Genomic DNA, 56,577 nt, shown 5'->3' on the forward strand with positions numbered 1-56,577 from the left:
GCCGGGCCACCAGCCCGGCGACCAGGCCCGCGGCGATCGCACCGACCCCGGCGGGCAGCTCCGCGAGCCCGGCCTCGAAGGGCGAGCGCAGCTGTACCAGCTGGAGGAACTGGGAGAGGAAGAACACCAGGCCGGCGAGTCCGAAGATGGTCAGCAGGTCGGCCAGCACGGCTCCGGAGAAGCCGCGGCGGCGGAAGAGGCGCATGTCCAGCAACGGCTTGGGGAGCCGCAGCTGGCGGCGGACGAAGGCGGCCAGCGACAGGGCTCCGAGGGTGGCCGCGGCGGCGACGTCCCAGCGCAGGCCGTACGCGGCCGCCTCCTTCACCGCGTAGACCACACCGATGATGCCGATCATGGAGAGGGCGACGCTGGGCAGGTCCCACGGGCCGGGGGCCGGGTCGCGGGACTCGGGCAGCAGCCGGAGACCGACGACCACGAGCACCGCCATGACCGGGAGGTTCAGCAGGAAGACCGAGCCCCACCAGAAGTGCTCCAGCAGGAACCCGCCGACCACCGGGCCGACCGCCGCACCGGCCGAGGCCATGGCGCCCCAGATGCCGATGGCGACGCTGCGCTCGCGGGGGTTGGAGAAGATGTTGCGGATGAGGGCCAGCGTGGAGGGCATCAGGGTCGCTCCGGCGACGCCCATCAGCGCCCGCCAGGCGATCATGGCCTCGGCGCTGTGCGCGTAGGCCGTCAGGGCGGACAGGACGCCGAAGATCACCGAGCCGGTGAGCAGCAGCCGCTTCCGGCCGACCCGGTCGCCCAGGGAGCCCATCGAGACCAGCAGGCCGGCGATGACGAACGAGTACACGTCGCCGATCCACAGCAACTGGGTGCTGGAAGGGTCGAGGTCCTCGCTCAGGAAGGGCGTGGCGAGGGCGAGCACCGTGGCGTCGATGCACACCAGCAGCACGGCGAGGGCGAGCACGGACAGCGCCAGCCAGCGCTGCCGCCGGGTGAGTTCACGAGCTCCCGTACGGTCGTCGCCGACAGTCTTGTCCGTCCGCGCGGTCACCGGGCGTCCCTTCGCAGCAGGCCCCCGAGCAGCAGCTCGGCGGTCATCGGGCCCGCATCGCGTTCGGCGACGCGGCCCTCCTGCACCGCCCAGGCGGATGCGGTGACCAGGGCGTACAGGGCTTCGGTGAGGAAGGAGGCGGTGAGTTCGACGCGGAAGACGCCGGTCTCCTGGCCGCGCCGGAACAGCGCGGCGATCCGCTCGTCGGCTTCGGTCCAGCCCGGGTCGACGGCTCCCGGCTCGAAGAGCTGGCTCTCGGACATCAGGAAGCCGAGGAAGCCGGCGAAGGACTCCGCCTCGGCGATCAGGCGGCGCAGCGCGTCGCCCGGGTCGCCCTCCTCCAGCCGGGCGGCGTCCACCGCGGCGCGCACCCGGCTGATGCCGAGCTGCTCCAGACCGCGCACCAGCGCGTCGCGGCCGGCGAACCAGCGGTGCAGCGTGGCACGGCTGATGCCGGCGGCGCGGGCGATGTCGTCCATCGACGCGGTCGGGTGACGGCCGAGGTGGGCGGCCGCGTCGTGGAGGAGCGCTTCTCGGTCCGGGAGCATGACACGAGTCTATCTCCGGTGAGACACGCGTGTCTCACCGGAGACATCGATGGTGCACGGGGCGGACGTCAGTCGCGGGCGGCGGCCCACTCACGCTGCACGGCCAGGTCGGCCGTGACCTCGGCCAGCTGATGTGCGACCGCCGCCGGGGCGGTACCGCCGCGCCCGTCCCGCGCGGCGAGCGCGCCGGGCACGTCGAGTACGGCCCGGACCGCGGGCGTCAGGTGCGGGGAGATCTTCGCGAACTGCTCGTCGGTCAGTTCGTCCAGCTCGATGCCCTGCTGCTCGCAGACCTTGACGCACTCCCCCGCGACCTCGTGCGCGACGCGGAAGGGCACGCCCTGCTTGACCAGCCACTCGGCGACGTCGGTGGCCAGCGAGAAGCCGGCGGGGGCGAGTTCGGCCATGCGCTCCCGGTTGACGGTGAGGGTGGCCATCATGCCGGTGAAGGCGGGCAGCAGGATCTCCAGCTGGTCGCAGGAGTCGAAGACCGGCTCCTTGTCCTCCTGGAGGTCGCGGTTGTAGGCCAGCGGCAGCGCCTTGAGGGTGGCGAGCAGGCCGGTCAGGTTGCCGATCAGCCGCCCGGACTTGCCGCGGGCCAGTTCGGCGATGTCCGGGTTCTTCTTCTGCGGCATGATCGAGGAACCGGTGGAGAACGCGTCGTGGAGCGTCACGAAGGAGAACTCCTTGGTGTTCCACAGGATCACCTCCTCCGCGATGCGGGAGAGGTCCACGCCGATCATGGCGGTGACGAAGGCGAACTCCGCGACGAAGTCCCGCGACGCGGTCCCGTCGATCGAGTTGCCGGCCGAGCCGCGCTCGAAGCCCAGCTCGGCGGCCACGGCCTCCGGGTCCAGGCCGAGGGAGGACCCGGCCAGGGCACCCGAACCGTAGGGCGAGACCGCGGTGCGCTCGTCCCACTGCCGGAGGCGTTCGGCGTCCCGGGAGAGCGCCTGCGCGTGGGCCAGTACGTGGTGTGCGAAGAGCACCGGCTGGGCGTGCTGGAGATGCGTGCGGCCGGGCATCGCGACGTCCGGGTGGGCCTGGGCCAGCCCGGTCAGTGCCCCGTTCAGGTCGGCGAGCAGGCCGCCGATGATCCTGGCGTGGTCCCGCAGGTACATCCGGAACAGGGTGGCGACCTGGTCGTTGCGGGAGCGGCCGGCGCGCAGTTTGCCGCCGAGGTCGGGACCGAGCCGTTCCAGCAGGCCCCGCTCCAGGGCGGTGTGCACGTCCTCGTCGGCGACGGTGCCGGTGAACGTGCCGTCGGCGACGTCGCGTTCGAGCCTGTCCAGGCCGGCGAGCATCTTCTCCAGCTCGTCGGCCGTGAGCAGGCCGGCCGTGTGCAGCACGCGGGCGTGGGCACGGGAGCCGGCGATGTCGTAGGGGGCGAGGCGCCAGTCGAAGTGGACGGAGGCGGAGAGCTTCTCCAGCGCCTCGGAGGGTCCGTCCGCGAACCGGCCGCCCCAGAGGCGTACGTCGTCGGTGTGGTCGCTGGTGCTCACTGCTCTGCTCCTGAGGATGCCAGGCGCCCTCGGGCACCCGGGCCGGCGGACCGGCCGGGGCGCCCGAGGACCGCGAGAGGTCGGTACGTGGTGGCCCGAGGCTACGCCTGGTGCAGGTCCCGCTTCGCGGCGATCTTGCTCGACATGCCGAAGATCTCGATGAAGCCCTTGGACAGGGACTGGTCGAAGGTGTCACCGCTGTCGTACGTCGCCAGGTTGAAGTCGTAGAGCGAGCTCGCCGACCGCCGGCCGGTGACGACGGCCCGGCCGCCCTGGAGCGTCATCCGGATGTCGCCGCTGACGTGCTCGTTGGCCTGCTCGACGAAGCCGTCCAGGGCCCGCTTCAGCGGGGAGAACCACATGCCGTCGTAGACGAGTTCGGCCCACCGCTGCTCGACCTGCCGCTTGTAGCGGGCGAGTTCCCGCTCGACGGTGACGTTCTCCAGCTCCTGGTGCGCGGTGATGAGCGCGATGCCGCCGGGCGACTCGTACACCTCCCGCGACTTGATGCCCACGAGCCGGTCCTCGACCATGTCGATCCGGCCGACGCCGTGAGCACCCGCCCGTTCGTTGAGCTGCTGGATGGCCTGCAGCACGGTGACCTGCTTGCCGTCGATCGCGACCGGGACGCCCTTGTCGAAGGTGATCGTCACCTCGTCGGCCTCCCGGGGGAGGGCCGGGTTCTCGGTGTACTCGTAGACGTCCTCGATCGGCGCGTTCCAGATGTCCTCCAGGAAACCGGTCTCCACGGCCCGCCCGAAGACGTTCTGGTCGATGGAGTACGGGGACTTCTTGGAGGTGGCGATGGGCAGGCCCTTCTCCTCGCAGAACGCGATCGCCTTGTCCCGGGTCATCGCGTAGTCCCGGACCGGGGCGATGCACGTCAGGTCGGGGGCGAGGGAGGAGATACCGGCCTCGAACCGCACCTGGTCGTTGCCCTTGCCGGTGCAGCCGTGGGCGACGGTGGAGGCGCCGTGCTTCCGGGCGGCGGCGACCAGGTGCTTGACGATGGTCGGCCGGGAGAGCGCCGAGACCAGCGGATAGCGGTCCATGTACAGGGCGTTGGCCTTGATCGCCGGGAGGCAGTACTCCTCGGCGAACTCGTCCTTGGCGTCGGCGACCTCGGCCTCGACGGCACCGCAGGCGAGCGCACGCTTGCGGATGACGTCCAGGTCCTCGCCGCCCTGGCCGACGTCCACGGCGACGGCGACCACCTCTGCACCGGTCTCCTCGGCGATCCAGCCGATGGCGACGGAGGTGTCCAGGCCGCCGGAGTATGCGAGTACGACGCGCTCGGTCACGGGAGTCTCCTTAGGAAGCATGCGCTGATGGGTATAAGTATGCACTCCACTGCATGCTTCGTCAAAGGCGCGGCGCGGCGCGAGTGCGGCGTCCGGGGCCCTGGAAGAGAATCCGCAGGTCAGCGAGGTGCCGACAGCTCCTCGGCGAGGACGGTGGCGTGACTGTGGCCGACGTTCCGGGTGGCGGTCAGCAGCGTGAGGGGTCCGGTGGCGGCGCGCTCACGCAAGCGGTCCAGCGCCTCCGCGCGTCCGGGCTCGGCCAGCTCCGCCCGGTACCGGCGGGCGAAGCCGGCGTAGTGCTCGGGGTCGTGGCGGTACCAGCGGCGCAGCTCGTCGGACGGTGCGACGTCCTTCACCCAGTCGTCGAGCCGCGCCTTCTCCCGGGACACCCCGCGCGGCCAGAGGCGGTCGATCAGGACCCGGGCGCCGTCCGCCTCCTCCGGCTCGTCGTAGATCCGCCGGATCCGCACGTTCCACTGTGGTGCACCCATGGGACCAGCACAGCACGGGGACGGCGTGCCCGGCGCCCGGCAGCCGTCCGCCGGGGCAGACGGGGGTGCGGGTCAGCGTTCCTTCTGGGCCAGGTGCAGCAGGTGGTCGGCCAGTGCCTGGCCCCCGTCGGGGTCCCGGCTGATCAGCAGCAGGGTGTCGTCACCGGCGATGGTGCCGATGATCTGGTGCACCTCGCCCTGGTCGATCGCCGAGGCGAGGAACTGGGCGGCGCCGGGCGGGGTGCGCAGCACCACCAGGTTGGCCGACGCCTCGGCCGAGATCAGCAGTTCGCCCGCCAGCCGGGCCATCCGCGCCTCGCTGGCGGACTCCCCCAGCGGAGCACGCGGCCTCCGGTCGCCGCCCTCGCCCGGCACGGCGTAGATCAGCTCGCCCCCGGTGTTGCGGATCTTCACCGCACCCAGTTCGTCCAGGTCGCGGGAGAGCGTGGCCTGGGTGACGGAGAGGCCGTCGTCGGCGAGGAGCCTGGCGAGCTGGCTCTGCGACCGGACCGGCTGCCGGTTCAGGATGTCCACGATGCGGCGGTGCCGGGCCGTGCGCGTGTGCGGCACGGCCTGGCCGCTGTGCTGCTCTTCGGTCATCGTCCCCGTTTCCTCGTCGGGCGGCGCTGTCAGCCGGCGCCGCGGGCTGTGTCGAGGACCGCCGGGAGCGCCCGGACGAGCGCGTCGGCGTCGTCCTCCCCGATGATCAGCGGCGGAGCGAGCCGGACGACGTCCGGCGCGACCGCGTTCACCAGGAACCCCGCGTCCTGAGCCGCCTGTTGCACGCGAGGCGCGAGGGGCTCGGTGAGCACCATACCGAGCAGCAGTCCCGCACCGCGGACGTGGTCGAGCAACGGGTGGCCGAGTGCGGTGAGGGATTCCCGCAGGCGCGTGCCGACGCGTTTGACGTTCTCCAGCACGCTGTCGGCGGCCAGAGTGTCGAGAACGGCCAGGGCCGCCGCGCAGGACACCGGGTTGCCGCCGAACGTGGAGCCGTGCTGCCCGGGGGTCAGCAGGCCGGCGGCCGGCCCGAAGGCGAGGGTGGCGCCGATCGGCAGCCCGCCGCCGAGTCCCTTGGCGAGAGTGACGACATCGGGTTCGACGCCCTGGGCCCGGCACTCCAGCCAGTGGCCGGTGCGCCCGATGCCGGTCTGGATCTCGTCGACGACCAGCAGCGTGCCGGTCGCGCGGGTGATCTCGCGGGCTGCGGCGAGGTAACCCTCCGGCGGCACCACGACGCCGTTCTCGCCCTGGACGGGTTCGACGACGAACAGCGCGGTGTCGGGGGTGACGGCCTCGCGCAGCGCGTCGGCGTCGCCGAACGGGACGTGCGTGACCCGGCCGGGCAGCGGGAGGAACGGCTCCTGCTTCGCGGGCTGGCCGGTGAGGGCCAGAGCACCCATGGTGCGGCCGTGGAAGCCGCCGTCGGTGGCCACCATGTGGGGCCGCCCGGTGCGGCGGCCGATCTTGAAGGCGGCCTCCACGGCTTCGGCACCGGAGTTGGAGAAGTACACCCGGCCCGGCAGACCGGCGATCTCCAGCAGCCGTTCGGCCAGCGCGAGCGGCGGCTCCGCGGCGAAGAGGTTGGACACGTGGCCGAGGGTGGCGATCTGGTCGGAGACGGCGCGGACCACGGCCGGGTGACCGGTGCCCAGGGCGTTGACCGCGATGCCGCCGGTGAAGTCGAGGTAGCCGCGGCCGTCGGCGTCCCACAGCCGCACTCCCTCACCGTGCGTCAGCGGGAGACGCGGAGTGCCGTAGTTGTCCATCAGGGTCTGCTGCCAGCGGTCCAGCTGTGCGGCGTTGCGACCGGTCACGATGCCGCCTCCTCGGGCGTCGGGGCGGGCGGGTCCGGCACGACCATGGTGCCGATGCCCTCGTCGGTGAAGATCTCCAGCAGGATCGAGTGCTGCACGCGGCCGTCGAGGATCCGGGCGGTGCGCACGCCGTTGCGGACGGCGTGCAGGCAGCCCTCCATCTTGGGCACCATGCCGCTGGCAAGGCCCGGGAGGAGCTTCTCCAGTTCGGCGGCGGTGAGCCGGCTGAGCACGTCGTCGCTGTGCGGCCAGTCCGCGTACAGGCCCTCGACGTCGGTGAGGACCATCAGCGTCTCCGCCCCGAGCGCCGCGGCGAGTGCGGCGGCCGCGGTGTCGGCGTTGATGTTGTAGACGTGTTCGTCGTCGGAGCTGCGGGCGATGGAGGAGACGACCGGGATGCGCCCGTCCTCCAGCAGCGCCTCGACGGCGCCGGCATCGACGCCGACGATGTCGCCGACCCGGCCGAGGTCGACCGGCTCGCCGTCGATCTCGGCCAGCCGCTTGGTCGCGGTCAGGGTGTGCGCGTCCTCGCCGGTCATGCCGACCGCGAAGGGTCCGTGCCGGTTGAGCAGCCCCACCAGCTCCCGCTGCACCTGCCCGGCCAGCACCATCCGCACCACGTCCATCGTCTCCCGCGTGGTGACCCGCAGCCCGGCCCGGAACTCCGACTCCAGTCCGAGACGGTCGAGTTGGGCGCTGATCTGCGGGCCGCCGCCGTGCACGACGACGGGACGCAGTCCGGCGTGCCGCAGGAAGACCACGTCCTGCGCGAAGGCGGCCTTCAGCTCGTCGTCGACCATGGCGTTGCCGCCGAACTTGATCACCACGGTCCTGCCGTGGTGCCGGGTCAGCCAGGGCAGCGCCTCGATGAGGGTCTGCGCCTTGGGCAGCGCCGTGTGCCTGCGCGTCGAGGTCCGCAGGGCGGTCATGAGCTGTACGCGCTGTTCTCGTGGACGTAGTCGGCGGTGAGATCGTTGGTCCAGATCACCGCGGACTCGGTTCCGGCGGCCAGGTCGGCGGTGATGCGGACCTCGCGGTAGCGCATGTCGACCAGGTCGCGGTCCTCGCCGACCGCGCCGCCGCGGCACACCCACACGCCGTTGACGGCCACGTCGAGCCGGTCCGGCTCGAAGGCGGCCGAGGTGTTGCCGATCGCGGAGAGCACCCGGCCCCAGTTCGGGTCCTCACCGTGCACGGCGCACTTGAGGAGGTTGTTGCGGGCGACGGCGCGGCCGACCTCGACGGCGTCGTCCTCGGTGGCGGCGCCCGTCACCTCGATGCGGATGTCCTTGGACGCCCCCTCCGCGTCCCCGACGAGCTGCCGCGCCAGGTCGGCGCACACCTCCCGTACGGCCTCGGCGAACGCCTCGTGCCCGGGCGCGACGCCCGAGGCGCCGGAGGCGAGCAGCAGCACGGTGTCGTTGGTGGACAGGCAGCCGTCGGAGTCGACGCGCTCGAAGGTGGTGCGTGTGGCGGCGCGCAGCGCCTTGTCCAGCTCGGCGCTCTCCAGGTCGGCGTCGGTGGTGAGCACGACCAGCATGGTCGCCAGGCTCGGGGCGAGCATGCCGGCACCCTTCGCCATGCCGCCCACCGTCCAGCCGTCGCGTTCGGCGACGGCCGTCTTGTGCACGGTGTCGGTGGTCTTGATGGCGAGGGCGGCCTTCTCCCCGCCGTGCCGGGACAGTTCGCCGGCGGCGGTGTCGATGCCGGCGAGCAGCTCGTCCATCGGGAGCCGGGCGCCGATGAGGCCGGTGGAGGCGACGGCGATCTCGGCGGCGCTGTGCCCCAGCGTCGCGGCCGCCTTCTCCGCGGTGGCGTGCGTGTCCTGGAAGCCGGCGGGGCCGGTACAGGCGTTGGCGCCGCCGGAGTTGAGCACGACTGCGGAGACCAGGCCGCCGCGCAGGACCTGCTCGGACCACAGGACGGGGGCGGCCTTCACGCGGTTGGCGGTGAAGACGCCCGCCGCCGCCCGGCTGGGGCCCTCGTTGACGACCAGGGCGAGATCGCGGCCGCCGCTGTCCTTGATCCCGGCGGCGACGCCCGCCGCGGTGAATCCTGCGGGTGCGGTGACACTCACGGCGACACTCCGATCGTGGGAAGTCCGGTCTCCTCGGGGAGCCCGAGGGCGAGGTTCATGCTCTGCACCGCGCCGCCGGCGGTGCCCTTGGTCAGGTTGTCGACGGCCGCGATCACGACGATGCGGCGGGCGGCCTCGTCCAGCGCGGTCTGCAGCTGCACCGTGTTGGAGCCGTACACCGCTCCGGTGGCGGGCCACCGCCCTTCGGGCAGCACCTGCACGAACGGTTCGTCGCGGTAGGCCTTCTCGTAGGCGGCGCGCACGTCGTCCGCGCCGGTGCCCGGCCGGGCGGCAGCGGTGCAGGTCGCGAGGATGCCGCGGGGCATGGGCGCGAGCGTCGGCGTGAACGACACGGTCACCTCCTCACCCGCCGCGGCGGAGAGGTTCTGTGCCATCTCCGGCGTGTGCCGGTGCACGCCCCCGACGCCGTACGGGCTCATGGAGCCCATCACCTCGCTGCCCAGCAGGTGCGGCTTGAGCGCCTTGCCGGCGCCGGAGGTGCCGGTCGCGGCGACGACCACGGCCTCCGGCTCGGCGAGCCCGGCGGCGAAGGCGGGCGCGAGGGCGAGGGAGACGGCCGTCGGGTAACAGCCCGGGACCGCGACGCGCCTGGATCCCTTGATCGCGTCGCGGGTCCCGGGCAGCTCGGGCAGACCGTACGGCCAGCTGCCGGCGTGCGGCGTGCCGTAGAAGCGCTGCCACGCCCCGGCGTCGGTGAGCCGGAAGTCGGCGCCGCAGTCGATCACCAGCACGTCGTCGCCGAGCGCCTCGGCCACGGCGGCGGACTGGCCGTGCGGCAGCGCGAGGAAGACCACGTCGTGCCCGCTCAGCACGTCCGCGGTGGTCGGCTCCAGCACCCGCTCGGCCAGCGGGAGCAGCTGCGGCTGCAGCTCCCCGAGCCGGCGCCCGGCGTTCGACCCGCCGGTCAGCACCCCGGTCTCGACCTCCGGATGCGCGCAGAGCAGGCGCAGCAGCTCGCCCCCCGCATACCCGCTCGCCCCCGCCACGGCCACTCGCCACACCATCGGCAACCCTCCTCCTTGATGGCATGACTATACGAGTGGCGGCAGTTTTATGCAACGCTGCTCCTGGGGTACCGCGATAAGCGCTGGGCAGAGAGCGCCGAGAGCTCTAGCCTCACCCGCATGCCCAGCCCGAGTACGGAACCCCTGCCCGACGCGCCGCCCACCCCCCGGACCGCAGCACGCCTCCGGCTGGTGCCCGACCCGGAGGAGATCACCCACCTCGTGTGCTGCCGCCAGACGCCCTGGGTGCAGGCGTTCTGCGGGGCGCGGGACGAGGACCGCATCAATCCGGTTCCCGAAATGATCTGCACGATGTGCGTCGAGGCCGTCGAGGCCATGACCTCCGGTCACGGCCCGGCCCTGGAAGGCAGCTGCCCCGTCGACGCACAGCCGTGCCCGGACGAGCACGAGATCGACCTCCGCATCGCCCGCGAAACCGACCCGGGCGCCTGAGACCCCCAGGTCGGCCGGGGCGCTCAGCCGAGGCTGAGGCACCACTCCCCCGCACGGCCGGTGAAGGTGACGGTGGACAGCGGCTGCGCGTCGACGCGCCAGTACGCGTGGGGCGGCACGCGCAGCACGTAGCACAGGGCGGCCCGCACGACGGAGGGTTCGGCGACGGCCACCACCCGGTCGCCCCCGTCCGCCGGACGGGTGTCGAGCCAGCCGCCGACCCGGGAGATGAAGCTCAGCAGGGACTCGCCGCCGTGCGGCGCGGCGCGCGGGTCGGCGAGCCAGGCGTCGACGGCGTCGGGTTCACGGACGGCGACCTCCCGCAACGTGCTGCCGCGCCAGCGCCCCATGTCGCAGTCCCGCAGGGCGGGCTGGGCGACGACGGGGAGGCCGAGGGCGTCGCAGGTCTGCCGGCAGCGGACGGTGGGCGAGCAGTACCGCAGTTCGGCGGAGGCGAGGGGGGCCAGCTCGGGGGCCGTACGCAGGACCTCGAGCCGCCCGGCGTCGTCGAGCGGGCGGTCGTCGTCGAAGCGCACGTCCAGCACGGAGGAGCTGCGTGCGGCGGCGAGCAGCGTCACGCGTATGTGCATTCGGTGATCGTAGGGTGACGAGCCCCGTTCGTGGAGGCCCGTGCAGGAACCGTCTGCGCGGGTGAGCGCACGGGCCCGGGCCTACACTTGTGACCTGCGGCACAGCCGCTCCCGACCAGCTCCCCCGCAGAAGGAGGGCCGCCGATGCAAGCGGAAACGGGTGACCGGCTTCTGGTCCACGGCCGGACCGTCGGCCAGCACGACAGGGTCGCGGAGATCGTCGAGGTGATGGGCACGAACGGGGAGCCGCCCTACCGGGTGCGTTTCGAGGACGGCCACGAGGCGGTCATGTCGCCGGGGCCGGACTCGGTCGTGCGCCACGAGCCGGGGAGCGGGCCGCAGGTCTGACCGGCGGTCCGCCCGGCGAAGCCGGGGGCGCTCCCCGCGCCGAGGCGCGGGGAGCGCCCCCGACACGTCTCAGCGCGGGGGACGGACCCGGCAGCTGTAGTGGTCCTCCACCACGCGGGTCATGGCGCCGATGGGGTCGGACGCGACCTGCCGCGCGGAGAAGAACACGTGGCCCCGCACGTCGGGGTGGTCCTCGCAGAAGGTGAGGTGCGCGGACAGTTCCCCGGGGTCGTGCCACGGCGGGCCCTGCGCGGGGTCGGCGACCTTGTAGAGGGCCTCTCCGACGAACAGGTCGGTGCCGGTGCCCCGGACCACGTCGGCCCACCAGGGGACCAGCACGGCGTAGTCGGCGACGGTGAAGCCGATGTTCCAGTACACCTGTGGCACGACGTAGTCGAGCCACCCCTCGCGCACCCACTTCCGGGTGTCCGCGTAGAGGTCGTCGTAGGTCTCGACGCCGCCCTGGGTGTCGGAGCCCCGGTCGGGGTCGGTGGAGGCGTTGCGCCAGATCGCAAAGGGGCTGACGCCGAAGCGCACCCCGGGGCGGGTGCGGCGCAGCCGCCGGGAGGTCTCCTCGACGAGCCGGTCGATGTTGTCGCGGCGCCAGGAGGCGCGGTCGGGGAATCCCGCGCCGTGCTGCGCGTAGGCCGCGTCGTCGTCGAAGACCTGGCCGGCGACGGGGTACGGGTAGAAGTAGTCGTCCCAGTGCACGGCGTCGACGGCGTAGTTCTCCACCGCGTGGAACATCGCGTCCTGCACGAAGGCGCGGACCTCGGGGAGTCCGGGGTTGTAGTAGAGCTTGCCGCCGTAGGGCACCACCCATTCGGGGTGCTGCCGCGCGGGGTGCCCGGGGACCAGTCGTGCGGGGTCCTGGTGGTTGGCGATCCGGTAGGGGTTGAACCAGGCGTGCAGTTCGAGGCCGCGGCGATGGGCCTCCTCGACGGCGAAGCCGAGCGGGTCCCAGCCGGGGTCGCGGCCCTGCTGGCCGGTGAGGAAGGCCGACCAGGGTTCGAGGGGCGAGGGCCAGAAGGCGTCGGCGGTGGGCCGCACCTGGAGGATCACGGTGTTCAGCCGTCGCTCGACGGCCAGGTCGAGGAGGCCGAGGAGTTCCCGCTGCTGCTCGGCGGCGGGGAGCCCGGGGCGGCTGGGGAAGTCGATGTTCGCGACGGTGGCGACCCACATGCCGCGGAGTTCCCGCCGGCCGCGCCGTCGGTGCGCGGGGTCCCGGTGCGCGGCGGCAGGACCCGGGACCGCCCAGCCCGGGGTGGCGAGTGCCGCCCCGGACAGGACTCCGGCCGCCGCCGCGCCGAAGAGTCTTCGTGACATACGGCTCATGATGTGCTCCTCCTGATCGCCGTGGACCGGTGCAGCGTCCTGCGCCGACGGATCACCGGCAAGCAGGCGAAACGGCGCATCCGGGACCCCCGGTCGCTCCGGGTCGTCCTCTTGACACCGTGGGGCACCGGAGGGTGAGGCGTAGACCACTCCGGTCCGCCCCGGACCGCCGGACGGGTGACGCGGCGCGGTAACGTCGGCTCTCGCGAGGCGGCGCGGCCCGGGGACCCCACGGCCGTCACGCCCGGGACCCGAAGATCTGCGAAAGGCACGATGTGACCGACATCGAACACGTCGGAGTGGTGGGCTGCGGCCAGATGGGCGCCGGCATCGCCGAGGTGTGCGCGCGCGCCGGACTGGACGTCAAGGTCGCCGAGACCACCGGCGAGGCCCTGGAGCTGGGCCGTACCCGCCTGGTGAACTCGCTGGACAAGGCCGCCGCCCGCGGCAAGATGTCCGCCGAGGAGCGGGACGCGACACTGAACCGGCTGACCTTCACCACCGACCTCGGCGAGTTCGCCGACCGCGACCTGGTCGTCGAGGCGGTCGTGGAGAACGAGCAGGTGAAGACGGAGATCTTCCAGGTGCTCGACCAGGTCGTCACGCGCCCGGACGCCATCCTGGCATCGAACACCTCCTCGATTCCGCTGGTGAAGCTGGCCGTGGCGACCTCCCGCCCCGACCAGGTCATCGGCATCCACTTCTTCAACCCGGCACCGGTGCAGAACCTGGTCGAGCTGATCCCCGCGCTGACCACCGGCGAGGAGACCGTCAAGCGCGCCGAGGCGGCGGTGACGTCGCTGCTGGGCAAGCACGCCATCCGCGCGCAGGACCGCTCCGGTTTCGTGGTGAACGCGCTGCTCATCCCGTACCTGCTGTCGGCGATCCGGATGTTCGAGTCGGGCATCGCCTCGCGCGAGGACATCGACAACGGCATGGAGATGGGCTGCGCCCACCCGATGGGGCCGCTGAAGCTGGCGGACCTGATCGGCCTGGACACGGTCGCCTCGGTCGCGGACTCGATGTACGCGGAGTTCAAGGAGCCGCTGTACGCCGCGCCGCCGCTGCTCCAGCGGATGGTGGACGCCGGACGGCTGGGCCGCAAGGCGGGCGCGGGCTTCTACGCGTACGGCTGACGCCGGCCGGGCCCCACCGGCCCGTGGACCGCGGGCGGCCCCGTCCGCGGTCCACCCGAGTGGTGGCGCCCTCGGGGCGGGCTTACCGTCGTTCCAGGACCTGTCCGGCGGCAACGGCCACGGGACGCACCATGACGAACCCTCAGCCCGCCCCCGCCGTCTCCCCCTCCAAGCGCCGGAAGGGCGGCAGCGGCACAGCACTGCTGGTCATCGCCTCGTGCCAGTTGATGGTGGTGCTCGACATCACCATCGTGAACATCGCGCTGCCCCACATCCAGACGTCGCTGGGCTTCTCCACCGAAGGGCTGTCGTGGGTGATCAACGCCTACACGCTCACCTTCGGCGGGCTGCTGCTGCTCGGCGGCAGGTCCGGGGACATCCTCGGACGCCGGAGGATGTTCGTCACGGGCGTGGTGCTGTTCGTCGTCGCGTCGCTGCTGTGCGGGCTGGCGCAGAACCCGTGGGAGCTGCTCGCGGCCCGTTCGGTGCAGGGCATGGGCGGGGCGATCGCGTCCCCGACGGCGCTGGCGCTGATCGCGACGACCTTCACCGAGGGTCCGGAACGCAACCGGGCGTTCGGCGTGTTCGCGGCGGTGTCGGCGGGCGGCGGCGCGATCGGGCTGCTCGCGGGCGGGGTGCTGGTCGAATGGCTCGACTGGCGCTGGATCTTCTTCGTGAACGTGCCGATCGGCCTGCTCATCGCCTTCGCCACGCCTCGCGTCATCCGTGAGTCCGAGCGCCGGCCGGGCCGTTTCGACGTCACCGGCGCGCTGACCTCCACGCTCGGCATGGTGTCGCTGGTGTACGGCTTCATCCGGGCGTCCGAGGACGGCTGGCGCGACCCGGTCACCCTTGCCGCGTTCGCGGCGGCCGTGGTGCTGCTGTCGGTGTTCCTGCTGGTGGAACGGCGCTCCCGGCAGCCGATCACACCGCTGCGGATGTTCCGGGACCGCAACCGCGCCGGGACGTACGCCATGATGCTCTGTCTCGCCGCGGCGATCTTCGGGATGTTCTTCTTCCTGACGCTGTACGTGCAGAACGTGCTGGGCTTCGGGCCGCTGGCCGCCGGGCTGGCCTTCCTGCCGGTGAGCGCGGTCATCGCGGTCGGCGCGGCCCTGGCGTCGCAGCTGCTGCCCAGAACGGGACCGAAGCCGTTCATGGTGGTCGGCGGACTGTTCGCCGCGGCCGGGCTGTCGTGGCTGACGCTGACCGACATCGACAGCACCTACGCGGGCAGTGTGCTGGGGCCGATGCTGCTGTTCGGCTTCGGGATGGGCATGGAGTTCGTGTCGCTGACGCTGATGGCGGTCTCCGGGGTCGCGGAACGCGAGTCGGGAGCGGCGACCGGGCTGCTCAACGCCAGCCAGCAGGTCGGCGGGTCGCTCGGGCTGTCCATCCTGGTGACGGCCTTCGGCACGGCGGGCCGCAACGAGACGGAGTCCCTGCTGCCGCGGTTCCTCGAGCAGGCCACGCCGCAGGAGAAGGCGCGGTTGCGGCGCACCGGCGAGCTGCCGGGAGTGTGGGGCGACCGGGTGCTGACCTCCGGCGTCAGCGCGGCGTTCGTCGTGGCGGCGGTGATGGCCGGGCTGGCCGCGGTGATCGCGCTGTTCGTGATCCAGGTGCGCGCCTCCGACCTGGAACGGCTCCGGGGCGACCGGGACGCGAGGGGTCCGTGACCGCCCCGGCCCGGCGCGGGGCGACGTGACGGCGGCGGGCCGGCACGGCGGGAGCCGGGCCGCGTACCGGTGGACGGGTCGCGGGCCGGTGGACGGGTCGCGGGCTCACTGGAGCTGACGGCGGACCAGTTCACGGAACAGGCCGCCCGCATCCGCGAGCAGCTCGTCGGGACGGCCCTGCTGGACCACCCGTCCCTGTGACATCACCACGATCCGGTCGGCGTCCATCACGGTCGACAGCCGGTGTGCGATGACGATGCGGGTGGCGTGCAGCTCCCGCGTGCTGTCGGTGACGATGCGCTGCGTCTCGTTGTCGAGGGCGCTGGTGGCCTCGTCGAAGAACAGGATGCGGGCGCGGCGGATCAGCGCCTGGGCGATCATCAGACGCTGCCGCTGGCCGCCGGAGACGCTGCCGCCGCCGTCGGAGAGCATGGTGTGCATGCCCATCGGCATGGCCTTGATGTCCTCGGCGAGCCCGGCCATCCGGGCGGCCTGCCATGCCTCCTCCAGCGTGTAGGTCTCAGTGCCGCAGATGCACTCCAGGATCGAGCCGGTGAACGGCTGGGAGTTCTGCAGCACCACTCCGCACTGCCGCCTCACGGCCGCCTGGTCCAGCGCGGCGAGGTCCTGGCCGTCGTAGCGCACCTCGCCGGAGGTGGGCTTGTCGAAGCCGATGAGCAGCCGCAGCAGGGTGGACTTGCCGCAGCCGCTGGCTCCGACGATGGCGACGAACTCGCCCGGCTCGACGCGGAAGGAGACGTCGTCGAGCACCAGCGGCTCGCCCTCGCCGTACCGGAAGGACAGGCCGCTCGCCTCGATGGCGCCGGTGAGGATGCCCGGCTGGGTGCTGCCGCTGGCCACCTCGGGCCGTTCGTCGAGGATGGGGCGCAGCTGCTCGTACATGGGCAGGGCGGCGACGGCGGTGATCAGCGCGCCGGTCAGCTGGGTGGCGGAGGTCAGCAGCATGGTCACGGCCGCGGTGAAGGTGAGGAAGGCGCTGGGGCTGAGGCTGCCGCGGGCCGGACCGGCGAGCAGCATGAACAGGATGAGCATGCTCAACGGCAGGTGCACCGCGCCGAGTACGGCACTCAGATTGCGGATACGGCCGACGCGGCGCTGGAGTTCGCGGCTGCGGGCGAACTCGCCCGCCCACGCGCCGTACGCGAAGCTCTCCGCCGCGGCGACGCGGAGCTTCGGCAGCCCGCGCAGGGTCTGGAACGCCTGGTTGTTGAGCTTGTTGTTCAGGGCGACCAGCCGCCGCTGCCAGCGCACCTGCAGCAGGCCGGCGACGAGGAAGATCGAGGCGACCACGACCAGCATGCCGAGAGCGACCAGGGCGAGGGGGACGCTGAACCAGAGCAGCAGCGCCAGGTTGACGGCCGCCATGGTGACCGACTGCACGGCGACGGAGCTGATGCCGGAGATGACCTTGCGGATGGCGCTGACGCCCATGGCCGCGCTGGCCAGTTCGCCCGTGGAGCGGTGCTGGAAGAAGCGGGTGGGCAGGCGCAGCAGGCGGTCCCACACGGCGGGTTGGAGCGTGGCCTCCAGGCGCCCTTCCAGGCGGAGGATGGAGGTGTTCTGGAGCAGCAGGAAAGCGGCCGACACGGTGACGACGGCCACCAGGGCGACCGAGGTCTGCACGATGAGGCTGGTCTCCGCGTTGGGCACGAAGACGCCGAGGACCTGCCCGGTGGCGATGGGCACCAGGGCGCCCAGGCCGACCGCGGCGAGCGAGCTGAGGATCAGGTTGCGCACATCCAGCCGGGTGCCGCGCACGGCGAAGAGCAGCAGCCGCTTCTTGGACATCGGCCGGTCCGGGAGCGGGCGGTAGAACATCACGCCGCGCCGCTCGAAGCGCGCCTGGTTGCGCTTGGTGACGGGTGTCCGTTCGCCGGTCTCCGGGTCGACCGCCTCGTACCGGCGGCGGCGCCACAGCAGGGCGACGGGGGCGCCGTTGCCGCGACGGCCGACGAGGGGCCCGGCGTTCTCCCGCCACCAGTCGCCGTCCAGCCGCACCACCCGGGTGCGGACGCGGGCGGCGGTGGCGATGCGTTCCACCGGGCTGAGGCGGTCGTTGCCCGGCCCGTCCGGGACGGTGGCCGGAAGGGTGATACCCGTGGCGCTTGCCACCAGGCGGCAGGCGGCCAGTGTGGCGTCGTCGCCCGCCCGGCCGGTGCGGGAGGGTTCCCCCCGGGGGCGTCCCATCGAGTCCAGCAGGGCCTGGTCGGCCTGTTCCCGTACTGCCTCGCCGGCCTCGATGCCGGCGGCGGTGCGGTCCTCGTGGGCGCGTTCGAGGCGTTCGATCCAGCGGTCCAGGGCGCGCAGCAGCCGGGACTGCTGGTTGACCATGTGCTGCCAGGTCGCGGGGTCGATCAGCAGGTCGTGGGAGCCGTCGCCGTAGGCCGCGGCGTACTGCACGCAGCCGGCGGCGACGGGCATCCACAGGATCTCGTCGTCCACGGGGTCCTGCGGCCCGGGGGCGCTCCCGGCGGGCTGCTGCACGGGCTGCCCGTCGAGCGGGGCCTCGAAGAGGATGCGCAGGCCGCGCCCGACGCCGCGGGCGAAGGCGTCCTCCAGCGGCCCGGTACCGCCGTACTGGTTCCACTGGCCGGTGTTCCACTGCGTCCCGTGCCCGGTGCCGTCGTCGCCGTACCCCGCCGCGGCGGGCCACTGGCCGGTGTCGTTCCACTGGCCGTCGGAGGGGTGCTGGAGTTCGCGCAGCGGGATGCGGCGGAGCGCGCAGTCGGCGAGGGGACGGCCGACGAGGGTGTGCCGTGGGCCGTCGACGGGGCCGAGGAGGAGGGTGCCGGGCTCCAGCCGGCCGAGGAAGTGCCAGTGGCCGTGCTCGCCGACGTCGACGGCGAACACGTCCATGGCCCCCTGGACGACGAGCCACAGGACGTGCGGGCCCTCGAGGGAGAGGCTGCGGACGCCGCTGGCGTCGACCGGCTGCCCGAGGGCTCCGAGGTGGCCGACGACCACGTCGTCACCGGGCCCGTGGGCGCCGGGCCCGTCGGTGCCGCCGGTGGCCGGAGGCTGCTGTGCGTGGCTCACCTCAGTGCTCCTTGACCAGCTCGGCGTAGGTGCCGCCGGCGGCGACCAGCTCGTGGTGGCGGCCGCGTTCGACGACGGAGCCGCGGTCGAGGACGACGATCTCGTCGCTGTCGCGGACCGTGCTGAGCCGGTGGGCGATGACGATGCAGGCGCAGCCGCGGCGGCGCAGGTTGTCGATGATGAGGGCCTCGGTCTCGGCGTCCAGGGCGCTGGTGACCTCGTCGAGGACGAGGATGCTGGGACGGCGGACCAGTGCGCGGGCGATCTCGAGGCGCTGCCGCTGGCCGCCGGAGAAGTTGCGGCCGTCCTGCTCGACCCGGCTGTGGATGCCGCCGGGGCGCCGGGAGACGACGTCGAGGATCGCGGCGTCCTCGAGGGCGGCGTGCACGGCGTCGTCGGGGAGGGAGGGGTCCCACAGGGCGATGTTGTCGCGGACGGTTCCCTCGAAGAGGAAGACGTCCTGGTCCACGAAGGAGACGGAGGCGGCGAGTTCGCTGCGGGAGATGTCCTCCAGCCGGCGGCCGTCGATGCGGATGATGCCGTCCCAGGGGCTGTAGAGGCCGGATATCAGGCGCGAGACGGTGGACTTGCCGCTGCCCGAACCCCCGACGAGCGCGACCTGCCGGCCGGGGCCGACGTTCAGCGAGAAGCCCTTGAGCAGGGGTTCGTCGAGCGGGCTGTAGCCGAAGGTGATGTTCTCCAGGCTGACGTGCCCCTTGAGCCGGCGGGTGCTCGCCTCGGGTTCGCGGCGGGTGTAGAGGCGGTCGGCGGGAAAGGTCTCGACGTCCTTGAGCCGGGCGACGTCGGCGGCGAAGTCCTGGATGCGGCCCACGATGCCGTTGAGCCGGGTGATGGGCGCGGTGAAGCTGGTCACCAGGGCCTGGAAGGCGACGAGCAGGCCGACGGTGATGGCGCCCTCGACCGCGCGCAGGCCGCCGATGAGGAGGATCATGGCGCTGTTGAGGGCGGCCAGGCTGGGGGCGACGATGGCCAGCACGGCGGTGGGGACGCCCAGCTTCTGCTGCTCGTCCAGAGTGGTGGCGTGCTGTCCCGCCCAGCGGCGGAAATAGCCGTTCTCCCCGCCGGTGGCCTTCATCGTCTCGATGAGCTGGAGGCCGCTGTAGGAGGTGTTGGTGAGCTTCGCGGAATCGGCCCGCAGCTTCTGGGTGCGGGTGGCGCGCAGCCGGATGACGATCCGCATGGCGAGGACGTTGAGCAGCGCGATCGACACGCCGACCACGGTCAACTGCGGGTCGTAGGTCCACAGCAGCACCGCGTAGAGCACGACGACCACGGTGTCCACGCCGGCGGCGGCGAGGTCGCGCGCCAGCGTCTCGGCGACGGAGTCGTTGGAGCGCAGCCGCTGGACGAGGTCGGCGGGGTTGCGCTGGGCGAAGAAGGTGACGGGCAGCCGCAACAGGTGGCGGAAGAAGCGGGCGCTGCTGAGAGTGGAGGAGATGATGCGCCCGCGCAGCAGGTTGGCCTGTTGCAGCCCGGTCAGCACGGCGGTGAGCACCACCGCGGCGCCCATCGCGCCGAACAGCACGCTCAGGAGCGAGGTCTGGCCGCCGAGCAGGAACATGTCGATGTAGGTACGGCTGAGCGCGGGAATCGTCGCACCGACCACGACCAGCAGGAAGCTGGCCACGAGCGCCGCGAGCATGGTGCCGCTGGTGCCGCGCAGCCGCGCGGGCAGGGCGCGGGCCACCCCCGGTTTCCTGCCGCCGCGGCGGAACCCGTCGGAGGGCTCGAAGGTGAGCACGACACCGGTGAAGCTGGTGTCGAACTGCTCCATGGAGACGAAACGCCGGCCCTTGGCGGGGTCGTTGATGTGGACGCCGGTCCTGCCGAAGCGGCGCCCCACGCCGTCGAACACGACGTAGTGGTTGAACTCCCAGAACAGGATGGCCGGGGCACGGACCTCGGCGAGGCCCGCCGGTTCCATCTGCATGCCCTTGGCGGTGAGGCCGTAGGAACGGGCCGCCTTGAGCAGATTGCTGGCGCGGGATCCGTCCCGGGAGACGCCGCAGGCGATGCGCAGCTCCTCCAGGGGCACGTGCCGTCCGTAGTGGGCGAGGACCATGGCGAGCGATGCGGCCCCGCACTCCACGGCCTCCATCTGGAGGACGGACGGTGTGCGGACGGTCCGCTGCCGGCCGGCCTTCGGCGGCGGGCCGGGTCGCGCGCGGGTGGGCCGTCGCCGCCGGCCGCCGGGGGCCGGGGCCGGGCGGCGGCGGGCGCCCGCGGGTGCGGAGCGGCTGCGGCGGCGGCCGGGCTCGGTGTCCGGCCGTATGCCGCCGGGGGCTTCGGAGGAGGTCACGGGAGGAGCCATTCGGCAGGGTGCTGGGAGTCGAGGCGGACCGCGCCGCTGACCGTCGTGGAGGATTCGAGCGCGAAGGGAGGGCCGCCGTCGACGGACCAGCGCAGCCCGGACTCCGTGCCGGGAGACTTCTGCAGGCGGACGCGCACCGCGACCGGCGGGCCGTCGCGGGTGAACTGCTCGGCGAGGCGGGCGTCGCCGACGAAGGAGGCGATCTGCTCCGCTCCGCGGGGACTGCGGCCGACGGACTCGACGGTGCCGCGCAGCACTCCGTACTGCTGGGTGGACACCGACTGGACGGTGAGGTCGACGGGGTCGCCCTCGGACACGCCCTCCGACTCCGCGCCGGGTATGTAGAGGGTGGCGACCAGGGGGTCGTCGGGGCCGCGGACGCGTTCGAGGAGAGCGACGTCCGCTCCGGCGGTGACGACGGAGCCGATCCCGGCGGCGACGGTGGTCACGCGCCCCGGGGCGACGGTGCGGATCGCGGTGACGCCGGCCTCCGTACGGACCCGGACCAACGGCTCGTCGGCGCCGAGGAGTTCGCCTTCCTTGGCCAGCACCTCGGTGACCTGGCCCGCGACGGGGCTCTGCAGCAGGTAGGTGCCCTCGCCGTGGGTGAGGACCCCGGGTGCGTCGAGTTTGCTGGAGACGGTGCCGGTGACCGACCAGACCGCTGCCGCGACCATCACCACGACCGTGACGAGAAGGACGATACGGCCCTGCGGGCGGGCGAAACGCACCGGCACGTCGAGTTCTTCGGGCGACTGCAGCTTGGAAAGCGCCTTCTGCCGGAATTGCACGTCACTTTTCCTTCGCTGCGCTTGCCTTCACCGGTGACCTGGCGGAATCGGTGGACGAACTTAACACACAGGCCCCGGAACGTGAGTTCCGGGGCCTGCGCTTCTCGCTTCCGGTGAGCGGAACTCACCGTTCGCCGCGAGTGGGGTGCACGGACCGTGCGGCCCGTGCGCCAGGGGACCGTCAGAGGTTGAGGCCGGTCTCCGGGCCGACGTTCAGGCCGCCCAGGTTCAGGCCGCCCAGGTCGGTGGCCACGCCGCCGAGGTCCGCGCCCAGCACGTTCTCGACGGTGGTGCCGACCTGGCCCATGGCGCCGTCGAGCAGACCGCCGGAGATGTTGTCCAGCTCGGCGTCGGCGATCTCGGCGGTCTCGATGTGGTCGTTACGCATGGGAAGTGGTTCCCTTCATTGCTTCGTTCATAGGGGGAAATCACCCGGATCGAGATACCGGTCCGAATGAAGGGCAGGCGCGAAGAAGGTTTCCCGTGAGGGAAATTGCTCTCCCCCGTCGCCCGCCGGACGATCAGAACACGTGAGCGGAACGTCATGCCACTCGGTGACCCCCAGGTCGTCACATCTTCACACCCGGCATGGACCCGGTGATGAGCCCTCACGACCTCGTTCCATCCGCACGGCTCGCGGCTACGAATACTTGTCCCACTCGTCCGGCGGGCCCCGGCGGCGGCCCGGGCACGCGGAAGGGGGCGCCCCAGGTACCTGGGGCGCCCCCTTCGTGCGCGATGCTCGCGGCCTCTCCGTCAGGCGTCTCCGCCGACGGGCCGGCCGCGGACGGGCATCGTCAGACCAGGCCGCCGGTGAGGCCGGAGACGGTGCCGGTCACGCCGTCCAGGCCGGGGACCGGGAGGGCGTCCAGGCCGAGGCCGTCGACGCCGGCGGAGACGCCGCCGCCCAGCTCGGTGCCCGCAACGCCGACAACGCCCTCGGCGGCGACGCCGACACCACCGGAAACCTGGTCGAGCTCGGCGTCGGCGATCTCAGCGGTCTCGATCTTGTCGTTCAGCATGGGAAGCGCCTTCCATACATCGTTCTCGTGAGGGGAAACAACATGCCGGCACCTGGCGGATGCCGACGCCCGCAGGGCGACCGCACAGATCCTCGTGGAGGGGTGTCTGTCCGGCCGGTGGCCCGCCGGAGGTTGGATCAGATCACGGTCGGCCGAGCAGTGACCACCCACGACGGGACAGGTCGTCAGATCTTCACGTCATCCGCCTGGAGGAATCCCATCCGGTGCACGGAGTTCACGAAACGCCAACCGGGGGTGGTTCCGGTTGTCCGGAACCACCCCCGGTTTTCAGGGATGTGGCGGAGTGTCGCCGATTCCTCTTACGCCCCGCGCAGGGTCGCCCCGGTGCGCTCCATCGCCGCGGCGACGGCGGCATCCCGGGCCGCGGACGCCTCGTCGGCCTTCAGCGTGCGGTCCTCGGCACGGAACCGCAGCGCGTACGCGAGGGACTTGCGGCCCTCACCGAGCTGCTCGCCGGTGAACACGTCGAAGAGGCGCAGCGACTCCAGCAACGGACCCGCGCCCTCGCGCAGCGCCGCCTCCACTTCCGCGGCGGCGACGTCCGCGCCGACCACGAGGGCGACGTCCTGGGCGGCGACCGGGTAGGCCGACACGCTCGGCGCCCGCACCGGGCCGGTGGCGTCCTCCTCCAGCGCGTCCAGATCGACTTCCATCGCACTGGTCCGCTCCGGAAGGCCGAACGCCTTCACGACCCGCGGGTGCAGCTCGCCGGCGTAGCCGACGGTCCGCTCCCCCACCGAAAGCCGGGCGCAGCGCCCCGGGTGCCAGGGGCCGTACCGCCCCTGCTCCACCACCAGGTCGGCCCCGGCCTCGCGGGCGACCGTACGGGCCGCCTCCACCGCGTCGGCCCAGCCGGACGGCCGGCCCCCGCCCCACCAGCCGGCCTGCTCTCGCGGGCCGGACAGCACCGCGGCGACGTGCCGCGGCTGCCGGGGCAGCGCCGCGTCCAGCGCGGCGATCTCCTCGCCGGACGGGCGGTCCTCCACGCTGGGGCGCGGAGCGTCGCGCTCCTCGCCCGTCGGGTGGAACACCAGACCGGTCTCGAAGAGGGCGAGTCCGCCGTGAGCGCCCTGGCTGCCGCGCCCGTGATTGCGGCGCAGCGCGGTCAGCAGCCCCGGCAGCAGCGCGGTGCGCAGCGCCGGCTCCTCGTCGGAGAGCGGGTTGACCAGCTTCACCGTGCGGCGGCACGGGTCCTCCGGGTCGAGCTGGAGTCCGTCCAGCGCCGGGGAGCCGATGAAGGGGTAGTTCAGCGCCTCGGTGTACCCGGCGCCCGCGAGGGCACGTCCGACCCGCCGGTGCAGCCGCTGGCGTTCGGTCAGCCCGCGGCCGGCCGGGGGGCGGGGCAGGGTGGAGGGCAGGCTGGCGTAGCCCTCCAGCCGGATGACCTCCTCCGCGAGGTCGTTGGGGTCGGTGAGGTCGGGCCGCCAGGACGGCACGGTCACGGTCAGCTCGTCCTGCCCGGACACGTCGCAGCCGACCTGCTGGAGCCGCCGCACGACGGTCTCCCGCCCGTAGGCGACGCCGGCCACGCGGTCCGGGTGGTCGGCGGCGATCCGGACGGTGCGCGGACCGCCGGGGGCGACGAACCGGGTGACTCCGGCCTCGGCGGAGCCGCCGGCGAGCAGCACCAGCAGGTCGACGGTGCGCTGCGCCGCGGCGGCGGCGGCCTCCGGGTCGACGCCGCGTTCGAAGCGGCGGGAGGCCTCGGAGGAGAGGCGGTGCCGCCGCGCGGTGCGGGCGATCGAGACCGGGTCGAAGTGGGCCGCCTCGATGACGACTTCGGTGCTGCCCTGCTCGCCGCCGGCCGCGTCGGCGATCTCGGTGTCCGCCCCGCCCATCACACCGGCCAGCCCGATGGGGCCGCGCGAATCGGTGATGACCAGGTCCTCGGGGTGCAGCGTGCGCTCCACGTCGTCGAGGGTGGTCAGCTTCTCGCCCGGTTCCGCGCGGCGCACCCCGATCGGCCCGTCGACGCGGGCGCGGTCGTAGGCGTGGAGCGGCTGACCGAGTTCGAGCATCACGTAGTTGGTGACGTCCACGGCCAGCGAGATGGGGCGCATGCCCGCCTTCTGGAGGCGGCGCTGCAGCCAGATCGGCGAACGTGCGTCCGTGCGCAGCCCGGTGACCGCGCGGGCGGTGAACCGGTCGCAGCCGTGCGGGTCGGCGACCTCGACCTTCGGGCCGTGGTCGTTGGCGGCGGGCACGTCGAGCAGCGCGGGATCGCGCAGCGGCAGGCCGTAGGCGGTGGCGGTCTCCCGGGCGAGCCCGCGCAGCGAGAGGCAGTAGCCGCGGTCGGGGGTGACCGCGATGTCCAGCACCTCGTCGACCAGTTCCAGCAGCTCGACGGCGTCGGTGCCCGCCTCGTACTCGGGCGGGAGGACGATGATGCCGTCGTGGTCGTCGCCCATGCCCAGCTCGCGGGCCGAGCAGATCATGCCCTCCGAGACCTTGCCGTAGGTCTTGCGGGCGGAGATGGCGAAGCCGCCGGGCAGTTCGGCGCCGGGCAGCACCACGACCACCTTGTCGCCCACGGCGAAGTTGGTCGCGCCGCAGATGAGGTTCTGCGGCTCCCCCGTGCGGTTGGCGTCGCCCACGTCCACCTGGCACCAGCGGATGGGCTTCTTGAACTCGGTCAGCTCCTCAATCGCCAGCACCTGCCCGACGACGAGCGGGCCCTTGAGCCCGGCGCCGAGCAGGTCGACGGTCTCGACCTCCAGCCCGGCCTCGATCAGCTTCGCCGCGACGTCGCGGCCGGTCTCACCGGCCGGCAGGTCGACGTACTCCCGCAGCCAGGAAAGCGGCGCCCGCATCAGATCTCCATCCCGAACGGCCGGGTGAAGCGCACGTCACCCTCGACCATGTCTCGCATGTCCTCGACGTTGTGGCGGAACATCAGCATCCGCTCGATGCCGAACCCGAAGGCGAAGCCGCTGTAGCGCTCCGCGTCGACTCCGCAGGCGGTCAGGACGCGGGGGTTGACCATGCCGCAGCCGCCGAGCTCGATCCAGCCCTCGGAGGAGCAGGTCCGGCACGGACGGTCCACGTTGCCGACGGACTCGCCGTGGCACACGTAGCAGACCATGTCCATCTCCGCGGACGGCTCGGTGAAGGGGAAGTAGTTGGGCCGCAGCCGCGTCTTCATGTCCTCGCCGAACAGCGACTGCACCATGTGGTCCAGCGTGCCCTTGAGGTCGGCCATGGTCAGGCCCTCGTCGACGGCGAGCAGCTCGACCTGGGTGAACACCGGGGTGTGCGTGGCGTCCAGCTCGTCGGTGCGGAAGACCCTGCCGGGGCAGATCACGTACACCGGCAGCTCGCGGTCGAGCAGCGAGCGGATCTGCACCGGGGAGGTGTGCGTGCGCAGCACGACCCCGGACTCGTCGCCGCTCGCCTCGCCCTTGGGGCCCTGTACGAAGAAGGTGTCCTGCATGGTGCGCGCCGGGTGGTCCGGCGGAATGTTGAGCGCGTCGAAGTTGAGCCACTCGGCCTCGACCTCGGGCCCCTCGGCCACCTCGTAGCCCATGGCGACGAAGACGTCCTCGATGCGCTCGGACAGCGTGGTGAGCGGGTGCCGGGCGCCGGCCGGGTGCCGGTCGTGCGGCAGCGTCACGTCCACCGCCTCCTCGGCGAGGACGCGCTCGTCGCGCTCGGCCTCCAGCTCCTCCTGGCGCTTCTTCAGCGCCTGGCCGACAGCGCCGCGGGCCTGGCCGACGCGCTTGCCCGCCTCGGCCTTGGCGTGCGGCGGCAGGGCGCCGATCTCGCGGTTGGCCAGGGCGAGCGGCGAGCGGTCACCCGCGTGGGCGGCCTTCACCTCGCGCAGCGCGTCCAGGTCCGTCGCCGCGGCGACGGCTTCGAGCGCCTCGTTCCGTGCCCGGTCGATCTCTTCCGGTTTCAGTGCCTCGACCTCGACAGGGTCGTACGACTTGTTGGGTGCCGACATCTCTTCCCGTGCTTCCGATTGGCGTGGCTGCGCATGCGTGCCGCTGACCGAGTCTACGGCCCTGGCCTGTCGGTCTTCGCCGGTCGGCGGGCGCGGGCGGGGCGGCGGCAGGTGCGCGGGGGCTGTGCGGAGAGCCCGTGGGACCGGTCAGGCCATGAAGGCCGGGGCGCCCACGGGCAGGGTAAATCGGAACTGCGCGCCGCCGCCTTCGGCACGGGAGACGGTGATGCCGCCGCTGTGGGCCTCGACGATGCCCTTGACGATGTACAGGCCCAGCCCGGTGCCGCCTCGCTTGCTGCCCCGCCAGAAGCGGGTGAAGACGCGGCTCATGGACTCCTCCGGAATGCCGGGGCCCTCGTCACTGACGGTGACCGTGGTGCCGGTGCACTCCCGCGGGTGCGGGGACGGCGAGGGCGCCACTTCTATCGTGACGGTTCCCTCGCCGTGGCGCACGGCGTTTTCCAGCAGGTTGCCCAGTACCTGGTCGATCTTGTCCGGGTCCGCCCACAGCTCGGGCAGCGGGTCGACGATGCGGGTCACGAAACGGTCGGGGGACTGCCCCGCCGCCGTGTGGGCCTCGATGTGGCGGCGCACCGCGGCGGCCATGTCGACGGGCTGCCGGCGTACCTCGAGGCGGCCGGAGTCGATGCGGGAGATGTCCAGCAGCTCGGTGATGAGCCGGGTGACCCGGTTGGCGTCGGCGTCCACCGTCTCCAGCATCAGCCGCTTCTGGTCGTCGGTGAAACGTTCCCACTTGGCGAGCAGGGTGGCGGTGAAGCCCTTGACGGAGGTCAGCGGCGAGCGCAGTTCGTGGGCGACCGTGGCGATGAGTTCGGCGTGGCTGCGCTCGGTGCGGCGGCGGGCCTCGGTGCCGCGCAGCGAGACCACCAGGCGGTCCACCGGGCCGGTGGGACGCTCGCGGACGTACCGGGCGGAGGCCAGCACCTCGCGGCCGTGCAGTAAGAGATGGCGTTCGGGCTGGCCGGTGCGGGTGGCGAGGCCCCCGTACGGGTCGGTCAGCGGCCACCACCGGCGGCCTTTGAGGTCCTCCAGCGGGAGCGCGCTCTCCAGCGGCTTGCCGAGCACGTCGGCGGGGTCGGTGTGGCAGATCCGGGCGGCGGCGGCGTTGAAGCAGACGACGTGACCCGTGGCGTCGGCGATCACCAGGCCGTCGGGCAGCTCGTCCGGGTGCACACCGGGGCTGCCGGGCCGCGGGCGGGCGTGCGGGCGAGGCTCCTCGCTCCCCTCGGCTGCCATCCCCGCACCCTTCCGTCCGGCTCCCCCGGCTCCGGTCCCCGTCGGCCCACCTTAACCGCTGGAGGTCACGGAGCGGCACCCTCCGGGTGCACGCTGCGCACGGGCGGAGGCGTAGAGGCACACGGCGGCGGCGGTGGCCAGGTTGAGGCTCTCGGCGCGGCCGTGGATCGGGACGCCGACCACGTCGTCCGTCAGCGTCCGGGTCTCCTCGGGCAGGCCCCACGCCTCGTTGCCGAACATCCAGGCGGTGGGGCCGCTCAGGGTGCCGTCGTCGAGTTCCGCGTCCAGGTCGCGGTCTCCGGCTCCGTCGGCGGCGAGCACCCGCACTCCGGCGGCGCGCAGACCGGCGACCGCGTCGGGCGCGGGGACGCCGACGGCGACGGGCAGGTGGAAGAGGGAGCCGGCGGAGGCGCGTACGGCCTTGGGGTTGTAGACGTCGACGGAGGCGTCGGTGAGGACGACCGCGTCGGCGCCTGCCGCGTCGGCGCAGCGCAGCACGGTCCCGGCGTTGCCGGGGTCGCGCACGTGGGCGAGGAGGGCGACCAGCCGGGGGCGGGCGGCCAGCACGTCGGCGAACGGCCGGTCCAGGAAGCGGCACACGCCCACCAGGCCCTGCGGGGTCACGGTCGTGGCCAGGGAGGCCAGGGTGTCCTCGGGGGTCAGGTGGAGGCGCGCGCCGGCCGTGCGGGCCGCGTCCACGATGGCGCCGTGCCGGCCTGCGGCGTCCTCGGTGACGAAGAGCTCGGTGAGTACGGGTTCGCCGTCCGCCCGGTGGGCGGCCGCTGCCTCCCGCACGGCCTGCGGGCCCTCGGCGAGAAACCGGCGGTCCCTGCCGCGCAGACTGCGGCGGGCGAGCCGGCGGGCGGCGGCGATCCGGGTCGCGGACGGGGGGATCACGGGTGCAGTCGTCTCCGGGGTTTCGCGCGGGCTTCAGGTCCTAAGGCGGGGCCGGACAGCAGCGGACCCGCAGGCCGGGGGCCTGCGGGTCCGCTGGCGTCCGCGGCGACGCTCGGGCCGTGGTTCAGGCGGCCTTCGGGGCGTTGACGTCGCTGGGGAGGGCCTTCTGGGCGACCTCGACCAGCGCGGCGAACGCGGCGGTGTCGTTGACCGCGAGGTCGGCGAGGATCTTGCGGTCCACCTCGACGTTGGCGGCCTTCAGACCCTGGATGAAGCGGTTGTAGGTCATGCCGTTGGCGCGGGCCGCGGCGTTGATCCGCTGGATCCACAGCTGACGGAAGTCGCCCTTGCGCTTCTTGCGGTCGTTGTAGTTGTAGACGAACGAGTGGGTGACCTGCTCCTTCGCCTTGCGGTACAGGCGGGAGCGCTGGCCGCGGTAGCCGCTGGCCTGCTCGAGGATCGCCCGGCGCTTCTTCTGGGCGTTGACTGCCCGCTTGACGCGTGCCACTGGTGTGTCTCCTTGGAGGCGGGGCCGTGGCGGTGTTCACACGGCCCGGATGGAAAAGGGTCCCGGTCGAGCGGGGATTACTTGCCGAGAAGCTTCTTGATCTTCTTGGCGTCGGCCGGAGCCATCTCCTGGGTGCCCGCGAGGCGGCGCGTCAGCGTGGACGGCTTGTGCTCGAGGTAGTGGCGGCGGCCGGCCCGCTGGCGCAACACCTTGCCGGAGCCCGTGACCTTGAAGCGCTTGCGGGCACCACTGTGCGTCTTGTTCTTCGGCATGTCGCCGTCTTCTCCTCGTCGGTGGCGCCTGACGTGCCCGTGTCGGGGCAGCCGGAAGCGCCGGTCGGTTCGGTTGCTTGGTCCTGGGCGTGCGCCCGGGAGGACTCACGCCTCGGCGGGCTCCTCGGCAGGGCTGCTGTCCTGCTGGCGGCCGGCCTTGCGTGCGGCCTGCGCCTCGCGGGCTTCGGCCATCGCCTCGGTCTTCTTCTTGTGCGGACCGAGAACCATGATCATGTTACGGCCGTCCTGCTTGGGGTTGGACTCCACGAAGCCCAGCTCCTGGACGTCGTCCGCGAGGCGCTGCAGGAGCCGGTAGCCCAGTTCGGGGCGGCTCTGCTCGCGACCGCGGAACATGATCGTGATCTTGACCTTGTCCCCCTGCTTGAGGAACCGGACGACGTGACCCTTCTTGGTGTCGTAGTCGTGCGGATCGATCTTCGGCCGGAGTTTCATCTCCTTGATGACCGTGTGCGCCTGGTTCTTGCGCGCTTCACGGGCCTTCATGGCCGACTCGTACTTGAACTTTCCGTAGTCCATGAGCTTGCACACGGGCGGGCGGGCGTTGGCCGCCACCTCGACGAGGTCGAGGTCGTACTCCGTGGCGAGCTCCAGGGCCTTGGCAAGCGGCACGATGCCGACCTGCTCGCCACTGGGACCGACGAGTCGCACCTCGGGGACACGAATCCGGTCGTTGATGCGGGGCTCGGCGCTGATGGGGCCTCCTCGGGTGCACCACACGGCCATCTGGCGAACGGCCGCGCAAGAGTGAAGTTGAGTTCTCGACCCCCGCGCCCTGACGTGCGAAACGCCCCGGACGGGACACAGGCGGGGCTCCACGGAAGGGGAGCACCGCCGCGGTTCACCGCGGGGCGCAGCCTGACCGTTGACCCGAGGTCCCGGAGGACCACAGGGTGGGAGAGCGGAGCCTCCACTTGCGGGCCGGGGCCGGTCCTCGGTGGCGGTCTCCCGCTGCGAGGGCCCGGACGTCCGGCCGGTCGGTTCTCGAGCATACCAGGGTTCGGCGGGCGAGGTCGCACACCTACCCTGGGCACCATGAGCGACGCCGCTGACGACCAGCACCAGAACCAGCCGGAGGCCCCGCAGGGCGAGCAGCCCGTCGGCTTCGACACCATGACCCGCGACATCGCGGACGTGCCCGCCGTGGAGGTGATCACGACCGTGGCCGTGCACCTGATGAGCTCGGCGGCGGTCAAGTGCGGGCTGGCCGAGGACGGCGACGCGCACAAGGACCTGGACGAGGCGCGCAAGCTGATCCACGCGCTGGCCGGCCTGGTCACGGCGAGCGCGACCGAGATCGGTTCCTACCACGCCGCGCCGCTGCGGGACGGGCTGAAGTCGCTCCAGCTGGCGTTCCGCGAGGCGTCCGTGGTGCCGGACGAGCCGGGGCAGGGGCCGGGCGAGAAGTTCACCGGGCCCGTGATCGGCTGAAGGCGGGCCGCGGTCCCGCCACGCCGGGACCGCGGCGGCGAGGACTCCGCGGTGCTTCTCAGGTGCGCACGTCGTCGCCCGGCAGCAGACCGGCCTGGTGGCCCACTTCGTCCTGCGGGTGCGTCAGGCGGTGGACGACCGCCGCCAGCGCCCCGCCGGCCAGCGGGGCCACCAGGAACAACCACACCTGGGTCAGCGCGGCGCCGCCCGCGAACAGCGCGGGCGCCAGGCTGCGCGCCGGGTTGACCGAGGTGCCGGTCAGCGGGATGCCGACCAGGTGCACCGCGGCGAGCGCCAGTCCGATCGGTACGCCGTCGACACCGGTCACCGCGAGCCGGTGGGTGACCGACAGCCACACGTAGACCAGCAGGAACGTCAGCACGATCTCCGTGACGAGGGCGCCGAAGGTGTTGAGCTGGACCGCCGAGCGGTCGCCGAAGCCGTTGGTGCCGAAGCGTTCGCCGATCTCCAGGTCGGGGATCTGGTGGGCGACCAGGAACAGCAGCAGGGCGCCCAGGATCGCGCCGACGAGCTGCGCGACCCAGTACCGCACCGCGGTGGTCACGTCGATGCGGCGGGCCACCAGCATGCCCAGGGTGACGGCCGGGTTGAGGTTGGCCCCCGAGAGGGAGCCCAGGGCGTAGGCGAGCGCCAGCATGGTCAGACCGAAGGTGAGGGCGATGCCGAGGGTGCCGATGTACTCGCCGGCCACGACGGCGGCGCCGACACCGAAGAAGACCAGCAGGCCGGTTCCCAGGCATTCGGCGACCAGCGGCCGCGTGTCCGTCACGGTCAGGGTCTCCGCCCGCATGACGCCTCCCGTCGGGGACGATCGAAGATCGCGATGTGTCCCCGAGTGTCGGTCCGGCCGGGGCGCCACGCATGTGCAGCGCGCCAAGCGGGTGGTGGCGCGTCCGGCGGCGGCCGTCCGCCGTCGGCCCCGGTATCCGCCGTCAGCTCCGGTAGAGGGCGCCCTCGGGAAGGCTGCTGCCGGCCGGGAGGACGGCCAGGTCCAGCCCGCGTACCAGTGCGGCGCGCAGCGTCTCGTCGGCGGCCAGTGCGGCGGCCACCCGGCGTGCCGCGGCAGCAGGGTCGGCGTCCGGGGCGAGAGCCACGGCGAGCGTGCCGTCGGTGTCGCCGCGGGGCGGCAGGAGGTGCGCGCCGTGAACCGCCTCCTCGGCGGCGAGTACCCGGCGCACGGCGTCGGCGACGTCCGCGTCGTCGAGGGGCCGGGGGCGGTCGGCTCCGCCCGCCGCGAGTCCGCGCAGCGCGGCGCCCGTCAGTTCGTACGGGACCGGGCCGGCGAGGTCCAGTACCACGGTGTCGGCGCCCTCGTGGGCCGCGGCGAGCAGCGCCTGGCGGAGCGGGACGGCGACCGGACGGGCGTCGGGCTGCCAGCGCGCCAGGGTCTCGGTGGAGGTGAAGGCGGGCAGGGCACGCCGCCCGCCGGGGGCGTTCAGGGTGGGGACGGCCATGTCGCTGGACTTGTCGCGGCGCAGTCCGTCCGTGCCGGTCTCCGCCTCGCCCAGAACGGCGACGACGGGCACCAGCAGCCGGGCGCCGCGCAGTGCGTGCAGCAGCGCGTCCTCCCGCGCGGGGTCCTGCCGCCAGGCGGCGAGGGCGTCGGCGAGGACCGGGTCGGCCCGGCCGTCGTCACCGGAGAAGCCGGGGTCGGGGATGTTCTTGAGCGCCACGGACACGAGGCTAACCGGACGGGGTCAGCGGGTGCGGCCCCGGGCACCCCGCTGGAGGGCGACGGCCCCCGCGATGAGGAGCGCGCCGCAGGCGCCGCCGGTCAGCGCGAGCCAGTCGAAGCCGCCCGGGGCGTCGTCCGGCCCGGCACCGAAGTAGCGCTCGGGGTAGGGCTGCACGCCCTTCTCGAGGGACTGCGGCCGGACGGTGGCGCCCATCTCGATGGCCGCGGCGGCGTCGACGACGCCGGTGCCGAGCGCGTCGCTGCGGCCGCCCGGCGGCGTGTTCTGCGCGGTGTCCGCGAGGAGTTGCCTGACCTGGGCGGGCGTGAGGTCGGGATGCGCGGCGGTGACGAGGGCGGCGGCGCCGGAGACGAAGGCCGCGGCGACGCTGGTGCCCCAGCCCTCGTAGTAGAGGCGGTCGGGTTCGGTGATGATCACGTCGTCGCCGGGTGCGGCCACGGTGGCGTACCAGCGGCGGGTGGAGAAGTCGGCGCGGCGGCCGTTCTCGTCGACGGCGGTGACGGCGATCACGCCGGGGTAGGCGGCCGGGTAGGAGACGTGGTCGCCGTCCTTGCCGTCGTTGCCGGCGGAGGCGACGACCACGACGCCCTTGCGCAGCGCGTAGCGGACGGCGGCGTCCTGCTGCGGGTCGGGGTGCGCGGAGTCGCTGTCGTCGCCGAGGGAGAGGTTGATGACGTCCGCGCCGTTGTCCGCGGCCCAGCGGATGCCCTCGGCCAGGGCGTCCCCGCGGGTGCGGCGGGCCTCGTCGCGGGCGTCGTCGTCCTCCTCCAGCAGCACGCGCACCGGAAGGATCTTCGCGCCGGGCGCGACGCCCAGCACTCCGTGCGCGTCGCCCGTGTCGTGGCCGTGGCCGGCGATGATCCCTGCCATCGCGGTGCCGTGGCGCGCCCAGGCGGGGTCGCCCCGCTGCGCGCCGAAGCCGATGAGGTCCTTCCCCTCCAGTACCGAGCCGGTGAGATCGGGATGGGTGGCATCGACGCCGGTGTCGAGGACGGCCACGGTGACGCCCTCGCCCCGGGTGGTCTCCCACGCCTCGCGGGCGTTGACGGTGCCCAGGCCCCACTGCCGGTCCTGGAGCCCCTCACCGGCCGCGTGGGCCGTGCCGGAGGTGAGCGGCACGGTGGCCAGGGCGGCGGCCGCCAGCAGCGCCGCGGTGCGGCGGACCGCGCGGCGGGCGGCGGGCGGGCCCGTGCGGTTGTCGGAAGGGGTGGGGGAAGGAGTGTCGGCTGTCGGGGGCCCGGCGAGGCGGTCCATTCAGTTCTCTTCCTTCGCGGGCTCGGGCAGCCGGGCGCGCAGCGCCTGCTCGATGCGGTCGGCCAGGCCCCGGGCGTCGTGGCCGAGACCCGCCTGGGCCGGCGCGGAGGTCGCCTCCGGGTCGACGGCGTCGGCGGCGGGACGCGGCTCGGCCACGGGACGGCCGTCGGCGAACCCGGACACGGCGAAGACGATCACCGGCGCCCCGGTGAGCACGCGGACCGTCCAGCTGGCGCGCTGCGTGTCGCCGAAGCCGGCGGCGACCGTGCCGCGCGGCGGGAACGTGCGGGGCATCAGGTCGGTGCGCTCCGCGAGCCCCTCCTCCTCGAAGCGGGCCCGGAGGGCGCGCATCCCGGTCCGGTCGGCCTCGGTGAAGACCAGGCCGACGGTGACGACGCTGGTGCTGGTCTCGTCCGCGTAGGTGGCGCGGACGAGCCGCCGGCAGCCCACGGGTGAGACCGCCTTGGCGAGCAGGGGGTCGAAGGCCTGCCGGCAGGGGCCGTCGGGGGCCACGGCGAGCCGGGTCCACCGGCGGTCGGCGCCACCGGGGCCGGCGCCCTCGGCTTCGACCGTGCGAGGGAAGAGCCCGTCGACGGGGACGTTGTGCCACAGGCCGCGGGCCTCGTCGAAGGCGGCCTGCGCCGCGGAGAGTCCGGCCTCGGCGTCGTCGGCGAGGAGGGTGCCGGCGGTGGTGCCGCCCAGCAGTCCGACGCCCAGCACCAGGCAGGCGGCCGCCGCGACGGTGCGCATCGGCAGGCGCCGTGGCTCCTCGTCGCGGATGGGTCGCAGCCGGAAGGTGGGCGGACCGGCGATGTCGTCGTCGAACCGCGGCACCGCGGGCGCGGGGCGCGGCGGGTGGGCGGGCCGGGGCGGCGGGGCTCCGGCGGACGGAGGGGGTGGCGTCGCCGGGACGGTCGACCGGCGCGGGGGGCGTGGCGGCGGAACCGGCGCGGCGGGCGTGCCCGGGGACGCGGTCCTTGCGGCGCTCGTGCGGGTCGTGGCCGTCCTCGCGGCGGCGCCGGGACGGCTCGCGTCACGTGGCTCGGTGCGGGGGGCGACGCGGGTGGTGGGCTCGTCCTCGGGGATCGGCGCGGCGCCGGGCGGCGGCGCCCCGCGCTTCCCCGCAGGGTCGTTCCGCCGCCCTTCCCGCGCAGGTTCTGCGGTCGTGGAAGGTGCGGTGCGGGGGCGCGGTGGGGCGGTGGGCCGGGGAGGTGCGGGGGGCGGCAGCGGCACGTGCGGGTTGCGGGGGCGACCGGCCTCCGTGCTCATGCGCGCCCTCCCGCGGCCATGGCGACGCGCACGCCTGCGCGCGACCGGATGACGTCTGACGTGGTGTTCTGCCGAACGGCACTCCGGCGCTGCTGCGACGCGGTGTGCGCCGTCACTCTACGGTGCCTCCCGGTACCCCCGGCAACCCGAGGTGCGGGGTGTGCTGCGGGCACGGACTCTGGCAAGCTGCCAGCGTGTTCGATACGTCCGTTCCGCTCGCCGACGTCCGTGCCCGCTACGACCGGGCCACGGCGGACCTCGAGGCGCCGCTGGCCGTCGTGGACCTGGACGCCTTCGACGCCAACGCCGCCGATCTGGAGCGCCGGGCCGGGGGTCTGCCGTTGCGGGTGGCGAGCAAGTCGGTGCGCTGCCGGGCCCTGCTGGAGCGGGTGCTGGCCCGTGACGGCTTCTCCGGGGTGATGGCGTTCACGCTGGTGGAGGCGCTGTGGCTGGCCCGCTCCGGGTTCGACGACGTGCTGCTGGCGTACCCGTCCGCGGACCGCGCCGGCTTCGCCGCGCTCACCTCCGACCCGGCTCTGGCCGCCGCGGTGACGGTGATGGTGGACGACCCGGCGCAGCTGGACCTCATCGACGCGGCCCGCTCCGGCGGACGGGAACGGGTGCGGGTCTGTCTGGAACTCGACACGTCGCTGCGGCTGTTGGGCGGGAGGCTGCGCGTCGGGGCGCGCCGTTCCCCGCTGCACTCCCCCACCGGGCTGACGGAGGCGGCCCGTACGGTGCTGCGCCGCCCGGGGTTCGCGCTGGTGGGCCTGATGGGGTACGAGGGCCATGTGGCGGGTGTGGGGGACGCCGTGCCCGGGCGTCCGCTGCGCAGCAGGAGCATACGGCTGATGCAGGCGACCGCCCGGCGGGAGCTGGCACGGCGCCGCGCGGAGGCGGTCCGGGCGGTGCGGGCGGTGGCCCCCGGCCTGGAGTTCGTCAACGGCGGCGGCACCGGCAGCGTGCAGCACACCGCGGCGGAGCCCGCCGTGACGGAGGTCGCCGCGGGCTCCGGACTCTTCACGCCGCGCCTCTTCGATTCCTACACCTCCTTCACCGGGCGCCCGGCGGCGCTGTTCGCGCTGCCGGTGGTGCGGCGGCCCGGTGCCGGCGCGGTGACCGTCCTCGGGGGCGGCTACCCGGCCTCCGGCGCGGCGGGAACGGACCGGCTGCCGCAGCCGTACCTGCCCGGCGGGCTGCGCTACGACCCGAGGGAGGGCGCGGGAGAGGTGCAGACCCCCCTGCTGGGAACGGCGGCGGACGACCTGCGGATCGGGGACCGGGTGTGGTTCCGCCACGCGAAGGCGGGCGAGCTGTGCGAACGCTTCGCCACCCTGCACCTGGTCGAGGGCGACCGGGTGACCGCGACCGTCCCCACCTACCGGGGCGAGGGCCGGACCTTCCTCTGAGCGGCGCCTCTTCACTCTCCCCGGCGTCGTGTCAGATCGACTCGTTGCTGTCGTCGTCGACGACCGAGCCCTTCTCCACGCCCTCGAGCAGTTCGTCGAGGACGTCCGTCGCGGGGGCCTCGTCGTGGATGTCCAGGCCGGCCCGCAGGACGAGCATCTGTCCGCTGCCGTCCGGGTGCGGGAAGGCCACCGTCTCCACGTAGGCGTCCGGGTCGGCTTCGTTGTCGATCTTCCAGCGGACGAGGTAGCCGTCCTGGCCGGCGACCTCGACCGCCTCGGAGGCGACCTCCTCGTGCGAGGTGATGCCGCCGTAGTAGTCAGCGCCGTAGGAGGAGTCGGCGTTGGCCTCGATGTCGGCCTTGGCGACGGTCTCCGGGTCACCGTCCTCCGGAGTGACGTACACGGCCGCGCCGGCCCGTACGCAGCGCTCCCGTTTCAGCGGGCAGCTGTAGGGGGTGGTGTTGACTGCGGCGCCGTAGGTGCCGTCGACCCGGGTCCAGCCGGACGGCAGCGGCAGCTTGACGCCGCTCGCGAGCGGCAGGCGCTCCTCACCCGGTGCGGGCGCGGACCCGTCCTCGTCCGGCCCGGTGCTCTCCTCCGTCGCCGGGGGCCCGCTCGACGCGGACGGCGCGGGGCCGTCGGCACGCCCGCCCTTCTCCCCGCCGACGAGCACCGCGCCCACGACGATCGCCAGGACCACGGCGACGGCCGCGACGATGCCCGCCACCAGGGGCCCCTTGGGCTTGCCCGGCGGGTACGACGGCGGGAACGCCCCGGCCGCGCCGTGCTGTTGCGCGGAGCCGCCCTGCGGCGGGTAACCGGGCGGCACGGGGCCGGCGGAGGCGGCGCGGCGGTGTTCCGTCCACGCCGCGCCGTCCCACCAGCGCTCCGGGGCGGGGCCGAAACCTGTGTGCCCTGGGTCTGGGTACCAGCCGGGCGGAGTCGTCGTGCTCACCCTCAGCACACTAGGGCAACACCTGTGCGAACCGAACCGCCGTGCGGTACCGGTGCCGTCACAACGGTGTCACATACGCGCCGGAGATCCCGCCGTCGACGAGGAAGTCGGTGGCGTTGACGAACGAGGAGTCGTCGCTGGCGAGGAAGGCCACCGCGGCGGCGATCTCCTCGGCCTCGGCGAACCGTCCGACGGGCACGTGCACCAGCCGGCGCTGCGCCCGCTCCGGGTCCTTCGCGAACAGCTCGCGCAGCAGCGGGGTGTTGACCGGCCCGGGACACAGCGCGTTGACGCGGATGCCCTCCCGGGCGAACTGCACGCCCAGTTCCCGGGACATGGCCAGCACGCCGCCCTTGGACGCGGTGTAGCTGATCTGCGAGGTGGCGGCGCCCATCACCGCGACGAACGAGGCGGTGTTGATGATCGACCCGCGTCCCTGACGCCGCATGTAGGGAAGCGCCGCGCGGCAGCACAGGTAGACGGAGGTGAGGTTGGTCTGCTGCACCCGCTGCCAGGCGTCGAGGCCGGTGGTGAGGATGGAGTCGTCGTCCGGCGGCGAGATGCCCGCGTTGTTGAAGGCCACGTCGACCGAGCCGTACCGCTCGTGCGCGGCGGCGAACAGCGCCTCGACGGCGGCCTCGTCGGTGACGTCGGTCTCGACGAAGAGTCCGCCGGTCTCCTCGGCGGCGGCCTTGCCGCGTGCGGAGTCCAGGTCGGCGCACACCACGTGCGCGCCCTCGGAGGCCAGTCGGCGCACCGCGGCGAGTCCGATGCCGCTGCCCGCTCCGGTGACGACGGCGGTGCGGCCGACCAGCCTGCGGCAGACGGGCGCCTGCGCGGTGCCGGCGGGGGTGGTGGCTTCGGTCACGTGAGCTCCTCGCTGTTCAGGAAGACGTTCTTGGTCTCGGTGAAGGCCTTCAGCGCGCCGGGGCCGAGTTCGCGGCCGAGCCCGGAGAGCCGGTAGCCGCCGAAGGGGGTGGAGTAGCGCACGCTGCTGTGCGAGTTGACCGACAGGTTCCCGGCGGCGACGCCGCGCGAGACGCGCAGCGCGCGCCCGAGGTCGCGGGTCCACACCGAGCCGGCCAGGCCGTACGGCGTGGCGTTGGCGAGCCGGATCGCGTCCGCCTCGTCGTCGAAGGGCAGCACCACGGCGACCGGCCCGAAGATCTCCTCGGTCGCGGTCCGGTCGCTCTCACCGGCCTCCAGCACGGTCGCCGGGTACCAGAATCCGGGGCCTTCGGGGGCCTCGCCACGGATGAGGGCGGGTGCGTCGCGCGGAACGTAGGACGCGACCCGGTCGCGTTGCGCCGCGGAGATCAGCGGGCCCATCTGTGTGGCGGGGTCGGCGGGATCGCCGACGGTGAAGCCCTTCACCGCGGGCTCGAGGAGTTCGAGGAAGCGGTCGTGGACGCTGCGCTGGACGAGGATGCGGCTGCGGGCGCAGCAGTCCTGGCCGGTGTTGTCGAGGAACGAGCCGGGGGCGGCGGAGGCGGCGCGTTCGACGTCCGCGTCGGCGAAGACGATGTTGGGGCTCTTGCCCCCGAGCTCCAGGGTCACCGGTTTGACCTGGGCCGCGCAGGCGGCCATCACGTTCCTGCCGACCTCGGTGGAGCCGGTGAAGACGACCTTGGCGACGTCCCGGTGGCGCACCAGCGCCGCTCCGGCGACCTCGCCGGCGCCGGGGACGACCTGGAACAGGTGCTCGGGCAGCCCTGCCTCCAGGGCGAGTTCGGCCAGGCGGAGGGCGGTGAGCGGCGTCGCCTCGGCGGGTTTGAGGAGGACGGCGTTCCCGGCGGCCAGGGCGGGGGCGGTGCCCCAGGCCGCGACGGGCATGGGGAAGTTCCACGGTGCGATGACGGCGACGACGCCGAGGGGTTCGGCGAAGGTGACGTTCACGCCGCCGTCGACCGGGATCTGGCTGCCGGTCAGGCGCTCCACGCCGCCCGCCGCGTAGTCGAGGAGGTCGCGTACGTTGCCCGCCTCCCAGCGGGCGTTGCCCACCGGGTGCCCGGCCTCGCGCACCTCCAGCCGCGCCAGCTCCTCGAGGTGCTGGTCGACCACGGCGGCGAAGCGGCGCAGGAGGCGGGCGCGGTCGGCGGGGGCGAGGGCCGCCCAGCGGCGCTGGGCGGCCCTCGCGCGCCGCACCGCCTCGTCGATCCCGGTCTGGGTGGTCGCGGGGACCGTCGCGACGCGTTCCCCGGTCGCCGGGTCGAGGACGTGGTGTTCGGCGGCCGCGGGCCGGCCGGCCCGGCGGTCGTCCTGGTCGTTCGGCTGCAAGCGGTGCCTCACATGCGTTCGAAGGAGCGGAAGCGTTCCCAGTCGGTCACGGCCGCGTCGTACGCCTGGAGTTCGACGCGGGCCGCGTTGGCGTAGTGCCGGACGACGTCGTCGCCGAAGGCGTCACGGGCGAGGGCGCTGTCCTCCCACAGCCCGGCGGCCTCGCGGAGGGTCGCGGGCACGTGGTCGGCGTCGCCGGTGTAGGCGTTCCCGGTGCAGGCGGCGGGGAGTTCGAGGCCCTCGTCCACCCCGTGCAGTCCGGCGGCGATCATCCCGGCGACGGCCAGGTAGGGGTTGACGTCGCCGCCGGGCACCCGGTTCTCCATGCGGTGCGAGCCGCCGTGGCCGACGACCCGGTAGGCGCAGGTGCGGTTGTCGGGGCCCCAGGCGACGGCGGTGGGGGCGAAGGATCCGGGCTGGAAGCGCTTGTAGGAGTTGATGTTGGGGGCGTAGAGGAAGGTGAACTCGCGCAGTGCCGCGAGCTGGCCGGCGAGGAAGTGCCGCATCACCTCGGACATGCCGTCGGGCCGGTCGTCGCCGGCGAGTACGGGAGAGCCGTCGGCGCACCGCAGGGACAGGTGGATGTGGCAGGAGTTGCCCTCCCGCTCGTCGTACTTGGCCATGAAGGTGAGCGCCCGGCCCTCCTGGGCGGCGATCTCCTTGGCCCCGGTCTTGTACACGACGTGCTGGTCGCAGGTGGTGAGGGCGTCGGTGTAGCGGAAGGCGATCTCGTGCTGGCCGAGGTTGCACTCGCCCTTGGCGGACTCGACGGTCATACCGGCCGCGCCCATCTCGTTGCGGATGCGGCGCAGCAGCGGCTCCACGCGTCCGGTGCCGAGCACGGAGTAGTCCACGTTGTACTGGTTGGCGGGGGTCAGGCCGCGGTAGGCGCTGTTCCAGGCGTCCTCGTAGGTGTCCTGGAAGACCATGAACTCCAGTTCGGTGCCGACGTGCGCGGTCCAGCCGCGTGCGGCGAGCCGGTCGAGCTGGCGGCGCAGGATCTGCCGCGGCGAGGCGGTCACGGGGGCGCCGTCGTGCCAGGCCAGGTCGGCGGTGATCATGGCGGTGCCGGGGTTCCAGGGGACGCGGCGCAGGGTGCCGTGGTCGCCGTGCATGGCGAAGTCGCCGTAGCCGCGCTCCCAGGAGGACATCTCGAAGCCGTCGACGGTGTTCATCTCGGCGTCCACGGCCAGCAGGTAGTTGCAGCCCTCGGTGCCGTGGTCGAGCACCTCGTCGAGGAAGAAGCCCGCGGCGAAGCGCTTGCCCTGGAGTCTGCCCTGCATGTCGGTGAAGGCGAGGACCACGGTGTCGATCCGGCCCTCCTGGACGAGCCATCGCAGCTCGTCCACGGAGAGCGGGGGCGTGGGGTCTGCCACGGTAGGGCCTCCTGCCGTCTCGCCTGGGTCGTCCGGGCTTCTTAAGGTAGGACACGAGACCATTGCTGGGGAAGTGGGGACGATGAACGATTCGGTGAGCGGGCCGGGCGCCGGAACCGCACGCACGGGAGATCCGCTGGCGCCGGTACTGCGCCCGGTGCGGGCGGGCAACGGCTTCGAGGAGGCGCTGGAGCAGATACTCCAGGTCCTGCGACTCGGGCTGATTCCCGCCGGCGGGCGGCTCCCGGCCGAACGCGAACTCGCCGACCGACTGGGGGTGAGCCGGGTGACACTGCGCGAGGCGCTGCGCGTGCTCACCGACGAGGGCCTGGTGGAGAGCCGCCGCGGACGGTACGGCGGCACGTTCGTCTGCGCGCCGCCGGAGGGCGGCGGACCGCCGGCCGCGCTGGACGCGGCGGGCCTGGAGGACACGCTGCGGTTCCGGGAGGTGCTGGAGGCGGGCGCGGCCGAGCTGGTCGCCGCACGGGGGCTGACCGGCGAGGACGAACGACGGCTGCGGGCGGCACTGGACGCCACCCGGGACGCCGCGCTCGGCGACTACCGGCGGCAGGACACCCTACTGCACCTCACCCTGGTCGAACTCGCCGGCTCGGCCACCCTGACCGCGCAGTACGCGGCGGCCCGCGCCACGCTCAACGACCTGCTGGGCCGCATCCCGCTGCTGGTGCGCAACCTGGAACACGCCCAGCAGCAGCACACCGCGCTGGTCGAGGCCGTCGCCGCGGGCGACCCGGAGGCCGCCCGCGCCGTCGCCCGCGAGCACTGCGCCGGCACCGCCGCCCTGCTGCGCGGCTTCCTGCTGTAGCAGCCCGCGGCGGCGGCCGCGAGCCGTTCGGCGGGCCGGTCCGTGGCAGGTGTTGCGTCACGGGTCTTGCGCGGGGACCGGGGCGGCACAATGGTATGGGGTCACACCAATGACGTCGTACGCACACGGGAGATGCTCATGGCCGAGGACACCGGACTGCGCGGCCGGGACACCGGCTCCCCCGCGCCGGCCTCCGAGGAGGCGTATCTGCAACGCCGCACCCTGCGCCGGGGCAGTGCCGGGTGGCTGCTGCTCACCGGGCTGGGCGTGGCCTACGTGGTCTCCGGGGACTACGCCGGCTGGAACTTCGGGCTGGCCGAGGGCGGATTCGGCGGACTCGCCGTCGCCACCGTGCTGATGGGCGTGATGTACGCCTGCATGGTGTTCTCGCTGGCCGAGCTGTCCTCGATCCTGCCCACCGCCGGGGGCGGTTACGGCTTCGCCCGCCGGGCCCTGGGCACCTGGGGCGGGTTCCTGACCGGCACGGCCATCCTCATCGAGTACGTCCTGGCGCCGGCCGCCATCTCGGTCTTCATCGGCGGCTACGTCGAGTCGCTGGGGCTGTTCGGCCTGGAATCGGGCTGGCCTGTCTACCTGGCGTGCTTCGTGCTGTTCACGGGCGTGCACCTGTGGGGCGTGGGCGAGGCCCTGCGGTTCAGCTTCGTCGTCACGGGCATCGCGGTGGCGGCGCTGCTGGTGTTCTGCGTCGGGGCGCTCACCCACTTCGACGGCGGGTCGCTGAACGACATAGCCGTGGACTCCTCCGCCTTCGGCTCCGGGTCGTGGCTGCCGTACGGGCTGCTCGGCATCTGGGCGGCGTTCCCGTTCGGCATGTGGTTCTTCCTGGGCGTGGAGGGTGTGCCGCTGGCGGCGGAGGAGGCGAAGGACCCGGAGCGGACGCTGCCGCGGGCGATGGCGGCGGCCATCGGCATCCTGGTGCTGCTGGCGCTGCTCACGCTGCTGCCCGCCGCCGGGGCGGCGGGGTCGGACGCCATCAAGGACGCCGACAACCCGCTGGTCGCGGCGCTGGAGACGGCGACCGGCGGCGACCCCACGACGCTGAGCCGGATCGTCAACTACGCGGGCCTGGCGGGCCTGGTGGCGTCGTTCTTCTCGCTCATCTACGCTGGCTCGCGGCAGCTGTTCGCCCTGTCCCGGGCGGGCTACCTGCCCCGCTTCCTGTCGCTGACCAGCCGCCGCAAGGCCCCCTACCTGGGGCTCATCGTGCCCGCGGCCATCGGCTTCGGGATGGCGGCGGCCACCGGCGACGGGGCCCGCATGCTGAACATCGCCGTCTTCGGCGCGGCGGTCTCCTACGTGCTGATGTCGCTCTCGCACATCGTGCTGCGCCGCCGGGAGCCGGGCCTGCACCGGCCGTACCGCACGCCGGGCGGCGTGTGGACCTCCTCGGTCGCCTTCGTGCTGGCGTGCTCCGCGGTGGTGGCGACGTTCCTCGTCGACCCGACGGCCGCGGGGATCGCGCTGATCCTGTACGTCGTGGCGGTGGGCTACTTCGCGTTCTACAGTCGGCACCGGCTGGTGGCCGGCGCGCCCGAGGAGGAGTTCGCCGCCCTGGCCGAAGCAGAGGCCGAGCTGGAAAAGGGATAGTCGGACACATGGCACCTCCGCTGATCGGTGTGAGCACCTACCTGGAACCGGAAGCACGGTGGGGTGTGTGGCGGCTGCCCGCCGCCCTGCTGCCGGCCGGGTACCACCAGCTGGTGCAGGCCGCCGGCGGACTCGCCGCGCTGCTCCCCCCGGACTCCGGCCCGCACACGGCCGACGCCGCCGTGGCCCGTCTGGACGGCCTGGTCGTCGCGGGCGGCCCCGACGTCGAGCCCCTGCGGTACGGCGCGGAGCCGGACCCGCGGACCGGTCCCCCGGCCCGGGAGCGCGACGCGTGGGAGCTGGCGCTGATCGACGCCGCGCTGGAGTGCGGGGTACCACTGCTCGGCATCTGCCGGGGCATGCAGCTGCTCAACGTCGCCCGCGGGGGCACCCTCGTCCAGCACCTGGACGGCCACGCCGGGGAGCCGGGGGTGTTCGGCACGCACGCCGTCACGCCCGTTGCCGGCACCCGGCTCGCCCGCGTGCTGGACGGCCCGGTCGTCGTGCCCACCTACCACCACCAGGCGGTACGGCGGCTCGGCTCCGGCCTGGAGGCGTGCGCGCACGCCGAGGACGGCACCGTGGAGGCGGTGGAGATGCCCGGCGCCCTCGCCTGGACCCTGGGCGTGCAGTGGCACCCGGAGGCGGCGGGGACCGACCTGCGGGTGATGCGGGCCCTGGTGAAGGAGGCCGCCCGCCGGCAGGAACGGCAGTCCGGGCTCGCGTGGCGGGCCCTGCCGGAGCGGCAGACGCAGCGCTGACGGCCGCGTTGCCGGGCCCCGCAGGGGCGCGGTGCGTGCGGCCGTCGACGGTCCGGCCCCGCGCTCCGTCAGCCCAGGGCCTCGTGCTCCGTCAGCCCAGGGCCTCGCGTACGGCGCCGGCCAGCACTCCGGGCGCCTCGGTCAGCGACGGCCCGTACCAGGTGAGATGCCGTCCGTCGACCAGCGCCGCGGGCAGCCCGGGGAAGGCCTCCGGCCCGTCGTCGGCGGCGAACGCGTACGGCTCGTCGGGCAGCACGACGAGATCGGCGGCCCGGGAGTCGGCCAGTTCGGGCAGCGGGACGCGCGGATAGCGCTCGGGGTGGCCGGCGTAGCGGTTGCGTACCCCGAGGTGGGCGAGGACCGCCCCGGCGAAGGTGTCCCGGCCCAGCACCATCCACGGCCGGCGCCACACGGGCACCACCGCCACCGCGTCGAACTCGGCGCGCACGTCCGCCCACGCCGCCTCCGCCTCGTCCAGCCACGCCGGGCGGGGCAGACCGCAGCCGTCGACCAGGGCGCGGTGCAGTTCGCCGAACGCCTGCGGCACGCTCCGGACCTCGGTGACCAGCACGCCGACCCCGGCGGCCCGCAGCGCCTCGAGGTCGGCGGGACGGTTCTCCTCCTCGTTGGCCAGAACCAGGTCGGGTTCCAGGGCGGCGATCCGCTCCAGGTCCGGGTTCTTGGTGCCGCGCACCCGCGCGACGTCCAGCCCGGCGGGGTGACTGCACCAGTCGGTGGCGCCGACCAGCAGGTCCGGGCCGGACGCCGCCACCGCCTCGGTCAGCGAGGGGACCAGCGAGACGACGCGCCGTACGGCGGCGGGGGGAGTCATGAGGGCACGGTAGCCGAGGGTGCGGGTCCGCCCCGTTGTCGGCGGCATGCGGCATCATCGGGACGTGACCACACCACGGCTGATGCTCCTCGACACCGCTTCGCTGTACTTCCGGGCCTACTTCGGGGTTCCGGACTCGGTCCGGGCCCCGGACGGCACGCCGGTGAACGCGGTGCGCGGTCTGCTGGACTTCATCGCCCGGCTGGTGCAGGACCACCGGCCGGACGAGCTGGTCGCCTGCATGGACTTCGACTGGCGCCCGCAGTGGCGGGTGGACCTCATCCCCTCCTACAAGGCGCACCGTGTGCTGGAGGAGACGGAGGCGGGCAGCCCCGACACCGAGCAGGTGCCGGACACCCTCTCCCCGCAGGTCCCGGTCATCGACGACGTGCTGGACGCGCTGGGCGTCGCCCGGATCGGCGCGGACGGGTACGAGGCGGACGACGTGATCGGCACCCTGACCGCCCGCGCCGCCGGGCCGGTGGACATCGTCACCGGCGACCGCGACCTGTTCCAGCTGATCGACGACGCGCGCGGGGTGCGGGTGCTCTACCCGGTCAAGGGCATGGGCAACCTCGCCGCGTTCGACGAGGCGGCCCTGCGGGAGAAGTACGGCGTGGACGGGCCGGGGTACGCCGCCCTGGCGACGCTGCGCGGCGACCCGAGCGACGGCCTTCCCGGCGTGCCCGGCGTCGGGGAGAAGACCGCCGCGAAGCTGCTGACGGCCTACGGCGACCTGGCCGGTATCGAGGCCGCCGCCGCGGACCCGAAGTCGAAGATCACCCCGGCGCAGCGCCGCAGACTCCAGGAGGCCGCGCCCTATCTGGCGGTGGCGCCGAAGGTGGTCCGGGTCGCGGACGACGTGCCGCTGCCCGGCTTCGACGCCACCCTGCCGGACGAGCCGCACGACGCGACGGCGCTGCTCGCCCTGGACGAGCGCTGGGGGCTGCGCAGTTCGCTCAACCGCGTGCTGTACGCGCTCCAGCGGTGAGGGGCGGGCCGGTCACGGTTCCAGCGGCCCGCGCGGGCACTGCCACGTCCGTACCGTGACCGGGTTGCAGCGCACCGGGCCCTCCCCGCGCGGAAGTTCGGCGACGTAGTCGGAGCCGTAGCGCGCGGCGAGCCCGGGCACGGGGAAGTCCGTGCTGACCATCTGCGCCCCGGAGGACAGGGCGTCCCGCAGCATGCCGTCCTCTCCGCTTGTCGCCTGGTCGAGCGGCACGTCCGAGCGGGTCCGCACGAAGTACCCCCGCCGCACCAGGTCGCGGATGACGGCCCTGTTGCCGCCGGTCGGGTCGTTGACCTTCATGAACGCGGCGTCCGCCCGCCCCGGTTGGGAGTCGGTGAACAGCACCCGGCCCTGGAGGCTCTCCCGCCCGCCGGCCCGGTAGGCGTCCTGGAGTTCCTGGTCGTCGTTGTCCATCAGGAACATCACCTTGCCGCGGGCCGCGGACAGCCGGGGCCAGCCGTGCCGGAGGACGGACTCCTCCAGGGTCTCGCCGCGGTGCCGGACGTCGTCGGGGGTCACGGTCGTACGGTCGGGGAAGACCCGGCGGATCGCGGCGTCCAGCGCGTCGAGCATGGCCGTGTCCCACGGCGGGCTGACCGCTCCCCCGCGCTCCTCCAGCCGCGGGTCGGTCTGCTTCAGCTCCAGGAGGACCGGGACGGTGACGTGCCGCGGATGGCGCTGCGACCACTCCTTCACCTGCGTGAGGCAGCCGGTGAGGGTGACGCACGAGGTGCGGTAGTCGAAGTCCGCCCAGTGCAGGACCTTGAAGCCGGGCTCGTGCCAGGCCGGATCCTCCGGCGGCGGCAGACCGGCGGCCTTGCGGATCAGCGGGTCCGCGTACAGGCCGCCCTCCGGGTCGGGGAAGACGTCCAGTTCGATGCCGCGCACCCGCTGGCGGGCGAACTGCTGCGGCAGTGAGGCGTGGCTGTAGAGCAGTGTGCGGAAGTTCGGGTCGTTCACCTCCATGACCTTCTGCTCGGCGAACGACACCTCACGGTGGTAGCTGTTGTGCGTCGCCATGGTCTGGATCTGGTTGAGCCGCAGGTCGTGACCGCGCCGGTCGTCGTCGGGGCGTGCGTGCGCCGCCGAGGTGAGCGTCGCCACGGCGGCGACGGCGACCGCGGCGGCGAGCCATCGGCGGAACCGGTTCCCGGGCACGTTCCTGACGGGGTGTCTGCGCACTGCTCGCCTCCGGTGGGAGCGGGACGGACGGGACGCAGACAACATGCCGCCGGCCCGGCGGGCGGTCAACCACGCCTGCCGGGCCGGTGGTCGGACGGACGCGGAACGTCAGCCGACGGAGGTGTACGCGACGACGCCGCGCAGCATCGCCTCGATCGCACGCCGCGCGTTCTTCGCCACCGTGCCGCCCTCGGGCGCCGCCGCGGCGAGCTGCCCGAGGACGTCGAGGACCTGCTTGCACCAGCGCACGAAGTCGCCGGCGGGCATGTCGGTCTCGCGCAGCACCGCGTCCAGGCCGTGCCCGTCCGCCCACTGGTAGGCCGCCCACGCGAAGCCCAGGTCCGGTTCGCGCTGGCCGACGCCCTCGGTCGCGCTGACGCCGTGCTGCTCCTCCAGCGCGTCGAGCCGGCCCCAGATGCGCACCATCTCGCCCAGCGCGGCCTTCACCCGGCCGCCGCCCGGCAGCTGCGGCGGCATGGCGTCGTCGGCCGCCCGCGACTCGTACACCAGGGCGGACACGCAGGCGGCGAGCTCGGCGGGCGGCAGGCCCTCCCACACGCCCTCGCGCAGGCACTCCGAGGCCAGCAGGTCCAGCTCGCCGTACAGCCGGGCCAGCCGCCTCCCGTCGTCGGTGACCTGGTCGCCGTGCAGGTAGTCCAGCTCCGACAGCAGGGCGTAGACCCGGTCGAAGGTGCGGGCGATGGTGTTCGTCCGCCCCTCGATGCGCCGCTCGAGCTGGCGGGTGTCGCGGCGCAGCCGGTGGTACCGCTCCGCCCACCGGGCGTGGTCCTCCCGCTCGTCGCACCCGTGGCAGGGGTGGCGGCGCAGGTCGGCCCGCAGCCGGGCGATCTGCTCGTCGTCGGCCGCCCCCGAGCGCTGACGGCGGTGCCGCTGCGGCTCGTAGTGGCCGGCCTTGGTGCGCAGCGCGGACGCCAGGTCGCGCCGCGACTGCGGGCTGCGCGCGTTGAACGACTTCGGCACCCGCATCCGCTCCAGCGGCTCCACGGGGACCGGGAAGTCGAGCGCGGCCAGCCGTTTGACCTGCCGCTGCGCGGTCAGCACCAGCGGGCGGGGCCCGTCGTACTGCTCGAAGCCGCGCCGGTGGCCGGGGCTGCGCCCGGCGCCCGTCCCCGGGTCCAGCACCAGCGCGAGGCCGGCGAACTTGCCGGTGGGCACATGGATGATGTCCCCGGCCTTCAGCTTCTCCAGGGCCGCCGCGGCCTGGGCGCGGCGCTGCGCGGCGCCCTGCTTGGCCAGCTCCGTCTCGCGGTCCTTCAGTTCGCGGCGCAGCCGCGCGTACTCGTCGAAGTCGCCGAGATGGCAGGTCATCGAGGCGCGGTAGCCCTCCAGACCCTCCTCGTTGCGCTGCACCTGGCGGGAGATGCCGACGACGGAGCGGTCCGCCTGGAACTGGGCGAAGGAGGTCTCCAGCAGCTCCCGGGAGCGGTGCCGGCCGAACTGCGAGACCAGGTTGACCGCCATGTTGTACGACGGCTTGAACGACGACCGCAGCGGATACGTGCGCGCGCCGGCCAGCCCGGCCAGGGCGCCGGGGTCCATGCCGCGCTGCCACAGCACCACGGCGTGACCCTCCACGTCGATCCCGCGCCGGCCCGCACGTCCGGTGAGCTGCGTGAACTCGCCGGGGGTGATGTCGGCGTGCTGCTCGCCGTTCCACTTGACCAGTTTCTCCAGCACCACCGACCGGGCCGGCATGTTGATGCCCAGCGCCAGGGTCTCGGTGGCGAAGACGGCCTTCACCAGCCCGCGGACGAACAGTTCCTCGACGACCTCCTTGAAGGTCGGCAGCATGCCCGCGTGGTGGGCGGCGACGCCGCGTTCCAGGCCCTCCAGCCACTCGAAGTAGCCCAGGACGTGCAGGTCCTCGTCGGGGATGTCCGCGGTGCGCTCCTCGACGAGTTCCCGGACCCGGGTGCGCTCGGCGGGGCCGTTGAGCCGGAGCCCGGCCGCGAGGCACTGCTGGACGGCGGCCTGGCAGCCGGCCCGGCTGAAGATGAACGTGATCGCCGGGAGGAGGCCCTGCGCGTCGAGGCGGTCGATGACCTCGGGCCGGCTCGGCGTCCAGATGCGGGCACGCTGCCGCCGCTCGCGCTCCCGGTCGGCCTCCCGCTTGGGGCGGCCGTTGCGGCGGCGGTCGCGGGAGGAGAGGGGGCGGCTGTTCTCCATCCGCGCCATCCGCACCAGGTCCGGGTTGACCTCCTTGCGGTCGCCCTTCTCCTCGAACAGGTCGTACATCTTCCGCCCGGCGAGGACGTGCTGCCACAGCGGGACGGGGCGGTGCTCGGAGACGATCACCCGGGTGTCGCCGCGCACGGTGTCCAGCCAGTCGCCGAACTCCTCGGCGTTGGACACCGTCGCGGAGAGCGACACCAGCGTCACCGACTCGGGCAGGTGGATGATCACCTCCTCCCACACGGCGCCGCGGAAGCGGTCGGAGAGGTAGTGGACCTCGTCCATCACGACGTAGCCGAGGCCGAGCAGGGCCCGCGAGCCCGCGTAGAGCATGTTGCGCAGGACCTCGGTGGTCATCACGATCACGGGCGCGTCGCCGTTGACGCTGTTGTCGCCGGTGAGCAGGCCGACCTGCTTCGGCCCGTAGCGCGCGACGAGGTCGTTGTATTTCTGGTTGGACAGGGCCTTGATCGGCGTGGTGTAGAAGCACTTGCGGCCCTGCGTGAGGGCCAGGTGTACGGCGAACTCGCCGACGATCGTCTTGCCGGAGCCGGTCGGCGCCGCGACCAGCACTCCCTTGCCGGCTTCGAGGGCTTGGCACGCCTCGATCTGGAAGTCGTCCAGTCCGAAGTCGTACAGGTCACGGAACGGGGCGAGAGCGGTGGCCTGCTCCGCGGCCCGCTTGCGGGCCGCGGCGTACCGCTCTGCGGGGGACAGATCCTCGGTCATCGTGCTCCCGAGCCTACCGGCCACCCCCGACAGCGATCGATCTTATTGCGGCAGCAGGAGGCGCGCGGCGCCCGGCACGCTCTGGACCGTGAGCGGCAGCGGGCCCGCGGGCTCCCCGTCGGCGTATCCGGTGACGCCCTCGGCCTCCAGGGTGAGGGTGCGGACCCGGTGGACGGTGACCGACGGGTGGCTCAGGTGGGTGCCCTTGTAGACGCGGGGGAAGACCCGGAGCAGCGTGGTGCGGCTGCACTCCCCCACCACGGTGACGTCGAGGAGGCCGTCGTCGAGCGCGGCGTCGGCGCAGATCCGCATGCCGCCGCCGTAGCTGGGCCCGTTGCCCACGGCGACCAGGGTGGCGGCGACCTCCTGCGGCGTGCCGTCGTCGAGGGTGAGCCGGTAGCGGACGGGCCGGAGTGCGGCGAGTTCCGCGAGCATGGCCAGGTCGTAGCGGCGGGGTCCGGTGGGCCACCGCATCCGGTTCGCCCGGTCGTTGACGCGGGAGTCGAACCCGGAGGCGAGCACGCATCCGAACAGGCGTTCCGTACCGTCGGCGCAGGTCACCCGGCCCAGGTCGACAGGCCGGGTCCGGCCCGCCTTGAGGGCGTCGGCGAAGAGGCGACCGGCCGCGTCCGGGTCCCGCACGGGCAGGCCGGTGGCGCGGGCGAAGTCGTTGCCGGTGCCCACGGCGACCACCCCCAGCGGCGTGTCGGTGCCCGCGACGGCCTGGAGCGCGAGGTTGGCCATGCCGTCGCCGCCGACGGCGATGAGGGCGCCCGTCCCCTCGGCGACGGCCTCCCGGGCGCGGCGCAGCGCGTCGGGGGCGTCGACGCCGACGACGGTGCGGACGGAGAAGCCGGCGCCGCGCAGCGCGTCGGCGGCGGGCTGCGCGGCCTGCGCTCCGCGGCCGCGCCCGGCGGTCGGGTTCACGAGGAGGGTGATCTCGCTGGTCACCCGCCGGACCCTAGCGCGTCAGGTGGCGTCGCCGTAACCGTCGGGACGGCGGTCGTCGCCCGCTTCCGGGGTGTCGTCGCCCAGCGGCGCTGCGGCGGCGACCGGCTCCGGCGCGTGCTCCAGCTCCGACGCCTCGTCGTCGTCCAGGCCCCGGTACGGGTCGTTCCGCTCCCGCCGCCGGTCGTTGAGCAGCGCGACACCGACGGCGCCGAAGTAGAGCAGCACGATCGGCGCGGCGAGTGCTCCCATGGTGAGCGGGTCGCCGGTCGGGGTGGCGACGGCGGAGAAGACCGTGATGCAGACGACCATGATCCGCCACCAGCCGAGCATCTGCCGTCCGGTGACGAGCCCGCCCATGTTCATCATGACCAGGACGAGGGGCAGTTCGAAGGCGAGGCCGAAGACGAGCACCAGCCGCGCGATGATGTCGACGAAGTCCCCCAGGTCGATGAGGTTGTTCGTGCCTTGCGGCGTGAATCCGATGAGCGCTTCCGCCGCGGTGGGCAGGATCAGGTAGGCGATGTAGGCGCCCGCAAGGAAGAGGGGGACGCCGGTGCAGACGAAGGCTCCGGCGTACTTCTTCTCGTGACGGTGGAGACCGGGCGCCAGGAAGCCCCAGAACTGGTAGAGCCAGACCGGCGAGGCGAGGACGACGCCGACGGTCAGGGCGATCTTCAGCATGACCGTGAAGGGTCCGACCAGGCCGTTGATCGTGAGGTTCGCGCAGGCCTCACGGGTCGCCGACGCACCGAAACCCTCCTCACAGCCGATGCGGTCCAGCATCGGCTCGGTGAGGAAGTCCGCGACCTGCTCGTAGAAGACCATGCCGAGGACGGTCACGGCCAGGATCGCCAGGACCGCCTTCATCAGGCGGTTCCGCAACTCTCGCAGGTGCTCCACGAGGGGCATCCGGCCCTCGGGATCCTTCGGCTGATTACCCTGTTTGCGGGCGGACTTGAGCAACCCGTGTCCTCGTCAGTCAGTTGTGCCGCACGGACGACCGTGCGGGCTGCCAGGGGGTCAGTTCTGCTGGGACTGCTTGGCCTGCTCGCTCACCGGACGCGAGCTGCTGACGTCGCCGGGTGCCGCCTGGATCGTCTTGGGCGCGGGCTGCTGCGCCTCGGCGTTGCCGTCCTTGTCGCCGTCACCGCCGCCGTCGCCGCCGTCCTTCTTCATGGCCTTGGCCTCGCTCTTGAGGATGCGGGCCGACTTGCCGAGGGACCGGGCCATGTCCGGAAGCTTCTTGGCCCCGAACAGCAGCAGGATGACCAGTACGATCAGCACGATCTCCATGGGCCTCAGGTTGGGCATGTCTCACTACCTTCTCGCGGGGACAGCGTGTGTCCTGTTGCCTGCCGTATGTGTCGGACTGGCTGGTCTGCTGCGCACGATCGTAACCCTGAGGAGTGAACACGGGGCAATGCCCGTGCATCCCCCACCTTCCGGGCCGCGACCGGAACGGCAGCAGCTACCAAGCCTACCGCCGAAGACCCCGGCCGCAGGAGGCCGCCGCATGCTCCAGGTCGTCGGCGGCCCGGGCGATGCGCTCGGATCCGTCTCCGACGGCCTGGGCGAACCGCCGCACCTCCAGCCCGACGCGGACGGCGAGGACGGCCAGGACCGCGGTCCCGGCGAAGGCGAGCGCGAGGAAGAGCATCGGCCACAGCATGCGGGCGAGCCTAGTCCGTCCGGCCGGCGCCGCCTCACTCGCCGTAGGCCGCGAGCGCGGCGCGGGCGGCCTCCCGGGCGCTCTCGGCCAGCTCACGCGGCGCGGTGATGCGGCCGTCCGGCCCGAGCCGCAGGGCCAGCCTCCGCAGCGAGGCGGGGTCGGGGGTGCGCAGGGTGATCCGCAGGCCGCCGTCGGGCAGCTCCTCGGCGCTGTCGTGCGGGTAGTACTCGGCGACCCAGCGGCCGCCGGGCGAGACCTCGACGACGACCTCCGGGTCGTCAGGGGCGGGCTGCACCAGGCCCTCGGACAGGTCGCGGGGGGTGATCGGCGGCGGGTCGGCGGGCTCGTCCAGCAGCCGGATCTCCGCGACCCGGTCGAGCCGGAAGGTGCGCCGGGCCTCGCTGCGGCGGCACCAGGCCTCCACGTAGGTGTGCCCCACGGCGAAGAGGCGGATGGGGTCGATCTCCCGCTCGGTGAGCTCGTCCCGGGCGGGCGAGTAGTACCGCAGCCACACCCGGCGGCGCTCGGCGATGGCCCGGTCGACGTCGGCGAAGACACCGCCCTCGGACTCGAAGGTGACCGACAGGCGGGCGCTGGCGCCGGCGCTCTCCCCCGCCGCCGCCTCCAGCTTCGCGGTCGCGCGCAGCAGCGCCTCCCGGTCGCTCTCCCGCAGCCCGGGGAGGGTGGCGACCGCGCGGGCCGCGACCAGCAGCGCGGTGGCCTCGTCGGCGGCGATCCGCAGCGGCTCGGCGACGTCGTCGGCGTTGCGCCACCAGATCCGCTCGCCGTCGGTGTCGATCTCCAGCAGGTCGCCGCCCCGGAAGCTGGTGCCGCACATGGGCAGCACGTCCAGGTCGCCGATCAGCTCGTCGACGCTGATGCCGAAGGCGCGGGCGACGTCCTCGACGCGGGCGCCGGGCCGGTCCCGCAGATAGGTGACCAGCGACAGCATCCGCCGGGTCTGGTCGATGGCGTTGGTCGCCACGTCTCTCCTCGACTCCCCTCAGCCCTTGGCGACGGCACGCAGCCGGTCGACCACGTCCGCCCGCAGCTCGGCGGGCTCCAGTACGACGACGTCCGGGCCGAACTCGACGAGCCAGGCGTCGAGTCCGTGCCCGTACGGGATCTCCAACTCGTCCCAGCCGCCGCCCGTCTCCCGGATCTCGCCGACCGCACGGGCGCGCAGCGGGTAGCCGCACTCGCGGCGCAGCCGGATGCGGGCACGGCCGGTGGCGGACTCCCCCGCCCAGCGCTCCACGGCCTCCCGCACCGTCACCTGGTCGGGGACGGGTGCGGAGAACGCGGCGGCGCGGGAGCGGACGGGGCCGGTGATGCGGGAGAGGCGGAAGACGCGTTCGGCGCCGCGGTCCCGGTCGTGCCCGGCCAGGTACCAGTGGCCGCGCCAGCACTCCAGGGTCCACGGTTCGACGCTGCGCCGCTCGGGCCGGGCGGCGTTGGAGCGCCGGTAGTCGAAGACGACGAGGCGGCGGTCGCGGCAGGCCAGCATCAGCGGTTCGAAGGCGGTCTCGCGGGCCGGGATGCGCGGTTCGAGGGTGCTGTGCGGGTGCGGGTCGCCGTAGCCGCCGTCCTCCCCGGCCTGCGGCATGCCGCCGGCGGCGCGCAGCTTGTGCAGGGCTCCGCTGGCCGCTCCGGCGAGCCGGGCCTGCTGCCAGACGCGGGCGGCGAGACCGAGGGCGGTGGCCTCGGCGGCGTCCAGGGTGACGGGCGGCAGGCGGTTGCTGTCGCGGCGGGCGAGGTAGCCGGTCTCGCCGTCGACGTTGTCGACGGTGTCGATGACGAGGCCGAGCTCGCGCAGGTCGTCCTTGTCGCGCTCGAACATGCGGTTGAAGGCGTCGTCGCCGGCCGCTTCGAGGTAGGCCTCGATGGACGCCCGCAGTTCGCGCTTGGACAACGGACGCCGGGCTCCCAGCAGGCACAGCGCCAGGTTCATCAGCCGCTCGGCCTTGGCAATCGCCATGGAACCCTTGCCTCTCTCATGCAACTTGAGGCTACGAACGTACCGCTCTTCGGGGCGTGGGACCAAAGCCGAAGGGCTGCGGGAAGCCGCGTGGGCCCCCGCCGCGGCGGGGGCCCACAGGGTCGTACGCGAGGTGTCCTCAGACGGCGACCAGGTCGCAGACGAAGATCAGCGTCTCGCCCGGCTTGATACGGCCACCGCCGGCGCCCGCGTCGCCGTAGGCGAGGTGCGCGGGAATGGTCAGCCGCCGCCGGCCGCCGACCTTCATGCCCTGCACGCCGCGGTCCCAGCCGGCGATGACCTGGCCGGCGCCGAGCTGGAACTGCAGCGGCTTGCCGCGGTTCCAGCTGGCGTCGAACTCCTCACCGGTGGAGAAGGAGACGCCGACGTAGTGCACGGAGACGTTGTCCCCGGCCTTGGCCTCGGGGCCGTCGCCCTCCCAGATGTCCCGGATCTCCAGGTCGGCGGGGGGCTCGCCCTCGGGGAAGTCGACCTCGGGCTTGTCGATGCTCACGAAACTGCTCCTGTGAAACGAATCCGTCCTTGACAACCGTCCCAGTGTGGCAGACGCGTGATCACTGGACCTTCATGATGTCCACGACCATCACCACGTCGTTCGCCTGCTTCTGCTGCTCCTTGGGGAACTCGCTCTTCGGCACCACGATCAGCACCCGGCTGCCGACGGTCTGGCCGACCAGGCCCTTCTCCCAGCCCGGCATCTGGCCGACGGGGATCTCCTGCGGGCCGCGCGGCATCTGCGCCGCCGGGTTGCCCTCCCAGGTGCTGATCTCCGACTCGGGCTTGTTCCACTCCACGGCGCGGTAGTTGACCAGGACGGTGTCCTTCGCCGTGACCTTCTCGCCGGTGCCCTCGATGATCGGCCGGCTGACGAGCTCGCCGGGCGCCTGAGCGTCCTCGGGGATGGTGACCTTCGGCGCCTTCGCGTCGGTGTTGGTGCCGACCGTGGGCAGCGCGGAGTCGTCCTGGGGGACCTTCTCGCCCTTCGGCGCCATCGGCACCGATTCCTTGATGTCGATGGTGAAGACCAGCGTGTCGCCCTTGCCGATGGCGCTTCCCTGCGGCGGGTTGTCGCCGTAGGCCAGCTCCGGCGGGATCACCAGCTCGACGCGGCTGCCGACGGTCTTCCCGACGAGGCCCTTGTCCCAGCCCTCGATGACACCGCCGGTACCGATCGGGAAACCGGACGGCAGCTTGCGCTGGTAGCTGTCGTCGAAGGGCTTGCCCTTCCACGTCTGACCCGCGTAGTGGGCGGTGATGAAGTCCGCCTTCTGGACCGTGCGGCCGTCGCCCTCCTCGAGGACCTTGACCTTGAGCTTCCCGGGCGGGTCGCCGACCCCGGCGTCGATCTCGGGCTTCTTCTTGCCGTCCTCCCAGGACACTGCGGGCACGGCGCCCGGCGTCCCGGAGTCGTCACCTCCGCAGGCGGCGGCCGAGGCGATGAGCAGGGGCACGGCCAGGGCCGCGACGAAGCGGCGGGCAGTCGTGGAGCGCGTCATGTGGTCACTCTTGGAGGTAGGGGGTCCCGGCACGAGCCGGGCATCGAGACCCCAGCCTACGACTCCGCCGGCACCACCCGGGGGCGCACGACACGGTGAATCACGCCCGCCGTGGGTGACGCCCCTCACCCGGGGCGTCACCCACGATCACAGGCCCGTCACATTCCGGCGATCAGCTTCTCCACCCGCTCGTCGACCGAACGG

At 73.2% G+C, this 56,577-nt stretch carries 54 protein-coding genes (2 of these 54 only partly in view); 10 read left to right on the forward strand and 44 right to left on the reverse strand.

The annotated features are described in order from the left end of the window. The 10 genes from K304_RS0103980 to argC form a co-directional block, all read right to left on the reverse strand. Window positions 1–1,018, reverse strand: partial view of an MFS transporter gene (locus tag K304_RS0103980; RefSeq protein WP_027762686.1) — the 5' portion only. The gene continues 527 nt to the left of window position 1, outside the view; only the first 1,018 of its 1,545 coding nucleotides appear in the window; the start codon lies at window positions 1,016–1,018; its stop codon lies off the left edge, out of view. Next, on the reverse strand, window positions 1,015–1,566 hold the full coding sequence (locus K304_RS0103985) for a TetR/AcrR family transcriptional regulator (protein ID WP_027762687.1): 552 nt from the start codon (window positions 1,564–1,566) through the stop codon (window positions 1,015–1,017). Before K304_RS0103985 ends, K304_RS0103980 begins: the two co-directional genes overlap by 4 nt. Before the next feature lie 68 nt (window positions 1,567–1,634). Beyond that, window positions 1,635–3,068 (reverse strand): argininosuccinate lyase, encoded by a 1,434-nt coding sequence (gene argH, locus K304_RS0103990; protein ID WP_037789192.1) that lies wholly within the window; start codon window positions 3,066–3,068, stop codon window positions 1,635–1,637. A gap of 101 nt (window positions 3,069–3,169) precedes the next feature. Continuing rightward, window positions 3,170–4,369, reverse strand: coding sequence for an argininosuccinate synthase (locus tag K304_RS0103995; protein WP_027762689.1), 1,200 nt, complete (start codon window positions 4,367–4,369; stop codon window positions 3,170–3,172). A 119-nt stretch (window positions 4,370–4,488) separates the two neighbouring features. Beyond that, window positions 4,489–4,860, reverse strand: a complete 372-nt coding sequence (locus K304_RS0104000; RefSeq protein ID WP_037789194.1) for a DUF488 family protein, N3 subclade — start codon at window positions 4,858–4,860, stop codon at window positions 4,489–4,491. A 72-nt stretch (window positions 4,861–4,932) separates the two neighbouring features. Beyond that, entirely contained in the window at window positions 4,933–5,460 is a 528-nt protein-coding gene (locus K304_RS0104005) for an arginine repressor (RefSeq protein WP_027762691.1), read from the reverse strand. Between the two features lie 29 nt (window positions 5,461–5,489). After that, the gene (locus K304_RS0104010; protein WP_078528545.1) at window positions 5,490–6,629 is read right to left on the reverse strand and encodes an acetylornithine transaminase; all 1,140 of its coding nucleotides are present in this window, start codon (window positions 6,627–6,629) and stop codon (window positions 5,490–5,492) included. 44 nt (window positions 6,630–6,673) lie between these two features. Further along, entirely contained in the window at window positions 6,674–7,606 is a 933-nt protein-coding gene (gene argB, locus K304_RS0104015; RefSeq protein ID WP_027762693.1) for an acetylglutamate kinase, read from the reverse strand. Beyond that, window positions 7,603–8,754 (reverse strand): bifunctional glutamate N-acetyltransferase/amino-acid acetyltransferase ArgJ, encoded by a 1,152-nt coding sequence (gene argJ / locus K304_RS0104020; RefSeq protein WP_027762694.1) that lies wholly within the window; start codon window positions 8,752–8,754, stop codon window positions 7,603–7,605. Before argJ ends, argB begins: the two co-directional genes overlap by 4 nt. Further along, a complete protein-coding gene (gene argC / locus K304_RS0104025) occupies window positions 8,751–9,779 on the reverse strand; it encodes an N-acetyl-gamma-glutamyl-phosphate reductase (RefSeq protein WP_027762695.1) in 1,029 nt (342 codons plus the stop codon). Before argC ends, argJ begins: the two co-directional genes overlap by 4 nt. 120 nt (window positions 9,780–9,899) lie before the next feature. Between argC and K304_RS0104030 the strand changes: the two genes are divergently transcribed. After that, the gene (locus K304_RS0104030; RefSeq protein ID WP_027762696.1) at window positions 9,900–10,232 is read left to right on the forward strand and encodes a hypothetical protein; all 333 of its coding nucleotides are present in this window, start codon (window positions 9,900–9,902) and stop codon (window positions 10,230–10,232) included. A 23-nt stretch (window positions 10,233–10,255) separates the two neighbouring features. On the opposite strand, the gene K304_RS0104035 is transcribed toward K304_RS0104030, so the two are convergent. After that, window positions 10,256–10,822, reverse strand: a complete 567-nt coding sequence (locus tag K304_RS0104035; RefSeq protein WP_027762697.1) for a histidine phosphatase family protein — start codon at window positions 10,820–10,822, stop codon at window positions 10,256–10,258. Window positions 10,823–10,966: 144 nt separating this feature from the next. Between K304_RS0104035 and K304_RS0104040 the strand changes: the two genes are divergently transcribed. Continuing rightward, window positions 10,967–11,170 carry a DUF1918 domain-containing protein gene (locus K304_RS0104040; protein ID WP_027762698.1) on the forward strand — a complete coding sequence of 68 codons (204 nt, stop codon included), beginning with the start codon at window positions 10,967–10,969 and terminating at the stop codon, window positions 11,168–11,170. Between the two features lie 69 nt (window positions 11,171–11,239). Here K304_RS0104040 and K304_RS0104045 read toward each other — a convergent pair whose 3' ends face one another. Then, window positions 11,240–12,505, reverse strand: a complete 1,266-nt coding sequence (locus K304_RS0104045) for a family 10 glycosylhydrolase (protein ID WP_106965513.1) — start codon at window positions 12,503–12,505, stop codon at window positions 11,240–11,242. Window positions 12,506–12,780: 275 nt separating this feature from the next. Between K304_RS0104045 and K304_RS0104055 the strand changes: the two genes are divergently transcribed. Further along, complete coding sequence (locus K304_RS0104055; RefSeq protein WP_027762700.1) at window positions 12,781–13,641, forward strand: 3-hydroxybutyryl-CoA dehydrogenase; 861 nt, start codon at window positions 12,781–12,783, stop codon at window positions 13,639–13,641. 131 nt (window positions 13,642–13,772) lie between these two features. Beyond that, a complete protein-coding gene (locus K304_RS27170) occupies window positions 13,773–15,317 on the forward strand; it encodes an MFS transporter (protein WP_037789196.1) in 1,545 nt (514 codons plus the stop codon). 105 nt (window positions 15,318–15,422) lie between these two features. On the opposite strand, the gene K304_RS27175 is transcribed toward K304_RS27170, so the two are convergent. From K304_RS27175 to infC, 12 genes are all read right to left on the reverse strand, one after another. Next, window positions 15,423–18,374: an NHLP bacteriocin export ABC transporter permease/ATPase subunit gene (locus K304_RS27175; RefSeq protein ID WP_051307842.1), complete on the reverse strand. Its 2,952-nt coding sequence runs from the start codon at window positions 18,372–18,374 to the stop codon at window positions 15,423–15,425. Window position 18,375: 1 nt separating this feature from the next. Beyond that, the gene (locus K304_RS0104070) at window positions 18,376–20,493 is read right to left on the reverse strand and encodes an NHLP family bacteriocin export ABC transporter peptidase/permease/ATPase subunit (RefSeq protein ID WP_486591574.1); all 2,118 of its coding nucleotides are present in this window, start codon (window positions 20,491–20,493) and stop codon (window positions 18,376–18,378) included. Window positions 20,494–20,690: 197 nt separating this feature from the next. Continuing rightward, window positions 20,691–21,497, reverse strand: coding sequence for an HlyD family efflux transporter periplasmic adaptor subunit (locus K304_RS0104075; RefSeq protein ID WP_027762702.1), 807 nt, complete (start codon window positions 21,495–21,497; stop codon window positions 20,691–20,693). Window positions 21,498–21,678: 181 nt separating this feature from the next. Beyond that, window positions 21,679–21,885, reverse strand: a complete 207-nt coding sequence (locus K304_RS0104080; protein WP_027762703.1) for a hypothetical protein — start codon at window positions 21,883–21,885, stop codon at window positions 21,679–21,681. A gap of 409 nt (window positions 21,886–22,294) precedes the next feature. After that, a complete protein-coding gene (locus K304_RS0104085) occupies window positions 22,295–22,519 on the reverse strand; it encodes a hypothetical protein (protein WP_037789200.1) in 225 nt (74 codons plus the stop codon). Between the two features lie 320 nt (window positions 22,520–22,839). After that, on the reverse strand, window positions 22,840–25,350 hold the full coding sequence (pheT, locus tag K304_RS0104090; RefSeq protein ID WP_027762705.1) for a phenylalanine--tRNA ligase subunit beta: 2,511 nt from the start codon (window positions 25,348–25,350) through the stop codon (window positions 22,840–22,842). Then, a complete protein-coding gene (gene pheS, locus K304_RS0104095; RefSeq protein ID WP_027762706.1) occupies window positions 25,350–26,480 on the reverse strand; it encodes a phenylalanine--tRNA ligase subunit alpha in 1,131 nt (376 codons plus the stop codon). The genes pheT and pheS overlap by 1 nt, the downstream gene beginning before the upstream one ends. Before the next feature lie 147 nt (window positions 26,481–26,627). Then, complete coding sequence (locus tag K304_RS27180) at window positions 26,628–27,737, reverse strand: PAS domain-containing sensor histidine kinase (protein WP_051307843.1); 1,110 nt, start codon at window positions 27,735–27,737, stop codon at window positions 26,628–26,630. Between the two features lie 51 nt (window positions 27,738–27,788). Continuing rightward, a complete protein-coding gene (locus K304_RS0104105) occupies window positions 27,789–28,634 on the reverse strand; it encodes a TrmH family RNA methyltransferase (protein WP_027762707.1) in 846 nt (281 codons plus the stop codon). A gap of 124 nt (window positions 28,635–28,758) precedes the next feature. Next, a complete protein-coding gene (rplT, locus tag K304_RS0104110) occupies window positions 28,759–29,142 on the reverse strand; it encodes a 50S ribosomal protein L20 (RefSeq protein WP_027762708.1) in 384 nt (127 codons plus the stop codon). Window positions 29,143–29,219: 77 nt separating this feature from the next. After that, a complete protein-coding gene (gene rpmI / locus K304_RS0104115) occupies window positions 29,220–29,414 on the reverse strand; it encodes a 50S ribosomal protein L35 (protein WP_027762709.1) in 195 nt (64 codons plus the stop codon). Window positions 29,415–29,519: 105 nt separating this feature from the next. Further along, entirely contained in the window at window positions 29,520–30,152 is a 633-nt protein-coding gene (gene infC, locus K304_RS0104120) for a translation initiation factor IF-3 (RefSeq protein WP_027762710.1), read from the reverse strand. 315 nt (window positions 30,153–30,467) lie between these two features. Here infC and K304_RS0104125 point away from each other — a divergent pair, with 315 nt between their 5' ends. After that, the gene (locus K304_RS0104125; RefSeq protein ID WP_027762711.1) at window positions 30,468–30,863 is read left to right on the forward strand and encodes a DUF1844 domain-containing protein; all 396 of its coding nucleotides are present in this window, start codon (window positions 30,468–30,470) and stop codon (window positions 30,861–30,863) included. Window positions 30,864–30,921: 58 nt separating this feature from the next. On the opposite strand, the gene K304_RS27185 is transcribed toward K304_RS0104125, so the two are convergent. The 4 genes from K304_RS27185 to K304_RS0104145 all read right to left on the reverse strand — a co-directional run bounded on the left by K304_RS27185 (window position 30,922) and on the right by K304_RS0104145 (window position 34,666). Then, window positions 30,922–31,674: an MIP family channel protein gene (locus K304_RS27185; protein WP_051307844.1), complete on the reverse strand. Its 753-nt coding sequence runs from the start codon at window positions 31,672–31,674 to the stop codon at window positions 30,922–30,924. Window positions 31,675–31,816: 142 nt separating this feature from the next. Further along, a complete protein-coding gene (locus K304_RS0104135) occupies window positions 31,817–32,557 on the reverse strand; it encodes an SseB family protein (protein ID WP_027762712.1) in 741 nt (246 codons plus the stop codon). Window positions 32,558–32,581: 24 nt separating this feature from the next. Then, on the reverse strand, window positions 32,582–33,832 hold the full coding sequence (gene mycP, locus K304_RS0104140; RefSeq protein ID WP_027762713.1) for a type VII secretion-associated serine protease mycosin: 1,251 nt from the start codon (window positions 33,830–33,832) through the stop codon (window positions 32,582–32,584). Beyond that, window positions 33,833–34,666, reverse strand: coding sequence for a hypothetical protein (locus tag K304_RS0104145; RefSeq protein WP_486591567.1), 834 nt, complete (start codon window positions 34,664–34,666; stop codon window positions 33,833–33,835). A 629-nt stretch (window positions 34,667–35,295) separates the two neighbouring features. Between K304_RS0104145 and K304_RS0104150 the strand changes: the two genes are divergently transcribed. Then, window positions 35,296–36,510, forward strand: coding sequence for an amino acid deaminase/aldolase (locus K304_RS0104150; RefSeq protein ID WP_027762715.1), 1,215 nt, complete (start codon window positions 35,296–35,298; stop codon window positions 36,508–36,510). A gap of 31 nt (window positions 36,511–36,541) precedes the next feature. Here the strand turns inward: K304_RS0104150 and K304_RS31575 are convergent, their stop codons facing one another. From K304_RS31575 to K304_RS0104170, 4 genes are read right to left on the reverse strand one after another with little or no spacing between them, the layout of a single operon-like run. Continuing rightward, on the reverse strand, window positions 36,542–37,465 hold the full coding sequence (locus K304_RS31575) for a DUF2510 domain-containing protein (RefSeq protein ID WP_158687295.1): 924 nt from the start codon (window positions 37,463–37,465) through the stop codon (window positions 36,542–36,544). Window positions 37,466–37,523: 58 nt separating this feature from the next. Beyond that, on the reverse strand, window positions 37,524–38,333 hold the full coding sequence (locus K304_RS0104160) for a 3-oxoacyl-ACP reductase (protein ID WP_027762716.1): 810 nt from the start codon (window positions 38,331–38,333) through the stop codon (window positions 37,524–37,526). After that, window positions 38,330–39,742: an aldehyde dehydrogenase family protein gene (locus K304_RS27195; protein ID WP_051307893.1), complete on the reverse strand. Its 1,413-nt coding sequence runs from the start codon at window positions 39,740–39,742 to the stop codon at window positions 38,330–38,332. Before K304_RS27195 ends, K304_RS0104160 begins: the two co-directional genes overlap by 4 nt. 8 nt (window positions 39,743–39,750) lie before the next feature. Further along, window positions 39,751–41,118: a glutamine synthetase family protein gene (locus tag K304_RS0104170; RefSeq protein ID WP_027762717.1), complete on the reverse strand. Its 1,368-nt coding sequence runs from the start codon at window positions 41,116–41,118 to the stop codon at window positions 39,751–39,753. 82 nt (window positions 41,119–41,200) lie between these two features. On the opposite strand from K304_RS0104170, the gene K304_RS0104175 reads away from it, so the two are divergent. The 3 genes from K304_RS0104175 to K304_RS27200 all read left to right on the forward strand — a co-directional run bounded on the left by K304_RS0104175 (window position 41,201) and on the right by K304_RS27200 (window position 44,313). Continuing rightward, the gene (locus tag K304_RS0104175; RefSeq protein WP_037789202.1) at window positions 41,201–41,944 is read left to right on the forward strand and encodes an FCD domain-containing protein; all 744 of its coding nucleotides are present in this window, start codon (window positions 41,201–41,203) and stop codon (window positions 41,942–41,944) included. A 138-nt stretch (window positions 41,945–42,082) separates the two neighbouring features. Next, window positions 42,083–43,552, forward strand: coding sequence for an ethanolamine permease (gene eat / locus K304_RS0104180; RefSeq protein WP_027762719.1), 1,470 nt, complete (start codon window positions 42,083–42,085; stop codon window positions 43,550–43,552). Between the two features lie 8 nt (window positions 43,553–43,560). After that, on the forward strand, window positions 43,561–44,313 hold the full coding sequence (locus K304_RS27200) for a gamma-glutamyl-gamma-aminobutyrate hydrolase family protein (RefSeq protein WP_051307846.1): 753 nt from the start codon (window positions 43,561–43,563) through the stop codon (window positions 44,311–44,313). A 91-nt stretch (window positions 44,314–44,404) separates the two neighbouring features. On the opposite strand, the gene K304_RS0104190 is transcribed toward K304_RS27200, so the two are convergent. Next, window positions 44,405–45,145 (reverse strand): helical backbone metal receptor, encoded by a 741-nt coding sequence (locus K304_RS0104190; protein WP_027762720.1) that lies wholly within the window; start codon window positions 45,143–45,145, stop codon window positions 44,405–44,407. Window positions 45,146–45,227: 82 nt separating this feature from the next. On the opposite strand from K304_RS0104190, the gene K304_RS0104195 reads away from it, so the two are divergent. Beyond that, on the forward strand, window positions 45,228–46,136 hold the full coding sequence (locus tag K304_RS0104195) for a 5'-3' exonuclease (protein WP_027762721.1): 909 nt from the start codon (window positions 45,228–45,230) through the stop codon (window positions 46,134–46,136). 12 nt (window positions 46,137–46,148) lie between these two features. On the opposite strand, the gene K304_RS0104200 is transcribed toward K304_RS0104195, so the two are convergent. The 11 genes from K304_RS0104200 to pafA form a co-directional block, all read right to left on the reverse strand. Then, the gene (locus K304_RS0104200; RefSeq protein ID WP_037789204.1) at window positions 46,149–47,312 is read right to left on the reverse strand and encodes a phosphatidylinositol-specific phospholipase C1-like protein; all 1,164 of its coding nucleotides are present in this window, start codon (window positions 47,310–47,312) and stop codon (window positions 46,149–46,151) included. A 132-nt stretch (window positions 47,313–47,444) separates the two neighbouring features. Next, entirely contained in the window at window positions 47,445–50,258 is a 2,814-nt protein-coding gene (locus tag K304_RS0104205) for a DEAD/DEAH box helicase (RefSeq protein ID WP_027762723.1), read from the reverse strand. A 42-nt stretch (window positions 50,259–50,300) separates the two neighbouring features. Further along, complete coding sequence (locus K304_RS0104210; RefSeq protein ID WP_027762724.1) at window positions 50,301–51,209, reverse strand: diacylglycerol kinase; 909 nt, start codon at window positions 51,207–51,209, stop codon at window positions 50,301–50,303. 18 nt (window positions 51,210–51,227) lie between these two features. Continuing rightward, on the reverse strand, window positions 51,228–52,118 hold the full coding sequence (gene tatC / locus K304_RS0104215) for a twin-arginine translocase subunit TatC (protein WP_486591568.1): 891 nt from the start codon (window positions 52,116–52,118) through the stop codon (window positions 51,228–51,230). Window positions 52,119–52,229: 111 nt separating this feature from the next. After that, a complete protein-coding gene (tatA, locus tag K304_RS0104220) occupies window positions 52,230–52,520 on the reverse strand; it encodes a Sec-independent protein translocase subunit TatA (RefSeq protein WP_027762726.1) in 291 nt (96 codons plus the stop codon). A 166-nt stretch (window positions 52,521–52,686) separates the two neighbouring features. Further along, the gene (locus tag K304_RS0104225) at window positions 52,687–52,878 is read right to left on the reverse strand and encodes a hypothetical protein (RefSeq protein ID WP_027762727.1); all 192 of its coding nucleotides are present in this window, start codon (window positions 52,876–52,878) and stop codon (window positions 52,687–52,689) included. A gap of 34 nt (window positions 52,879–52,912) precedes the next feature. Then, the gene (locus K304_RS0104230) at window positions 52,913–53,863 is read right to left on the reverse strand and encodes a WYL domain-containing protein (protein WP_027762728.1); all 951 of its coding nucleotides are present in this window, start codon (window positions 53,861–53,863) and stop codon (window positions 52,913–52,915) included. Window positions 53,864–53,881: 18 nt separating this feature from the next. After that, entirely contained in the window at window positions 53,882–54,856 is a 975-nt protein-coding gene (locus K304_RS0104235; RefSeq protein WP_027762729.1) for a WYL domain-containing protein, read from the reverse strand. A 139-nt stretch (window positions 54,857–54,995) separates the two neighbouring features. Further along, window positions 54,996–55,370 carry an FKBP-type peptidyl-prolyl cis-trans isomerase gene (locus K304_RS0104240; RefSeq protein ID WP_027762730.1) on the reverse strand — a complete coding sequence of 125 codons (375 nt, stop codon included), beginning with the start codon at window positions 55,368–55,370 and terminating at the stop codon, window positions 54,996–54,998. Between the two features lie 61 nt (window positions 55,371–55,431). Next, a complete protein-coding gene (locus tag K304_RS0104245; protein ID WP_037789209.1) occupies window positions 55,432–56,373 on the reverse strand; it encodes an FKBP-type peptidyl-prolyl cis-trans isomerase in 942 nt (313 codons plus the stop codon). Window positions 56,374–56,531: 158 nt separating this feature from the next. After that, on the reverse strand, window positions 56,532–56,577 hold the 3' portion of the coding sequence (pafA, locus tag K304_RS0104250; RefSeq protein ID WP_027762732.1) for a Pup--protein ligase. The gene runs 1,316 nt beyond the window's last position; only the last 46 of its 1,362 coding nucleotides appear in the window; its start codon lies beyond the right edge, outside the window; its stop codon occupies window positions 56,532–56,534.

The organism is Streptomyces sp. CNS606 (assembly GCF_000426325.1).

Bases quoted from the DNA above. Each gene is read 5' to 3' on its own strand.
- K304_RS0103985 (WP_027762687.1), bottom strand. From the start codon at position 1,566: ATGCTCCCGGACCGAGAAGCGCTCCTCCACGACGCGGCCGCCCACCTC.
- K304_RS0104000 (WP_037789194.1), bottom strand. From the start codon at position 4,860: ATGGGTGCACCACAGTGGAACGTGCGGATCCGGCGGATCTACGACGAG.
- K304_RS0104005 (WP_027762691.1), bottom strand. From the start codon at position 5,460: ATGACCGAAGAGCAGCACAGCGGCCAGGCCGTGCCGCACACGCGCACG.
- K304_RS0104010 (WP_078528545.1), bottom strand. From the start codon at position 6,629: ATGGACAACTACGGCACTCCGCGTCTCCCGCTGACGCACGGTGAGGGA.
- argB (WP_027762693.1), bottom strand. From the start codon at position 7,606: ATGACCGCCCTGCGGACCTCGACGCGCAGGCACACGGCGCTGCCCAAG.
- argC (WP_027762695.1), bottom strand. From the start codon at position 9,779: ATGGTGTGGCGAGTGGCCGTGGCGGGGGCGAGCGGGTATGCGGGGGGC.
- K304_RS0104030 (WP_027762696.1), top strand. From the start codon at position 9,900: ATGCCCAGCCCGAGTACGGAACCCCTGCCCGACGCGCCGCCCACCCCC.
- K304_RS0104035 (WP_027762697.1), bottom strand. From the start codon at position 10,822: ATGCACATACGCGTGACGCTGCTCGCCGCCGCACGCAGCTCCTCCGTG.
- K304_RS0104040 (WP_027762698.1), top strand. From the start codon at position 10,967: ATGCAAGCGGAAACGGGTGACCGGCTTCTGGTCCACGGCCGGACCGTC.
- K304_RS0104045 (WP_106965513.1), bottom strand. From the start codon at position 12,505: ATGAGCCGTATGTCACGAAGACTCTTCGGCGCGGCGGCGGCCGGAGTC.
- K304_RS27170 (WP_037789196.1), top strand. From the start codon at position 13,773: ATGACGAACCCTCAGCCCGCCCCCGCCGTCTCCCCCTCCAAGCGCCGG.
- K304_RS0104070 (WP_486591574.1), bottom strand. From the start codon at position 20,493: ATGGAGGCCGTGGAGTGCGGGGCCGCATCGCTCGCCATGGTCCTCGCC.
- K304_RS0104080 (WP_027762703.1), bottom strand. From the start codon at position 21,885: ATGCGTAACGACCACATCGAGACCGCCGAGATCGCCGACGCCGAGCTG.
- K304_RS0104085 (WP_037789200.1), bottom strand. From the start codon at position 22,519: ATGCTGAACGACAAGATCGAGACCGCTGAGATCGCCGACGCCGAGCTC.
- pheT (WP_027762705.1), bottom strand. From the start codon at position 25,350: ATGCGGGCGCCGCTTTCCTGGCTGCGGGAGTACGTCGACCTGCCGGCC.
- pheS (WP_027762706.1), bottom strand. From the start codon at position 26,480: ATGTCGGCACCCAACAAGTCGTACGACCCTGTCGAGGTCGAGGCACTG.
- K304_RS27180 (WP_051307843.1), bottom strand. From the start codon at position 27,737: ATGGCAGCCGAGGGGAGCGAGGAGCCTCGCCCGCACGCCCGCCCGCGG.
- rpmI (WP_027762709.1), bottom strand. From the start codon at position 29,414: ATGCCGAAGAACAAGACGCACAGTGGTGCCCGCAAGCGCTTCAAGGTC.
- K304_RS0104125 (WP_027762711.1), top strand. From the start codon at position 30,468: ATGAGCGACGCCGCTGACGACCAGCACCAGAACCAGCCGGAGGCCCCG.
- K304_RS27185 (WP_051307844.1), bottom strand. From the start codon at position 31,674: ATGCGGGCGGAGACCCTGACCGTGACGGACACGCGGCCGCTGGTCGCC.
- mycP (WP_027762713.1), bottom strand. From the start codon at position 33,832: ATGGACCGCCTCGCCGGGCCCCCGACAGCCGACACTCCTTCCCCCACC.
- K304_RS0104175 (WP_037789202.1), top strand. From the start codon at position 41,201: ATGAACGATTCGGTGAGCGGGCCGGGCGCCGGAACCGCACGCACGGGA.
- eat (WP_027762719.1), top strand. From the start codon at position 42,083: ATGGCCGAGGACACCGGACTGCGCGGCCGGGACACCGGCTCCCCCGCG.
- K304_RS27200 (WP_051307846.1), top strand. From the start codon at position 43,561: ATGGCACCTCCGCTGATCGGTGTGAGCACCTACCTGGAACCGGAAGCA.
- K304_RS0104190 (WP_027762720.1), bottom strand. From the start codon at position 45,145: ATGACTCCCCCCGCCGCCGTACGGCGCGTCGTCTCGCTGGTCCCCTCG.
- K304_RS0104195 (WP_027762721.1), top strand. From the start codon at position 45,228: ATGCTCCTCGACACCGCTTCGCTGTACTTCCGGGCCTACTTCGGGGTT.
- K304_RS0104205 (WP_027762723.1), bottom strand. From the start codon at position 50,258: ATGACCGAGGATCTGTCCCCCGCAGAGCGGTACGCCGCGGCCCGCAAG.
- tatC (WP_486591568.1), bottom strand. From the start codon at position 52,118: ATGCCCCTCGTGGAGCACCTGCGAGAGTTGCGGAACCGCCTGATGAAG.
- tatA (WP_027762726.1), bottom strand. From the start codon at position 52,520: ATGCCCAACCTGAGGCCCATGGAGATCGTGCTGATCGTACTGGTCATC.
- K304_RS0104225 (WP_027762727.1), bottom strand. From the start codon at position 52,878: ATGCTGTGGCCGATGCTCTTCCTCGCGCTCGCCTTCGCCGGGACCGCG.
- K304_RS0104235 (WP_027762729.1), bottom strand. From the start codon at position 54,856: ATGGCGATTGCCAAGGCCGAGCGGCTGATGAACCTGGCGCTGTGCCTG.
- K304_RS0104245 (WP_037789209.1), bottom strand. From the start codon at position 56,373: ATGACGCGCTCCACGACTGCCCGCCGCTTCGTCGCGGCCCTGGCCGTG.